Genomic DNA, 57,671 nt, shown 5'->3' with positions numbered 1-57,671 from the left:
AAAGCTCGCGCCGCTTGGTGCCTGCCTGATACCGTTTAAGGTTCTGACCAGTTCAATATTGTATTCTTGATCGTCTATCGAGCCCACGCTCTCAATGAATTCAAGCTGCTTGGATAGGATCGAAAGTTGTTCTGAATGTGTTAATTGAATTTTGCTTTGAATGCCGATTCGCAGATTTGCATCAAGTTCATCTGAATGCACGCGTAAAACTACTGCGTCATTAAGTTCTTTGAATTGAATCAGTGCTTTCGGTTTAACTCGTTCTGTGCTTATTGTAGTCATAATATCTTCATTGTTAGTTTTGACTGTTGGTTGTGTTGGTTGTGTCATTGAATCTTGTTCCTCTGTGTATGTTTCCAAATCACCGTAAGTGAGTTCATGCGCTAACGCGTTTAGTTGTGCTTGGTTCAAGTCTTTGGTTAGCTCGACAATTGCTGGGTCTGGTTGGAAATCGTCTTGATAAAAGTTCGGCGCTGAATCGAAGTCTTTATCTGTAAACTCACCATCAATCGAGATAAGGTGACCTAGTGATTGTGAGTACAGGATCGTATCGTTGAATTGTGTTCTGCCGCGTTTCGGCTTTTGTGTAAGTTCCATATCGAATTACTTAACAACAACGCGGGCGCTTATGATTTGCGTGTCATCTGACGGTTTGCCTTTGAATCGCTTGATATTGTTTGATTCATCGATATAAAGCTTGTACGTAATTCCTTGGTCAGTGTTCCCGACTGTTAGACAGTGCGCCTCGAACGTAGTAACTAATTCGATGATTGTTTGCAGTAATTGCAAATGAAGAAAATGAACGTTATCGCGTGAGTTGAAATACAGCGCTACGCCTAGCGTTTCTTGTAGAACTGAACTGAACAATGTTGTGTACATTGCGCGGTTTCGCGTTTCGTCTTTTGCTGATTCTGTGATGTGAAGTGTTTTTGAAAAGTCTGGTTTTATCGTCATGAAAAGGTTTCCTGTTTTAAACTGTGTGGTAATGGTTCTTTGTCTGTATAGCCCCAGAACGAGGGTTTTCAGTTACGCTTGGACGGGATTGTTCTTGTTTTCGCTTTTCCTCAAGCATGTAATACAGACGGGCTCTGTTGTGTTGCTTTCTCCTCATACAGCCTCCTAGAACATTCGTCGTGCGGCTGCTGCGAAGAAATATGATGTTTCACCGTTCTCGACAGTCTTGCGTGCTATCGCATCAAAGCCGTTAACCGAAACCTCAATAATCTTCTTGCCTTGAACTGTGTCTGACTGGACGTGTGTACGTGGTAAATTCTTTAAGTGCTCGAAACGTTCTTCTTGAGTCATAAATGCTCCTAATCTGGGTTGTAGTCTGAATGGAATTTGTAAGATGTTTTGCCGGATTGAATTCGGCGCTCCGCTATGACATGCATCGATGAATCAAGAATCTGATCAAGCCTGAACGGGTTAACCGTCTCGAACTCAGTTGAATCGAGTCTAAATGTCTCGACTTTCAACAGACGTTCAAAACGATGTGCATCTGGGTTAATTGGCTGAATGTTTAATACATTCGCAACCTTGCGCATTAAGCGCTGAGTAAGCGTGTAACGTGGTTTAAGTACAATCATTGTGTTTTCCTTGGGTTTTGCTTGGGTTTGCTGGATGTGGTGGTTTTTAGATACTGAATACAGGCGGGAAGAGTCCCGCCCGTGAAGCTCAAAAACTTATGGACAATAGAACGCTCGCACCGCGTTAGCGTCTTTGATATTTGAGTACTGACGAGCACGATATGTGAATTCAACGGCTCCATCTGTTTTGTAAGGATTCGCTAGGAATCGAACGTTGTACATACGAAGATCAACCGCTTGTTCTAAATCGCCAACAAGCACAGAGTACTTCCCTGCTGTACCGACAGTTTCTAGTGAGTCATCAAACAGCACTGGGAAATCATTGATAGCAGGGTTAACGCCTTGCGTTACACGAAGGAGTTTCTGACCTGATGGGTCTTTCAACTTAGATAGAACTTTGAAGCTCTCGCGAGACATAATCAGGCTTGATGAACGAATGTATTCAGTCGGTAAGCTCAACAGAAAATCGTTGAATGCTTCTGCTCGCTCTACATCATCAGCCGCTGTATTGAAGTCGAACGTTGAACGTTGAATGAATTCAGGGTTTCGAGTTTCATCGTCTTTAACTGATTCAGTATCTGACACACGACCAGTAATTAAGCCGTTTAAACCTGTTCGCGGATCGGTGTTGTCACCATGCAATACCTGTGTGAACGTCTGGACTCGAACTTGGCGTTTAATTGATTTAGGCAGATCACGAACAACACGCTCCCCATCGAACATTGTCTCGTTAGTTACTACCTCATGAGCCGTTACTGTGAAGAACGAATTCTTCGCTTTATAGAACGAAGCTGAATCAGTGTGAACATAGTCTTCAAGGTTATTGAAATCTTGTTCATCAACGATCTGAACTTGTTTATCTGTCAAGCGGATCAGCTGTTGTTCCTCTGGTTTGTCAGTCATATTGAAAGCGTCAAGAGCTTGCGCAATATCCGACTCATCAACTGACTTTTCAACAATCGCATCGAGTAGTACTGTAGCAATCGCTTTGTCTGCTCCTGACGAGTTAGTGATAGCCAATCCGTTTGCTTTGATGTCATCAAGCATAAACTCAGAGACATCGTGCGTTTTCTCAAAGTTTGGCGCTGTTAACGTACCGAGCTGATTTAAAATCGCTTTCGTATCGTTTTGTTCTTGTTGTTGTGATGTTGGATCCATCATCTTGTTTTCATATTTCATACTGTTTCCTTATTAATCGATTAATGAATGTTTAAAAATTTGCTGCGTTGCACAGCTAGACGAGCACACAAGGCGTGCGCTGTGATTGGAGGGGTTTGGAGTACTAGCGAGTAACCAGATTTGAGTACGTTTTAGGGGCTAGGACTTTGAACCATAAACGGCGATTGACGCACATCTCTGTTTTCACTCAGAGGAGTGAAATCGATGGAGTTTGTGTGTTCGCTTTGTTTCTAAAACGTTTAGAGCTATAGCCCAGAAATGATCACCCTATTTTTTATGGGCGTTTTTTCTGGGGAAAAATTGGGGGTGCCCCCCTAACATCCCCTAGGGCGAATTAGGGAGGCTAGCGAACGTAGGCAGAATCAATTCTTGTCTGATGAGTTGAATTAAAGGTTAGCTATTGTGTTGGTTCTTTAGCTGTTCAGGACGCTTTGATCTACGAGTTCAGCGATACGTGTAGGCTTTAGATTGAATACGCCTAAGCCGTTATTATCAATGTACTGCTGAACTGCGTCTGCTGCGGTTGCTCTGTCGTATCCTAGGCTTACTAGTTTATTTACAGCCATGTATCGTTTGTTTCGAACGCCTTGTTCACTTGCGATCACTTCTGCTTTCATTTGACGTTTCTCTTTGTCAGCTTGTGTTTGATTAGAGGTAATTCGCTTGTGTAGCAGTTCTATTTCCTGAACATTCTTTTTGAAGTACGGAGAATCGTGTTTCTCTGTCATTAAAGAATTAACTACATCAGGGTGAAAGCTGAAAGGTATTTCGGGCAATCGATTGAACTGATTACACAAAACTAGTTGGAATGTTTCGGGCAAGTACGAAAAGTCGTAATCACTTAGTTCTTTACCTGATATTGTGTTGTTAAAAACTACGTAATCCAGCTTGTTCAAATCGATTTTGATTTTCATATAACCGAGATCTTTTTCGATCATGTTCGGTTCAAGAACGGAGTCGGTTTGTTTTGATTCTTTCATTAGGTTCCTTAGTATGGTTGGTGTTTTGTGTGGGTTCTGAGGTAACTGCATTTATTTCGACAATTACTGAAATACAGTTCTCAATTGATGCACGCAGATATGCACGTATGTACTTGGTGTAATCACTGTTGGGTGTGTATTTTCGTCAGAACAAACAATTTTCTACAGCCCAATAAAAACAAGAACTTCGATACATTTTTCACTAGGCAAATATAAGCTTTTTATCCAGTTCGATTTATTAGGGTTCGAATGAGTTCAAGTTGTATTCGTTTGATATGCTTAAGTACCGCTGATAAGCGGAGTAATTGGTTCATTTTTTTGCGTTTTTTAGGACTGCCGCGGTTAGCAGTGATATTGTTCGAATATTTTCAATATCCCCCCGCTGAACCCATTCACCCGAACGCCTTATTAATAAGCGGCTGTAGCGAATCAATTTGTATTCATGTAGTCATTTGACAGTACACAAATATAAAATCATTCCGGTTTAAATTCGGGATCGGGTTGTATTTAGTACTACAGCGTTATGAGTTCATGTTTGTTAACTGAACGAGCAATACCTGCTTTAGCACTTGTTAAATGAGTTCTGACTGCTGCAATACTTTCGAGCGTATCGATCTTAATTAGATTATCTAAACCGCTTATATCTGGATTGAATGAGTTCAGTTTATCTAGGGTAGCTTTTATTTCTTTAACCGATTGTTTGAGTTTATTGTGTGCCTGTACTAGATCGATTGAAGTGCTTCCTAAGCTGTATCCTTTGTATTGAATTCTTTTATGTTGAATGACTTCATGCATGTATTGATACGTTAAATCATTTACTGAACAGAATTCTGCTAGATTGTTTATACGCTTTATCGTGTTGCTAGGTGTTCTTATTTCTGTGTTAATCATGCGTTCTCCCTAGTTGTTATGGGTTGTGTTGTTGTATGGGTTGATATGGGTGCCTCAAACCTTAGCTCAGCGAAAATGAGGAGGAACTGAGCTAAGGCGAGACTAGAGGAAATAGGTTAAATTCAGGTTGGCAGGATGTTTTTACCAATTGATATCGGTGCAATAGTCCTCCTCCTCATCAGTTAAATCGATTACAGCTTCGCCGATACTGGCTTTGATGTTAGAAATCGGATCATCGAGGTATCCCTGAAATTCAATAGAGTTGATTCTCAGCATGTAGAATAGACCGCTAGAACTCTCTCGTTTGCCTAAACAAAGTGTGATGTTAGGTAAGTACAAATCGACTTTATCTGTTTCTGCATAAGGTGCGACCATATACAGACCAGTGAAGTATTCATCTGCGTCAGATTTAATCTGTTTATGAACTGTCTGAATGTCGTCAATATCGTATCTAGATTTCAGATTTGATTTAGTACGTTCATTAGCTCTCAACCATGGGTACTTGTTATCGCCTTTGATCTTTGGAGGAATGAAGTTCAACCAGATGTGTTTTTCAAAACCTCTCGTTGATTCATCTGTTCCGCTGAACTGAACTCTTGCACTGTATTTATGACCGTTAGAGCGTTTAGATTCACGTTTAAGAACGACAATTTTAATCTTCCTGATTTGTTCCTTTTTGAACTTAGCGAAGTCATAAACTTGCGTCGATACTGTTTCGCCTTTGATTGAAGTTCTTTCCCCTACTAATGGAAACGCAGACTTAAACAGTACAGGCTTTTTAGCACCAGAGCTTTTCTCAGATAATTCGACACGGTTCTGATGCTCTGTATAGATCTCATTTTTGATAAGTTCAGAGTTAGCATAGAAATTTAGCTTACCTACGTTATCATTGATGTACTGTTTTAACAGTACCGGAATATCTTCAATCGTAGATGTTGGTTCCGATAGTATTCTGGTTTTGACGTTTTCATAATCTAGTCTTTTGATGTCGTAATCACTGATCACTAGATCGATATAACTAAACATTTCTGATGGTGTTATTTTCATAGTATTTCCTCTTGGAATTATGTTGACGTACTGACGTACTTAATTGATGTTGTATTGATGTATTGATGTATTCAGATTGATTACACCGTAGGTTTTGAATCAGGCACGAAGTGACTCACGCGATAGCGTGTTTGTTTACCTGAAAGGTTTACGCGCACCCGCAGGGTTTTAAACCGCACCGGAGGGAGCGAAGCGAGTGAGGAGCGGATATACATAACAGCGAGCGCCCGACCGACCCCTGTCGGGTGGGCTAGCGTGAGCGGTTTATTTTTACACTACTGGTAACGGTTCCCGTTACCTCTTAAGTCTTATGTCTTACGTCATAAGTCTTAAGGTTCTTAAGTTCTTAAGTTCTTATGGGAGAAAGTTCCCGTTACCTCTTAAGTCTTATTAGTTTTCAAAACATTGACTGAGCAATGTGTTTGCCCATTCTGAAACACTCATGTCTTCCGGTTTAGTTTCCATTAATAGATTCAGATTTGATTCCATTACTGAGAACTTAACTGCGTAAGGTTTTCCTGTATGTGGATTAATTTTGCGTTCAGTCTTAATCTTTTTCTTCGGCGTGAATTGTGTACGCATACGATTTCCCCTTTGTTAGTTGAATTCATTAGTCACCTAGTAATCGATTAATCTAAGGACTTGTTTTCTGAAATCTGATTCATTTACTCGGTTAACTCTCAAATAAGCTTTTGCTCGCTTGAATAGTTGTTTCAGTTCTTCGTGTAGGTACATTGAACTGAATTCGCGTGAGCCAGATTTGATTGCGTTACTGACAGTTACGACATGTACAAGTGCACATTGACTGTCAGTATCTAAATTGATTGTGTTCAGCACATTTGATTGATTGGTGGTTATCATTTTGTTCCTTGGTGTTTTGGATGGGTTTGGATGGGTTTCTGGATGACGCTAGCAGGGAGGTTTAAACGTAATTATTTTATGGTTACTTGTTGAACCCTGATGTTTAAATCTGTCTGGTAGGCATTCATGAGCAAATACAGAGGACTCAGTATTGACTCAGTAAAGTGGTTCTTAAGAATCAGGTCTGTATTTTCAGGCTTTGTTTATGCTGCTCGCTTGAATCCGTATTGCTTTGCACGTTCTGACATAACTTTGCGCTGCTCGGCTGACAATTGTCTGCGTTTACGTAAATTAAATACCTGATCAATCTTGTCGAGGTCTTCTAGCTTGAATACCAGAAATCCACCGTCATCAGTATTTTCAACTTCGAGCAACTGAACTCCCATTCTGATTAGTTTGTCTGTTTTGTACGTAAACGATCGTGATGATTGATGATTGATCATATCCAATCGACCTGTCTCAAAGTTGTACGGGTCGATACTGACTGTATTTTTTCGGTTTTTAATTCGAGCAATACCGTCACCGTCTGTATTGGTTACAAAGTACTTGTCATTGTATCGACGTAAGATGTTCTCGAATTTTTCTGTTTTACTCATATTTCCTCCGGTTTGTTGGTTTGGTTTTGTGTTCAGATTTGTATTCCGTCTTGTGTTCAGTTTTCTACAAAAACGGTCTAACCCTACCTAGGGCATTACTTTTTTGTTTTAACGCGTTTTAGAGCGTTTAAGTGGGGTTTTAATACAGGTCTGAATGATGTTTGAGGGTTTTCTCGGGTGTAAGTTTTTAGTTCAGACTTGAACTCTGATTTGAATCGATTGATTCAGTGAAGACGGGCTTCTGTAAAAACTCATTAAATAAGCGTTTACAGAAACCAATTCCACAGTGGGTTCTGATGGTTAACCGAAAAGAGCATCATGTAACTGTTGCTTTGGAACCATTGAAATGACCGTTTTAAGATCAAGTGAGCGTGTATAAACTGCTTTGAATATCTCGTAGCTAGTCACGCGGTCACCAGCGTAGTGCTTGTCGAGGTTATTACGCTTTAACCATTCGCTGTATCTCGTTCTGATGCATTTCTCTGTCATAAAGCCTCCTTGGGCGGTTGTGTTTTGTTTGTTGAGTTTTTTGGGTTTCTGGACGTAATTTTCTCGGATGATTGTGTATTTTTTAGGGACGTACTCTCTCCTATAAGGGACACATTAGGAATACACAATAAAATCAGCAACTTATAAAATCAGGTAATTTGAGGCTGAGCAGAGGTTTAGGGACGTACTCTCTCCTATAAGGGAGGTATTCAAAATAAGAAACAAAAACAGTTAGTTATAAAGCCAGATATTTTGACCCAGAAAGACGTTTTGGTTATGTACTCTTTCCTATAAGCGGCATATTAGGAATACACAATAAAATCAGTAATTTATAAAATCAGGTAATTTGAGGTTGAGCAGAGGTTTTCGGGACGTACTCTCTCCTAATAGGGAGGGGTTTTAAATTTCCTTTAAAAACAGAAAGTTATAAGTTCGATTATTTTGACCCAGAAAGATGTTTTACGGACGTACTCTCTCCTAATAGCGCACAAAGTTTATTTTCTATTAAAAACAGAAAGTTATAAGTTCGATTATTTTGACCCAGAAAGACGTTGTAGGGACGTACTCTTTCCTATAAGGGACGTATTAGGAATAACCAATAAAGTCAGTCACTTATAAAGTATGTTCTGCTAGCCCGAAACGAGAGTTTAGGGAAGTACTCTCTCCTAATAGGGACGTATTAGGAATAGCTAGTAAAATCAATGAATTAGTGCTTATGATTTTTGAGCTCAAAACACGTACTCTCTCCTAATAGGACGTCCTTACAAATAGTTGATGAGTATCAACCACTTATGTACAACGTTATTCTAAGTTTGAGCTTAGGTTTTGGCTCGTACTCTCTCCTAATAGCGGCATATTCAAAAACCAATTTAAAATCAATGATTTATTAAATACGATATTTAATACATGAGCAGGATTTCAAGACGTACTCTCTCCTATAAGGGACACATTCAAAATTAAAATGAATATCAATAACTTACAAAGTCAGTTCTGATTAACGAAAAAACAACCTTATATGGTAAATTTCTACTCAAAAGAGATTCTTAATCCCACTCTAAAATCAAAACTTGCACAGCAAAAGATATGATAGAGTGACTTATCAAAAGGACATAGGACGATTGAATATGAAATTTGGAGAGTTTCGAGAACTTGGACACTTATAAAGCCCTTATAGCTTTCCCAAAAAAAAGAGCTCCTGAGCGCTTTATCAAACCCTTTGCTAAGTTTCGTTTGCAGTTTCCACTTCTGAATCTTGCTCTTCATTTTTACTGGTAAACTTTTCAATCAAAAAACTCATTGGAGACTTCATTATTTTATGAATTTTTAATGCCTTTGAAGTGAAAGAATCCATTTTATCGAGCAAGTTACCCAACCTTTTAATAACATCATCATCATCGCTATCAGTAGCGTTTTTCAACTCTTCTTGATTCGCTACTAGTGCACCAATAGCCCCTTGAAGCGCTTCTTTTAAACCTTTGGCTCCTTTGATTTGATACAAGCTAATCGCATTTCTAATACGTTGCACCTCCTCTAGCAAAGCAAGCCTGAGAGCACTTGGTAATGAAGAGCTATACAATGCTGTAAAAAGTTCATCAGTTTTCTTTATGATATCTTCGAGATCTTCTTCTGATAGTGATTCTTCAGAATAAAAACCTGATAATTCTTGTGAACAAAATTGAAGCCTAGTAAGAGCTTCGTCAGTTAAGTGCTGTTTTACACTTTGCCAATTTGTAGCAAGGTGCAATGGAAAGAATGCTCTATCAATGCTTTGAAAAGATGATAAATAAAGATCGTGATTCAAATTCTCTTTCATTTTAATCAGAGATTGAATTTCCTGAGAGAGTGAATAGAGCTCAACGACTGATTTTGTAACTTCAACATCATCACCATCAATACCAAGTGCCTTATTCCAAACATCTTTAACTCTTCGGTTGTCTGGTTGTCCTTTAGCTTTAGACAATATCTTGTATAACCGTCCGGCAGGGTTCGACTCATCAATCACTTGAAATTTACTCCATGTTTTTCCAATACAAAACAACTCAGCCAAAAGCCATTGAGCCGTTATTCAACTAAGCAAAAGCTCTTATTATCGTTTTTATCAAACTAACTAAACTATTGCCAGATATATAGTTTCTCCGCAGCCCTTTCAGTTTCCGAAATAATTATATAAAAGAGATCACCTGATTGATTGTCTACTTTTTAAGAATCTCATGAAGCGAATCAATAACATTATTGTTTTGCAGTCGCTGATTTTCATTCAAAACTCTTTGAAGCTCTATGCTTTTGAGGGAATTTCTAACTAAAATCTCATTCTGTAGGATAAGAGACATTTGCATTTCTAAATTGGATTTGTACATCCCACGGAAATAAAAAAACAAGTACAGAGGTATGTAAGAACCTAATGTCACCAGAGTCAAAATGATGTGTATCTTGTGATTCAAGCGATAGTAACGATAAGACTCTGCATATCCGTGCGACGCTCCCAATAGTTGAGTTGTATCCATAAGATGTATGTCGTTAATGTTCATATTTATTCCGTCTAATTCTATATGCTAAATAGCTTAACAAGTTTCAAAATTTATACTCGTTTATTTTGAGTCTATAATCAGACGTTAGAAATCTCTGTCGATGCTAAGGACTGGCGATGAGCGTTTTAAAAGGTTTATTCAAAGCAATTTCAGCAATTATTGGTACCATAGCGGCAGCAATCGCTATTTATGTATTTGTGACTACTGGTGACACTACCGCCCACAAAGAACGAGACGAAATTGTCGCTCAAGCTCCTTACGCTTTGAGCTCAGGTAACCGAGATCAATTAGCTGGGTGGCTGATGAGTGCGAAGCTCTGGATCAGACAGAATGCCAATCATGGAGAACTGAGGAAAATAGCTGATGAACTAGAAGATCCAACTAGGTATTGTCAGCGAGGGAAATATGATGAGACAGCGTGTTTTAGTGAGTTGATTAATAGATACCTAAGTACTTTTAAAAACGCTGAGCCTATCGATTAAATCTAAAATTCATTATCGGCTAACAATTAGCTAGAACGGCAAATCTTCCATATCTATTGTGATATTAGGTCTTTCAACCATAAATACCACAGACTCAAGGTATTCGATAATTTTACTAATGAATGTCTTGATAAGCTCAATAAACTCGGAAACCAAGCTGTCATCTAAAATATAGAATCTATTGTAAGTATCTGAAATTTTGATTGAATTAAAGTTATTTCGAATCTGATCTTTCTGGTTATTAACTTTTGCCTCAGAGCCTGAAAAACAAGAATTCTGATGAACAATCATGTTTCTCAATTTTTGAAACTGTCCAATCTTCGCCCACTCGCCTTGAATAAGCTCAAATGGCAAGTCTGTAGTTAATTCAAGGTAAGTTTTTGACTTCCCAATTAAGCTGCCACTTACTAAACAATTATGAGTAAACCCGGCTCTAGCGAACCGTTGAACCTCTGAGCATACATCAGCCAAAATACTTTCAAAGATCGTGTAGATTAGAACAATTGCGGAATGATGGTAATAACTTAATAAAGCATCTTTTTCTTTCTCAAATATGCTTTGTAGAATAGCCTCTGCATCTTCGTTCTCAGCAGCGTCTTCCGACATCAATTGAGTTAATTGTTCGTTCTTCTTGTGCTCTAAATCATTCGTAAACGAAAGGTATTCTGTTAAGTACTTAAGCTCATAATCAAACTTAGTACGAAGATCATTCAGCTCTAACTGCTTCTCCTCGTAGTTTGCCTTTTTAGTGTACACCCGTAGTCCTTTTTAATTTATTCCGTGGATATCTATAGAGAACGAAACATTCACACTTTATAGGTATTCGTTAAACTTCTATTCTGGATTTGGTCTATATCTCTCGATAACTCTATCAGAAGTAAATTGATGTCCATTCCTAGAGATATTCATAAGACCTGTAACGATGTCTTGATGGTTGATTGGAGAATCATCGAAATCGGATTGGGATCTAGCAAACGAAAATAGCTGATTAACAGCTGCTTGCAACCTAGACAGCCGCCAAATGTTACTATGCACCCACTCAATGCTACTTGCATTACTTTCAGATTCATCTATCAGAGATTTTGTTCTGGCGTTAATGATCTGCAATTGCTGTAGAATGACAGCAAGCTCCGCTCCAACAGCCTTTGGCGCATGTGATATACAATTCTTGAATACCAGATGAATTTCTTCGGGCAGAGGGGGCGCTATTAGAGACTCTGGATCAACTCTAGTTATGCCATGTCCACTAGCGACTAGAGACCGTTCTTTATGAGCCCAAATCTCGAAAGCTTCTGTATTGTATTGAGTTAGTTCACTCAAGGCATTGGGCAAAACTGATTTCGCAGCAATAAAGTTTCTTTCTGTTTGTTTATTCGTGGCGTATTTAGTTGATTTGTAAAATATGACACTCGATACGAACGCAAGTACACCCACATTTAACGACTGCCAACGATACCAAACGTCCAAGACTTCTTGAAAATCTAGATCCATAAGTGGATCGATAAACATAAAAAATGAGTAAGCTGATAACGCACTCACTAAAAGTCCATACTCTATACACTTCAATAGATTTTTGCGCAAAAACGAAACAGTTTTCTTTATATTATCAGAAACATTCATTATAAATTTAAAAACTTTCCCACTTTTAGACATTTAAAAACACAAGACAATGATTTTACATAACAATAACCTATTATAACATAAAGGATTACCTACAAATGACCACATAAAAACCTTTTATAAAATATAATTTAAAGGGCTTTATAAAGCTTTGTCTATTAATTAGGTAAAAACTAAAGTTATAGGTGTAACTACTCTTCGAACTTCATGTATTTATTAAGCTCGATAATTACTAAAGTTTGTTCATATCAATTGAACAGCCTGCATCTTTCATTTCCTTTGCAAGTTTTAACTTCCATGCTCCTCCGGCATCTATTTTTTCGTATACGACCCCACTAATATCATTGGGAATTTCTACATCCCCTTTTATCAAGGCGGTGACGTTTTTACGGTTCAATTTAGCCATTAAATACCCGTGTTCGAATACAACGTTTTGGCGAGCCCTATTTTTCAAGTGAGACTCTCCTTGCAAGCCTCCAGTATCACAGGGTGTATATATAACGATGCCGTAGCTAGCTTGCTCAGAATACCTCTCTATTTTCTCGATAATTGTATCGCTACCGCTTGATTGCTCATGCAGGATAATCGCTTCTAGGTCTAACTGTTCAACAAACCGAGCTACTTGCTCTTTTACATGTTCGTCACGTCCATGAACTATAAACACTTTATCTTTTTGAGATGCTTGAGGATTCACATGCTGAGGTTGTTGATTCTGTTTGGGAGGCGTGAATGCTGGCTGAGTCCATGATTGCGGTGGAGTTTTTTGATCAGGATTAAATACAGGTTGAGGTGTCGAACGAGGTCGCTGAGTTTGGGCGTTACCAAAAATATTCGACTTTAATTGGTTAAAATCAGGTTTCTCTTGAACCGGAGGAAACACTCCGACCGCTGATGACTGAGGTACTCTAGAATCAGGCGTAAACATTAAACGTTTAGCTATGTCTAAGCAACGTTCCCTTAATTTGATATCTCTCTCTGGATGATTCAAGCTAAACAAGCCTTTGTCATCATCATCTTCAATAATGTCTTTAACTAGCTTTCCTACAATATAATTTGATTCTAGATCCCAAAGCGCACGCATTCTATTGGCTTTTGAGCCAGAGTCTCTATTGTATTTTTCGGAATATAAATCGACGTTGATAGATTGAGAAACGAAATCAGCTAAGCTGTTATTACTAAATTCTAAAAAGTACCCTCCCCCCATCACAAAATAAGTTTCTAACAATCGTCTCTCGTTAGTTGTTAAGTCTGACATTAATTAATGTGTCCCTATCAATTAGTTTTGGCTCTCCAATTCAGTATTTATACCAGACAAATGAGATTTTCATAGTGCTTAATCATCTCATTTGATTGTTAAACATAAGTAATTTCAAACAAAATAACCTCAAAGGTATTATCGAGATTTCTTCTGTCGTTCAGCTTCTTTCCGAAGCGCTGATGTGAGTATTTTATTAATGCGACTAACTAAGGTTTTATCGTCGTTCGGGTATAGTGAATTAACCAGTTCAATATTCTCAGGATTAATTTTTACGCGTGGCTGAGTCATAGATTTACCTCATTGACTGTGAAAGGTGGGATTTTAAGGGTTTGTAGCGAGAAGCTACGTGAAATCTGTAAAAGTATCAGAGTAGTTACTTTACAGATTTCACAGAGAAGCGTTGATTTATTGCTTTTCGGCAAGAATGCCAGCGAATTTGCTAAGTGTTTTGTACAACTCGATACGTGAACGTAAAACTTCTTCACGCTCGGAAGCATCGAATGAGTCAAGTCTTTGATTAAATACCATTGCCCCCATTCCGGATAAGTCCGAATGATGCATATTTTGCACTCGTTCAGGTTCAACACCGTATTCAACCAAGAAACCACTAGACTGATTCTTGAACTTAATCAGAACGTGATCCTTTGTAGGTACAATTGAATCAATGAATTGTTGTAATAGAGCGTTAATTTGCTGTCTATTTTCCGCTGTATCAGGCGTTAACTGTTTGAACCTTTCATGTGCTGTATCAGTGTCCTGAATGCGTTCTGATCTGATTTGATTCAGTTCAGCTTGCACCAAATCAAGCTCTGACTGAACTTTTTGTATTTCATCAAATAACATCGTTCTAGCTACACCAGACAATAACATTACATCAGCAGCGTTCTGTTTAATGATCTGAGTCAGTTCGAACTCCTTAGATTGAAGCTCATGTTCTTTTGAATCGTCCCGCTCAGTGGGCTTGAACTGAATATGTTTAACTGCATCCAAGATGTGAGATTGAACCTTATTGAATGGGATACGTTTTTGATCACACGTCCCCCTGTTAGAACGTTCATTGCAGCGTAAGTAATACAAGCGTTCCTGTTTAGTTGTTGTATTACCGATTGATAGCGATAAACGACCGCCGCAAGACGGACACAAAGCAAGCCCCCTGAACACGTTTCTGAAATCAGATTTAACGCCAGCAGTAAGCTTACCGAACGTGTTTTGAACCGCATTGAATTTATCTTCATCGATTACAACCGGAAAGTAATCGCGAATTACATCACCAACGTTTGTATCAACACGTTTTCCGTTCTCGTCTTTAGTCGTTGTCTTGGGCTGGTATTCTCCAATCAATCTCCGGTTCTTTAATAAACTAACCATCGACGCTTTGGTGAAAGGCTTTCCCTTTGCAGCTTTGACGCCTATTTCATTCATCTTTTTGAAAAGCTCAGTTACACCTACGCCAGCAAGACGTAAATCAAATATCTTGTTTATTTCTCGTTGTCGCTCAGGCGTTAAAATGAATTCTTTGTCATTACGTTCAAGCCAGAATGGAGGCTGACGCAATGCTGTTTTGTTCTGGCGGGCTTCAAGTATTTGACGAGCTTTAGTCGCTTTTATTCGCTCTGATTTTTGTTCAGATTCAAGTCGACCTAGATATAAACCGACAACGATAATCAACGATGATGTAAGCTCATTACCTTGTTTATGGTCGATCACAACACCAAAGCGCACAAGCGCGACATTGATCTTTAAATCGGCTAACTCATTAAATATCGCCTGACCTTTAGTTATTCCGAGACGCGACAGGCGATCAGGCGCTTCAATAATCAAGAGCGAATCTTGAGGGATTTTGCCAGCGCGAGCTGCTGCTAGAAAACGCCCTAAACCCGCATCGTCTTTGATGTTCGCGCCACTGAATGCAGAAACACCCTCATCGACAATTGAGTCTTGAATTTCGTACTGTGTATCGTGTCGCTCGTTGTATGACTTCAAAAACGTTTCAGCTTGTTCTATTTGTCGCTCAAGACCTTGACCGAATGAAGCTTGTTGCTGAGAACTAACCCGACTGTATAAGTACGCTGGCTTGATTGTTTTATCCATCTGAACGCCCCGTTTTACTTGCATAAAAGCATCATAACAGACAAAACGTATAAAAGTAAATTCCACGCAAGAAGAATGTACCCCTCTCCTGTTTACAAACGGGCAATTAACCGCCATTGGAAACGTGGCCTATAAGCAATTTAGCGACATGGTACAAATCGTTAATTAACAACATTTCACAACAAATCCCGACAATTAAAAGCACTTTTGAAAGTTTTAATACTGGCTTACATGTGTAAGCCATGGTATAAATCGCGCAATTTTTCGAAGTGGTTGGACAAGCGAGTATTTTTTTACTGTTCAACTATGCTTTGAATACCCCCTATTCACATCTTTTAAAGGTATTTTAAATGGCTAAGCAAACTATCACAGTTATTCCTGGTGACGGTATCGGTCCAGATATCATTGACGCTACAATCAAAGTTTTAGACAAAGCAGGTTGTGATTTCGAATACGAATACGCTGATGCAGGTTTAGTCGCTTTAGAAAAGCATGGCGAGCTAGTTCCAGAAGAAACATTGGAACTTATCAAGAAAAACAAAATTACACTAAAAGGCCCATTAACAACACCTGTTGGTGAAGGCTTCACGTCAATTAACGTAACATTGCGTAAGCAATTTCAACTATACGCGAATGTTCGCCCTGTACTGTCATTCAAAGGTACAAAAGCACGTTACGAGAATATTGATATCATCACTATTCGTGAAAACACGCAAGGTATGTACTCTGGTCTTGGCCAAACAGTGACAGAAGACGGCGCACAAGCGGAAGCAATGAGCTTAATCACTCGTGAAGGTGCAGAGCGTATTGTTGAGTTCGCCTATGAAACTGCGCGTAAAGAAGGCCGCAAGAAGGTAACAGCGGTTCACAAAGCTAACATCCTTAAATCAACGTCTGGCCTTTTCTTAAAAGTAGCGCGTGAAGTTGGTGAGCGTTACCCGGATATCGAATCAGCAGAGATGATTGTAGATAACTGTTGTATGCAGCTAGTGATGAACCCTGAGCAGTTCGACGTTATCGTTACAACGAACTTGTTTGGTGACATTCTATCTGACCTATGTGCAGGTTTAGTTGGTGGCTTAGGTATGGCACCTGGCGCAAACATCGGTAAAGACTGCGCAATTTTTGAAGCGGTACACGGTAGTGCTCCTGATATCGCGGGTAAAAACTTAGCAAACCCAACATCTGTTATTCTTGCAGCGATTCAAATGCTAGAGTACCTAGAAATGGGTGACAAGGCTGACGCAATCCGTAAAGCGATCACGGAAGTGATTGAGACGGGTGACCGCACGACTCGCGATCTAGGTGGCGAGCACGGTACAACTGACTTCACAGAAGCAGTATTAGAACGTTTATAATCTATTAACGATTAACGCTTAAAACAAAAAACCGACGCTAGCGTCGGTTTTTTTATCTCTGTTCATTAGTCATATTGGATAATCGCTATTCTGTTTCTCTAGACAAGACATTAGCCAAGTTTGCGTTGAACTGACTCACAAAACTTTTTTCAAACTGCTCTTTTGAGAACATAAATCGCACTTCTGTCTGAATAACGTAAAAAGGTGAACGCTTCATAGCGTTTACGCCTGCTTCCGTAAAAACGATAGTGAAGTTATCAACATCATCAATGACAAAGTCTACACGCCCTGCAAGTAGCTGCTTTAATCGTCTTGGCGGCGTTTCATTGTGAAAGAGGCTATGGTAGTACTTTACTCGAAGGTGCTCGAATTCATCACCATAGTATGCGCCAAGATTGAGAGAGCCAACATACCCTTGTGACAACAGCTCTTCGAGAGACTGAGCCTGCTCTAACTCTTCATTAAGAAAAAAAACTGCAACCTTTTCTGTACGATAAGGCTCTGAAAAATGATACTTCTCTGCGCGTTCTGCGGTATACGTTGCCCCCAACAGTGCATTAAAGCCAAGCTTTCCCGTTGTATCAATAAAGCGCCGTTGAGGAATGTCAGGAATATAGGTAAGCCGATAACCCATGTGGTTTAGTGTGCTACGCAAAATATCAACGTCTTGCCCTTTAAGCTGCCCTTGCTCGTCAATATAAGAAAACGGTTTCCAATCGCTGCCAGCAGGGACTGTGACGACAGGTTGGGCAGCTTTATTGAGGATGTACAAAGAAGGTTGTTCGTCATGTGCGTTAGCAGAAAACCCAGCAAAACAAAAAGCAATAAGCAGACACAGTAACCGTGAAAAAGGTGGTCTCGTTTTGTTAACAACTACTGATTTGCTTATTCTCATACAGCCACGTTCCAACTTGCACTAAGGCTTTGCAATGTCTTTTCTAATTTATAATACAAGTTACGCAGATAATACCCTTTTCGACTAGAAATAAAAAAACCAGCGTAAATGCTGGTTTTTCAAAGCTACCAAAGTGAGTTACTTTGCGAGTGGCGGAGGAGATAACAATCGCGCATGAACGGTGATCTCCTCACGATCATAGTATAGATGTTTGGCATACATCTCATACTTAACTTCATGCTCTGCAAATCTGTCTTTGATCATCTGTAAGTCTTTTTGTACCTGTTGATAGCGCCCTTTCATCGGTAGCTTCAAATTAAACATCGCCTCTTTACACAAGCCGTGTAACAGCCATTCAGTCATCAGGTAAGCGACACGGTGAGGCTTTTCAACCATATCACAGACCAACCAATAGACATTTTGTTTAGCAGGCTTAAACTTGAAACCGTCATATTGGTAGTGCTTAACTTGCCCCGTTTCCATTAATGACTCTGCCATTGGGCCATTATCGACCGACTGTACCATCATGCCGCGTCTAACTAACTGATATGTCCAGCCACCCGGTGCAGCACCTAAATCAACAGCGTTTAGGCCTGACGTTAATCTGCTATCCCAATCTTTTTTGGGCACAAAATGAAGAAACGCCTCATCTAACTTCAGCGTTGAGCGACTTGGCGCCTGCGACGGGAACTTAAGGCGTGGAATCCCCATCACATGTGGTGATGTGTTGGTGCCTAATGAAAAACCCAAAATAACTTCACTGCCAGAGAAAAAAAGTGCGTGTAGTACTGCTCCTTCTGAGTCTCCCTTTTCAGTGAGCACCTTCTTTTTACGTAATGCTTGTCTAAGTGGAACCGCTAGCTTTCGACAAAATTTAGACAGTGCTTTGCCGTCATTGGTATCAGCGGTCTCCATACGTAAATCAGCATATTGCCAATCAGTTCCGAGAGCGTCGACAATTGCCTCAACACGATTGTATTCCGGCAACTCAATTTTTTCCGTTAACGTGACAAACCATTGGCGCGCGAAAATAAGGCGTCGTAATGGTAACTTTTCCATTAACGTTTCACCGTCTTCAGCATTATGAAGATGGAACATGACGAGCCCTTGCTTCTTGAGCACTTCTATGTAGCCATAGATTTCATTCCATGCGGCTTTCTCTTGAATTTCTGCGCCACATTCTTTCTCGAATCCAGGTCGACAATACAAGACTATTGAAGTTTTCATTTCTTATTTCCAACAAAAATTAAAGACAGCCAAGCGAGTGCTAAGCTGATGCCACCTAATGGAGCGAGCTTGCCAATAACAGGCATAGCAAACAGTGTTTTTAAGTATAGGCTCACACTAAAAAACGCTATACCAATGAGCATTAGCGACTGAGCAAAGACCAACACCTTTGACGGCTGGGTACGACACCAAACTGTAATCGCTAATAACGCTAACGTATGAATAACTTGATACAAATGCGCCGTTTCTAGGCGGACGAGAATATCAGCTTGTAGGTGCTCGCCAGCATGTGCCAGCCAAGCGCCGAATAATACGCAAAAGGCGCCGCTAATACCAACAAAACAAGCGAATATTCGCTGAACAAGTTGGTCAGGCATGACTTAACTCTTGTTCAACGAAATGATTAATGAATTTAGCAGCGGCTGAAATATGCTGTGAGTGCGTAAACCCAGATTTTACACGAGGCTTCAAATCATGATTTCCATCTTCCAACCAATCAATACTGACTAAGCTAGGCAGCGTGTATTGTTTAACTTCGTCAGAATTTCCCATTGCATCTCGCGTCCCTTGAATAATTCTCACCGGTAACGCTCTATCGGTAAGCGGATTTAAACGTAATGTCTCCGGCTTACCGATAGGGTGGAATGGATAGCCTAGACAAACGACTCCGCAGACTTTTTTGTTTAACGAAAACTCAGAGACGTCTTCAAGCTGACTTGTTAAAGTAGCAGCAACTCGCCCCCCCATTGATTTACCCCCAAGAAAAATAGGCAAACCAGTTTCTACAGAGTTTATATGCTCAGCAAAGCACGGGAATAATTTAGGCATTCTTTCTGGAGGCCTTTTCTTCCCGTCTTCCAAACGTTTATCCATATAGGGAAAGTTAAAGCGAAGTACACTGATATTTTCTTTGAGTAACTCGCTAGCGATAGCCTCCATAAACTCTGACGACTTGTCTGCACCAGCGCCATGCGCCAATACTAGCAATGCTTTTGCTGACTCTGCATGTTGGTATATGGTTGTGGTTGTCACTGTAACTGACCTCCTGCAATATGCTCTTGTTCACCACTTACAGTATCGAGCACCCAATCTTTAAACGCCGCTATTTTACCAATGTCGGCCTGTGCTTCTCTACAAACAATGTAGTATGCATTTTTACTCACCAGTACATGGTTGAAAGGACATACCAAGCGACCTGAATCAATATCAGGTTTAGCTAAAACACTGTGCGCAAGGGCAATGCCTTGTCCATGTATTGCAGCTTGTAGCACCATTGATGAATGACTAAATATAGGGCCATGATTTACATTCACTCCCTTTACACCTACTTCTTTAAACCAGCGCTTCCAATCACGACGTGATGTATCATGTAATAACGTGTGATGCTCTAAATCATTCAAAGTAAACAATGGCTTTTTACCATTCATCAGTAGCGGAGAGCAGACAGGGATTAGATATTCGGTATGGAGCTGCTCAGCTTGAACATTAGTCCACTTTCCACGACCGTAATAAATAGCTACATCAACATCTTCTGTCAGGGAATTATCGGGTTGATCAACTGCTTTGATACGAACATCAATATCAGGGTGAAGCTGGTTAAACGCGTTAAGACGGGGAACTAGCCACTGAATAGCAAAACTTGGCTGCAAACTTACCGTAATAGCCCCTTTAGCACCACGAGCAAGCAACTTTTCAGTAGCGTCATGTAAAGCCGTAAAAATATCTTTAATATCCAAGAAATAGGCTTGCCCCTCTTCCGTCAAGAGAAGCGCACGATTCTTGCGCATAAAAAGCTTAATACCAAGGTGCTCTTCGAGCGATTTTATTTGGTGACTTATCGCTGCTTGAGTCACAAACAGTTCTTCCGCAGCACGAGTAAAGCTCAGATGCCTAGCTGACGCTTCAAAAGCGCGAAGTGCATTTAACGGAGGTAAACGAGATGCCACTGTATAACCTCAAGGCTGGTCGGTTAGTATAGGCTAGCTAGTATGACAAAGTTATGAAAATAGCGCAAAAATTTTCATTAGATTTTCTAATGAATAACGTGAATTTATGTCAGTGTAAACTCGTAAGATGTTTACGTAAAATTAACATTGTAGATGAAGGACAACATCTCTAGGTATTGATATACCAACCAAAATACGGAGTACGTCCCCAACCCGTACTTCATTGCTATGGAGATAGGTCTTTTTACATCTATAAGGATTATTGACGTATATAGGTACTATCATGAAAAAACTAGCGCAATTAACATTCGTAACATCACTCGTTCTCAGCCAGACAGCATTTGCTAAAGTTTCAACACCTGTTGAAGCCGCTTTTACTATTAGTAATGAGCAAATCGTCGCTAGTGCTGCAACCTACTTAACAGAAAACAAAGTAGAAATTTTCTCTACTCAGCCAACAATTACATTGGCAATGACTAGCTTAAATGCCCAACCATCACAAGCGGTGTCATTAGAAGAGGAAACAGATACTTTGACAAGTGCGGACGCTGAGTAAGACAGGTTAATATACGAATTCTAATAAAAAAGGAGCCTCAGGCTCCTTTTTTATTATCTTAACAATGCAAAACGTTAAAGCTAATCTGATGTATTTAGTGGCTCAAAGCCTTTCACTAAGTCGTCAATTGCTTTCATTTGCGATAAGTACGGCTCAAGTTTATCTAAAGGTAGTGCACATGGACCGTCACATTTCGCTTCGTTTGGATTAGGATGTGCCTCAATAAACAACCCTGCAATTCCTAATGCCATACCACTGCGCGCCAGCTGCGCAGCTTGTGCACGTCTGCCATCAGCAGAATCGGAACGACCACCAGGTTTTTGTAAAGCATGAGTCGCGTCAAAAATAACGGGTGCGTAAGTGGTCATTTCATCCATAGCGAGCATGTCAACAACAAGGTTGTTATAACCATAGCAACTACCACGCTCACACAGCATCACATGCTCATTGCCAGCCTCAGCAAACTTTTTGATGATATGACGCATTTCATGCGCCGCCAAAAACTGTGGTTTTTTCACGTTGATTGCTGCGCCAGTTTCTGCCATCGCAACAACAAGATCTGTTTGGCGCGCAAGAAAGGCTGGAAGCTGGATAACGTCTACCACATCAGCGACTGGTTTTGCTTGAAAAGGTTCATGCACATCAGTAATGATAGGGACGTTAAACGTTGCTTTTAACTCTTCAAATATTTTTAAACCCTCTTCCATTCCTGGCCCGCGATAAGAGTGTACAGAAGAGCGATTTGCCTTATCAAAAGAAGCTTTAAACACATAAGGAATGTTAAGTTTGTTTGTTACTTCAACATAGTGTTCACAAATGCGCATCGCTAAATCGCGTGACTCAAGCACATTCATACCACCAAACAACACGAACGGCTTATCGTTCGCGACATCAATATTTCCAACAGTAACCTGTCTAATCGTCATTTTTAATCCTTAACCAGATGCAGCTTGCATCAACAAGCCACAGAAATAAGCCATATAAGTTCCAACACCATAGCCAAGCACCGCCAGTAAAACCCCCACAGGAGCTAGCGATGGGTGGAACGCTGAGGCAACCACCGGCGCCGATGCCGCGCCTCCAACATTCGCTTGGCTACCAACTGCCATATAAAACAACGGCGCTTTAATAAATCTAGCAACAATTAACATGAGTGACGCATGAACCACCATCCATATTAATCCGATAACAAAATAAATAGGCGTTTCAGCAATAGCAAGAATGTTCATATGCAAGCCAATAGATGCCACTAAAATATAAATGAAGCTCTGTGCTACTTTGCTCGCGCCTGCCGACTCAATTTCACGCATGCGTGTAAATGACAAGCTAATACCGATTGTTGTCGCAATAACAATCAGCCAAAAGAACTTACTGTTTAAACTGAACTCCTGCGCCCATTCGTAGTTTGCACCAAAATACGGTCCTAAGAAGTCGGCACAAAAGTGTGCAAAGCCAGTAATAGTGAAACCGATAGCAATAATCTTGATATAGTCGGCTAGCTCTGGAATACGGCTATTTGCTGCTTGATACTCCTCCACTCGGACTTTTAGCTCTTCAATTGCTCTAGTATCAGCGCCAGTTTTTGCATCTATTTCTTTGTGTTTTGCTGTCATAAATAGCAGAACAGCCATCCACAAATTCGCCACGATAACGTCTACCGTGACCATCGCCGAAAATATATCGCCACCAACCTCAAACATCTCCTTCATAGAAGCTTGGTTAGCGCCACCGCCAATCCAACTACCTGCAATGGTTGTCATCCCTCGCCATACAGCATCAGGTCCATGACCACCAATAGCATCAGGCACAATAGCACTCATCACTAAAATAGCTATCGGGCCCCCGATAACGATACCAAAAGTACCCGTTAAGAACATGATAAGTGCTTTAGGGCCCAGATTTAGTATCGCTTTTAAGTCGATACTTATTGTTAGCAATACAAGGCAAGCTGGCAGAAGATAGCGCGATGCTGCGTAATACACATTTGAAGTGTGCCCATCGACTATGCCGAACGTATTGAGTAGAGAAGGTATAAAATAACAGAGTAGTAGTGCTGGCACATATTTATAGAATTTTCGCCAGAAAGGATGAAGGCTGTGAGCGGTTTTAAAAACTGCGCCCAAAATAAGTGCCAACAACCCCAAGACTACCGCATCATTGGTAATTAAAGGATCGTGAGTCATTAAGGCCCCTGAGCTAGTGTAATATGGTGTTTGAAACTTTTATGTTTTCTAATTGTAATTTTAATATTTGCGCCGCTGGATCTTGCGGGCATTGATCAACAAAGTATTGATAATCATCGTATGCCACTTTAAAGCAATCCAACTGATGAAGCAAAAATCCGCGATCGCGTCGCTCGAAGGGGTCCTCAGGTTTTAGCTCAATCAATATGTCGACGCACTTCAACGCGTTAATAAACTGATCTTCTTTAATTAGTGCATTTTTTAACGCAGTCAGGTATTCCACCAAAACAGCTTTACTATCCAGAGGCTCAAGATATTGGTTAGCTTCTGTAGGTACCTCATCTATTCGACTATCTAATTCTTCCCAATTTAGCGACTCACCACTTAAAGGATCAAAAATAATAGCAAATTGTTGGTCACAGATAAGACGCAACATTACTTTTTCAGGTACATAGACCAAATCAATTTCAAAGCCACATTGCTCTGCAACATATTTAAAAATAACCGCTTTAACCACCGGGTGTATTACGCGAGAGCCAATGGCTTCTTCCAGTTTGAATCCCATCACTGGCCATGCATCTCTTTTAGATTCTATAAACAACAAATCTAGAAATAGGATATTAATCAGGTGCTCAGCTTGTGCGAGAGGGTCGTCTACGTCCTCTAGTTCTTGCTCACAGTAATCAACGATGTCTTCTATCATCGGCAACACATTGACTTTCTTCTCAAAAATGAATTCTTCGAGTAGTGTTAATGCGCGCACTAAGTCTTCTTGATGTGTATTTATTTCAGACAACAACAAATCGTTCATGAATACTGCAAATACCGGTTGAAAAGCTAAACAGACAATATGGCGACAAAGCGGAAAAAATAAAGGGTAAGGCGCCAAAAAAATTGGCGCCTATTATTACATAGTTGCAGGGTTATATTTAGATAAAAAAGATTCTATTTCTTTAAACGTCTGTAATCGATGACGATTGTTACTCAAATAGTGGTCCCCGCCCTCAAGTTCGACATAGTTGACGTTTTTGCCTTCACCTTTTAATTCATCAAACATTTTTTCACTGTGAGCAACACGGACAACTCGGTCTTTTTCACCATGTATTAACAAGACCGGCTGCTTAATCTTTTCAGCATGCTTGAGTGGAGAATTTTCCCACAACTCATCATGATCAGAGCCAATTTGCTTTTTCACAATATCGTAATTGGTGTAATAACGCGCCTTTTTCACCATATACTCAATATCCGTTACGCCGGCAAACGACACAATGCATCGATATAAGTCTGGTGATTTAACACCTCCCATTAGCGCTGCATACCCACCGTAACTAGCCCCTAAAATGCATATACGATCTTTATCTGCAATACCCTGTTCAATTAGCCATCGCGCGCCATCTTCAACATCGTCCTGCATTGCTTTGCCCCAGCTTTTGAGACCCTGTTGCATAAAGTCATGACCGTAGCCCGACGATCCTCGGAAGTTCATCTGTAAAACAGCATAACCTCGACTTGCTAAAAACTGTGTCCAGTAGTCAAAACCGTCGTCGTCGTAACTGATAGGCCCGCCGTGTGGGAATATTATTGTAGGTAAGTTTTTCTGCTCTTTCCCAGCAGGTACGGTTAAATAACCTTCAATTTCCAATCCGTCACGTGCACTATATTTAATCTCTTTCTTAGCACTAAGTACTTCTGGCGTCAGGTTATTATAGCGATATGCCAGCACGTCCATACCACCCGCTTTTCTATCACCGAGCAGATAAATACCCGGCTCTGTATCATTAGTTGCCAAAACAATATATTTTGTTTCGTCTTTGCTTAGGCTAATAATGTGGTTCGTTGTGTCAGGAAGTGCTTTGTCGATCCCTTTTTGAAATTTTTCCCATGTAGGATGCCAAAAGTGATTCCCTACACCGATAACCTCACCTGTAACACCAGACTTTCGTAAGCGACCTGTCACATCATAGTGCTCATTAAAATAAACCAATTCTTTAGTTAACGACTCATCTTTGAGATTAACTTTGAAAATTGCATCTTTTCCGTTGTGAAGCGCTGAGACATAAAGTACATCTTTATCCGCACCAAATGCGATAGGCCAAACACTGTCAGCGGCAAATGCATCAAACTCCCACAAATCGCGCCACTTTCCTGTATCTGAGCGCTTTTCAAGAATTCGGAAGCGCGCGTCTTCTTTAGCAATACCAACACGAACATTGCCGTCGTTGTCAGTAATCCAATCTCCTACAAAGTTTTTGGTACGCTGGACAAATGCCGATTTCTTTTTACCACTCAAACTAATGCGAATAACAGACTCCTCACCGCCTGTTGTAAATCCACCCATAGACATCAATATGTGTTCGTTGTCTTCAGGAAGAACGTCAATGATGTTATCAAGGTCATTTGACATCCAGACCATCTTTTTAAGTATATTGCGAGGTATAATTGGCTTGAGCTCGCCCGAAGAAACATCAAGCTTCATTACTCGACTTTCTGTTACTGGCGTACCAAAGCGAGAAGCAGGAAAGTCAGCATATACGGCGACATATTGATTATTTATCCATTGCAGATGTCGTATCTTATATTTTTCGTTGTCTGAAAACGCGAGGTTTGTTTTTGCGTTCGATACTGTGTCAACAAGCTGGACTAACTTGCCCTGATGTTTTTCCGTATTCACCCTCACGAGGCTGATAATGTGTTTACCGTCTGGCGAGAGCGAAACACTACTCACATCAGGCAGTGACGCAAAATATTCTACGGGTAAAGGTTGTGACTGGAGTGAAAAAGTCGAAAAAGCAGTACTACAACAGAGTACCGCTACAAGTAGCAGTTTCTTGTACATAAACGTCCTTGTTAGATTGTTTTATATTAGAAAAAAAAGGTTTGCTTGGTTTGCGCAATTCTAAAGATTAAGGCAAACCAGCCAAGCGCACCGAAGTACCCCATAATTTGCATCATGCGATTACGTGCTAACTTAAGCGTGTAAAGCCCTGTAAAAATATAGGCAAATATTGCAATGATTTTCTCGGCCAACCACAACTGTTCGGCAGGGTTAATCGCCAGTTTAATAGCCATTGTGATACCGATAGTTAACAACAATGTATCAATGACATGTGGGGTGATTTTTACCCATTTACGCGACAACATATCTGACTCTTTAAGCAACCAGACAAAACGTAAAGTGAATAGGCTTATGCTGATTATTGCCAGCAACATATGGAAATGCTTCATGGGTACTCTCTAATTATTATTGGTTTTCTTTTTATCGTTAAATATTGCCCAAGTGACACGATCATTACTAGCTAAATCTTTCTCCGTTCGCGCTTCATCGTAACCTAGCTCGTGAAAGATTGCCCTTACCGCGTCCCCTTGGTCATATCCGTGTTCTATAAAGACTTTACCGCCGTCGACTAAGTAATTTCTTGCGGTATCAGCAATATGCTCTATGTCTGCAAGTCCTTGATTTGGTGCCACCAAAGCCGATTTAGGTTCAAACCGAACATCCCCCTGCGATAGGTGTACATCGTCCTCATCAATATACGGTGGATTAGAAACAATCAGGTCAAACTTAACGTCGTTTTCTATGCTTGAAAACCAATCAGAATGTATAACGGTGACATTGCCCAGCGCAAGTGCTTGTTGATTGCTTTTGGCTAATTCAACAGCTTCGTGATTAAAGTCTACAGCGGTTATTTTCCAGTTTGGCTTTTCAGAAGCTAATGCCAACGCTATTGCACCAGTGCCAGTACCTAAGTCCAACACGTTGGCGTCTTGAACATGTTCACCTGCCAATACACGCTCAACCAATGTTTCAGTGTCAGGTCTTGGAATAAGGGTTGAAGGCGCTACTTTTAGCGGCAATGACCAAAATTCCCTTTCGCCGACAATGTAAGCAATGGGCTCACCTTGCATGCGACGTTTGTAAAGCGAATAAAATTGATGCGTTTGCTGTGACGTTAACACCAAATCTGGCCATGTCATCAAGTAAGTTTGAGGCTTATCTAACACATGGCATAACAAGATTTGGCAATCTAGTAATGGGCTATCTGATATTTCTTGAAGTGCTTGCTGACAATCAGTCAGCAAGCCTTGAATGGTGGGCATATTTTTGCTTACTAGTTTTGATCGGCCAGCGCCGCTAGCAAGTCAGCTTGGTTTTCTTGAAGAATAGGCTCCATCACTAACTGCAAATTACCTTCAATCACTTCGTTCAGACGATATAGCGTTAAGTTAATGCGGTGATCTGTCATACGGCCTTGAGGGTAGTTGTATGTGCGAATACGCTCGCTTCGGTCACCACTGGCTACTAGACTGCGTCGTGAAGACTCTTCTTCCGCGCGGCGCTTGTCATCTTCTGCTTGTTGCAAGCGTGCTTGAAGCACCGACATTGCTTGTGCACGGTTTTTGTGTTGAGAGCGTTGGTCCTGACACTCAACAACAACGCCCGTTGGAATGTGCGTTATACGAATAGCAGAATCGGTTTTGTTAACGTGCTGACCACCCGCACCAGAAGCGCGGAAAGTATCAACTTTTAAATCTGCTTTATTAATTTCGATTGCCTCAGATTCTGGGATTTCAGGCATAACCACAACAGTACATGCTGATGTGTGGACACGACCTTGTGACTCTGTCTCAGGTACACGTTGAACACGGTGACCACCAGATTCAAATTTCATCTCACCATATACGCCTTCGCCATTGATTTTAGCAATGATTTCTTTGTAACCGCCCTGCTCAGATTCGTTCATGTTCATGACTTCAATCTTCCAGCCTTTCTTCTCGGCGTAACGAGAATACATGCGGAACAAATCACCTGCGAAAATTGCCGCTTCATCACCACCCGCACCGGCACGAATCTCAACAAAGCAGTTATTGTCATCGTTAGGGTCACGAGGAAGAAGCAAAATTTGTAGCTCTTGCTCTAACTCTTCAATCGCTTTCTTGGCCGCTTTATGCTCTTCTTGCGCCATTTCGCGCATATCAGGATCGCTATCTTTAAGCATCTCATTGGCCATCTCCAAATCTTCTTCGGCAGTTTGGAAATCTTTGAAGACTTTTGTTGTGCCCTCTAACTGCGAAAATTCTTTAGACAACGCTTTGAACTTGTCTTGATCAGCGATAGTTTCAGGATCAGACAATAACGCTTGAACCTCTTCAAAACGCTCTACCAGCGCTTCTAATTTACGGTATACAGATTCTTTCATGGATAGCTATCTTTTTAAATTTTGCGCAATATTAGTTGTTTGATTTATCTAAATCAAAAATATCACGCAGATAAATGAGTTTATCGAGTTCGCCGCCTTGAGCAGCTGACTGCAATGCACTTGTTGGTGCATGCATTAATTTGTTGGTTAGCTTAGTAGCTAATTCGCCAATAACAGCTTCTGGGTCTTTGTTATTACGTAGTTGACCTATTGCTTTTTCTAGCAATAGATCTCGTTCAGACATGCACTGTTTGCGATAACTTAATACAGCATCTTGCGTGTTTAGTCCTCGCAACCAAGACATAAATACATCTGACTGCTGACCTACAATGCCTTCAGCTTGAACCGCCGCTTTACGACGATTTTCAATGTTTTTCGCAATAATGGTTTGCAGGTCGTCTACTGTGTATAAGAACACATCTTCAAGTTCTGAGACTTGTTCTTCAATATCACGAGGTACGGCTAAATCAACCATAAAAATTGGCTGATGCTTTCGCTGTTCTAAAGCACTTTCAACCATACCCTTACCAATAATAGGTAGCGTACTTCCCGTAGAACTAATCACAATGTCTGATTTCGCCATATGCTCAGGTATTTGAGCAAGCGTTATAACATCAGCGCCGATCTGTTTTGCCATGTCTTCCGCACGCGAAATGGTGCGGTTAGCAACGGTAATGTGCCCAACGTTGTTGTCGTATAAGTGTTTAGCGACTAGCTCAATCGTTTCGCCTGCACCGACAAGCAATACGCGCGCTTTTTCAAGACTTGCAAAAATATGCTTTGCTAAATTGACGGCTGCAAACGCTACAGATACCGCACTCTCACCAATTTCGGTTTCTGTGCGCACCTGTTTAGCGACACCAAAGGTACGCTGAAATAGGCGGTCCATAATCAGCGCCATAGAGCCAGCAGCTTTAGCTTGGCCGTACGCCTGTTTCATTTGTCCAAGGATTTGCGGCTCACCCAGAACGAGCGAGTCCAAGCCGCAAGCAACACGCATCATATGGTTTACCGCTTGCTTGTCGACATGCCAATACAAACTTGGCGTGATTGCTGAAGAAGGAACACTATGGTGTCGTTCTAACCACTCAACGACTTTCGCCTGCGTTTCTTCCATGCTGCCGTCCTGAACCAAATAAAGTTCAGTTCGGTTGCACGTCGACAAAATAGCGGCCTCTTTACAGTCCACTTCCGATAGCATTTCTTGTAAAGCGCTGCTCAACTGGTCAGGGTTAAAGGAAATCTTTTCCCTCACCGCTACGGGTGCAGTTTTATGATTAATACCAACAGCAACAATGGACATATAACGAAAATACTAGCCTTAAGCAAAAGAAAACGTCACTGTTTGCGGTATTGTGACGTACAACCAGACAGTCTCTACAACTAAAGCAGCTTGTTTAAAAACAATTCGCTCAAATTGTCAGACATAAATTGTGGGTAATTTTACAAAATCCACGATACGATTGAAAGTCACTTCAACACTGTGTTCAAATATATTTACTTTCACTTTGATGACTTCATTGATGCGCACTTTGTTTCCCAGACTTCCAAAGCACACGGTTTTTGATATAAAGAGAAGCATTGCAGGCTTCTTTCTGTTGCTCCTAAGTGCTTGTTCTCAAACGCCAAAGTCGTCAGAAAATCAAACGCCTACTGTAAAATCGCCAGAAATTAGAGAATCTCAACTATTGCAGGTAACAACCTGGCAAATCAAAGGGCAGATAGCTTTTTTGCAAGAAAAGAAACGCGAAAAAGCGAACATAAACTGGCAAGCAAATGAAACTAACCAAAAACTGTCCTTAACCACGTATTTAGGCATCAATGTCTTATCAATGGAAAAAGCCGGTGACATTTTCACGGTTGAAGTTGATGGAGAAACCTACAAAACAACTGACTTAGATCGGCTTGTATGGCAACTCACGGGGCTTACTTTGCCTAGTGAGGCTATGTCATTTTGGATAAAAGCTATCCCCTACTCCTCGCAAGATACTGTGGCTTATCACTCGGAAACAGGGCTGCCTGAATCGATTACGAGTATTTATGATAACAGAGAGTGGAAGGTAACTTATAAAGGCTATCAAGTATTCTCCGGTCATTATTTGCCCGGACAATTACTCATTAAACAGAACAACTTTACGATTAAACTTGCCATTAAAAATTGGCAGGTTGAGACATAGACGTGCACATACCAAACAAAATTACGCTTCCATCACCAGCAAAGCTGAATCTATTTTTACATGTTAATGGCCAACGTGATGACGGTTACCATGAACTTCAAACGTTATTCCAATTTCTAGCATATGGTGATGAGATATCCTTTACTCTCAACTCATCAGGTAAAATCAGGCTTTTGACTGAAATACCAGGTGTAGCAAATGACGACAACCTAATCGTTAAAGCGGCGAACTTGCTACTGCCCTATCGAGACAATGCTGTTGGCGTTGATATCGAGATTACTAAAATACTGCCAATGGGAGGCGGCTTAGGCGGCGGTTCATCAAATGCCGCTACTGTGTTACTGGCGCTTAACACTTTATGGCAACTTAACTTGCCGACAGAGCAACTTGCAGATCTTGGCTTATCGTTAGGAGCCGATGTGCCAATTTTTGTTCGCGGGTTTGCTGCCTTTGCTGAAGGTGTAGGCGAAAAACTCGTTCCCGCCTCCCCCAATGAGTGCTGGTATTTAATCAGCAAACCAGATTGTCACATTTCAACGCAAGTTGTCTTTCAAAGTGAAGAGCTGCCGCGCAATACGCCGAAAATAGCGCTAAAAGATATTGAAAATGCAGACACCACTAATGATTGCGAAGTGGTCGTAACAAAACACTACCCTGAGGTTGCCAATCTTATGGCTAGATTGGTAGAATACGCGCCGTCTCGAATGACGGGTACAGGGGCTTGTGTTTTCACATACTGTGCATCTGAACAAGAGGCCCGCCACATCCAAGCTCAATTGCCTAACAACATTGAGTCGTTTGTAGCTAAAGGCGTAAATGTTTCACCGACACATACGGCGTTAGGGAAATTAGCGTCTTAGCTGGCGAAAACCAAATAATTTGCTGATAGTTAGGTAACCCTAACCTATTAGTGTGAACTTTTAATGTCACAAGTTTCTGAGGAACTGACAGTGCCTGACATGAAGATTTTTGCGGGTAACGCCACCCCTGAACTGGCTAAGAAAATTGCAGATCGCTTATACATTGGTTTAGGTGAAGCAAAAGTAGGTAGTTTCAGCGATGGTGAAATCAGTGTTGAAATCACTGAAAACGTACGTGGTGCAGACGTATTTATTATCCAATCAACCTGTGCGCCAACTAACAATAATTTGATGGAATTGATTGTTATGGTTGACGCATTACGCCGTGCATCTGCAGGCCGTATTACTGCAGTTATGCCATACTTCGGCTACGCTCGCCAAGATCGTCGTGTACGAAGTGCGCGTGTACCAATTACCGCAAAAGTTGTTGCTGACTTCCTATCAAGCGTTGGTGTTGATCGCGTCCTTACTGTTGACCTTCACGCAGAACAAATTCAAGGCTTCTTCGATGTACCTGTAGACAATGTGTTCGGTACACCAATTCTTCTGGAAGACATGGAAGAAAAGAACCTGGAAAATCCAGTAGTTGTATCACCTGACATTGGTGGTGTTGTTCGTGCGCGTGCTGTAGCTAAACTACTTGATGACGCTGACTTAGCGATTATCGACAAACGTCGTCCGAAAGCAAATGTGGCTCAAGTAATGCACATCATTGGTGATGTTGAAGGCCGCGACTGTATCATTGTTGACGATATGATTGATACTGGTGGTACGTTAGCAAAAGCTGCACAAGCACTTAAAGATCATGGTGCTAATAAAGTGTACGCATACGCGACACACCCTGTTCTTTCTGGCAATGCTGCAGAAAACTTGAAGAACTCAGTAATCGACGAAGTGATTGTAACAGACTCAATTCCACTTTCAGATGACATTAAAGCGTTAGGCTCACGTGTGAGACAACTCACGTTAAGCGGTATGCTTTCTGAAGCTATTCGTCGTGTCAGTAATGAAGAATCAATTTCAGCGATGTTTGAAGCATAAATCGCCAATGAAATAATTCGCAATGAATGAAAAAAAGCGCCGACCGGCGCTTTTTTTGTGCCCAACTGTCAAGCACATATCGTCACAGTTTTAGATTTAAATTCGCTGAATTCCATATGCTGGCATAGACTTAAGTAACATGACTCTGTTGAAGGTATGTTATGGTCAAGATTCTTTCTCTGCTCGCTGTGACTGGCTTTTCCGCCGCCTCTTTTGCCACTGCCCTCAACTTGAACGATATAAAGTGGCCCCCTTATTTTTTCCCAAGGTTAGAACAAGCTACGCCTGGGCTTGCAAAAGAAATCTTAGATATCTGTATTACAAAACAAGGCTATGACATTAATTACAAATCCCTTCCAATAAAAAGAACACATGTTTATATGCTGTCGGGTGAGCTAGACATTAGTGTCTATTCACATAAACCAGAGCGAGAAAAGTTTGTTGCTTATGGTAAAGAGCCCCTATTCACCAGCGAATATGGTTTTGCTTCAAGAGCTGATGACAAGGTAGAGATAAATTCTCTACGCGATCTCTATAAATATCGCTTTGGTAATCTAGCAGGCCTTTCCCACACCCCAGAACTTGCAAGTATTATTGAAGATAAAAGAGCCAATGGACAAGTAAATGATGGGTACGACATTGATGCGATGTTTGGTCAGCTACTTGCAACCCCTCAACGGTTTGAGGTGATGGCGAATTCCACTGCCACATTTTATTGGCGTGCGGAACAGCTTGGTATCTCAGACAAGGTAAAAATTCATGATTTTGTCGTTGCAGTAAAGCCTTATTATTTAACTATTTCACGCTCTAGTCCGAATATTGACAACATCCAACAATTCTTGGATAAATTCGATCAATGCCTTCTTGATCTGAAGTCCTCAGGACAATATCAACAAATTCTGGGTAAGTACGGCTTTACTTCACCAAAGAATCCCGAATGAATCTTGGTTTTACTCTAGTCTCGTGGTATCATGCCGCGCCTTTTTTATCTGGCAACGTTGTTTGCTTGAAATAAAAAGTGCGCTTAGGTTGTTTTTGGTCGCAAAAAACAACAAATTTATCATTTATTTATAGAGTATTTATCATGACTGATTTATTTACTTTGGATGCTGAAGTACGTACGGAGTTAGGGAAAGGTGCGAGCCGCCGCCTACGCCACGCGAACAAAGTTCCAGCTATCCTTTACGGTGAAGGCAAAGAGCCTGTTTCTTTAACGCTTGCAGCTAACAAAGTTTGGCGTGCACAACAAGAAGAAGCATTCTACTCACACGTTTTAACATTAAACATCGACGGTGAAAAAGTTGAGTGTTTAATTAAAGACATGCAACGTCACCCGTACAAAAACGTAGTAATGCACATGGACTTCATGCGCGTTGATGCAACTCACGCTGTACACACTAACGTTCCTGTTCACTTCATCAACGAAGAAGCAGCAGCGAAGAAAGGCGGTACTATCGCTCACCACATCAATGAAATCGCAGTTACTTGTTTACCAGGTGACTTACCAGAGTTCATCGAAGTTGATGTTGCAGACATCGAAGTTGGTCAAACACTTCACTTATCAGACGTTAAACTTCCAAAAGGTGTAACTTCTGACGAGTTAGCTAAAGGTGAAGACCACGACCAAGCAGTTGTTACATTAAACGCTCCTAAAGGCGGTAACGACGAAGCTGCTGAAGAAGAAGCAACTGAAGAGTAATCATTAACGTTTAGTTTATGACTATTCAATTAGTTGTGGGGCTGGGTAATCCCGGCCCCGAATATACAAGAACTCGCCACAATGCCGGAGTTTGGTTCGTCGAAGAACTAGCTCGCCTCCATAACATTTCTCTTAAGCCTGAAAAAAAATACGCCGGACTTTATGGCAAAGGTCAAATTGCCGGTCAGTTAGTACATTTATTAGTACCAACTACATTTATGAACCGAAGCGGTCAGGCAGTAGCTCCACTAGCAAACTTTTATAAAATGTCTGTAGACAATATTCTTGTTGCACATGATGAGCTGGATATGGAACCTGGCGTTTGTAAAATCAAACAAGGTGGCGGACACGGTGGCCACAACGGCCTGCGTGATATCATTGCCAGAATGGCAAATAATAAAGATTTTTATCGTCTTCGTATTGGTATTGGTCACCCTGGACACAGAGATCGTGTAACAGGTCATGTACTTGGCAAAGCGCCAAGTGTTGAGCAAGATAAAATGGACCAAGCCATAGACGAAGCGACGCGTTGTTTTGACATATGGTTAAAAGACGACTTAAAAAAAGCACAAAATCGTCTACATTCATTCAAAGCAAGCTAATTCATTTTTCGCTGCACGCAGCAAAGCTAATAGGAAAATAACATGGGTTTTAAATGTGGTATTGTTGGTTTACCTAACGTTGGTAAATCTACGCTTTTCAATGCATTAACAAAAGCAGGCATTGAAGCAGCTAACTTCCCGTTCTGTACTATTGAGCCGAATACCGGTGTAGTACCTGTTCCTGACCCTCGTTTGGATCAATTAGCGGGTATCGTTAACCCTGAGCGCGTGATTGCGACAACTATGGAATTCGTAGATATTGCAGGCCTTGTTGCTGGTGCTTCAAAGGGTGAAGGCTTAGGTAACAAATTCCTAGCTAACATCCGTGAAACTGATGCTATTGGCCACGTTGTACGCTGTTTTGAAAATGAAAACATTGTGCACGTAGCAGGTAAAGTCAACCCTGCTGAAGATATTGAAGTGATCAACACCGAATTAGCGCTGGCGGATATGGACACAGCTGAACGTGCTATTCAAAAACAAACTAAAAAAGCTAAAGGTGGCGACAAAGACGCGAAGTTTGAGCTTCCTGTACTAGAAAAAATTCTTGCTCACGTCGAAGAAGGTCACATGATTCGCTCTTTAGGATTAGAGAAAGAAGAGTTAGCTGCAGTAAAATACTTAAATTTCCTAACAGTAAAGCCAACCATGTACATTGCCAACGTAAATGACGATGGTTTTGAAAACAACCCTTACCTTGATCAAGTAAGAGAGATTGCTGCCAAAGAAGACGCTGTAGTTGTTCCAGTGTGTGCAGAAATCGAAGGTGAACTTTCAGAGATGGACGAAGAAGACCGAGAAATTTTCATGGAAGAGATGGGGTTAACTGAGCCAGGTTTAAACCGAGTCATTAACTCTGGTTATGGACTACTAAGCTTACAAACTTACTTCACAGCTGGCGTTAAAGAAGTTCGCGCTTGGACAGTAAAACAAAATGCAACGGCACCGCAAGCGGCTGGCGTTATTCACACTGACTTTGAAAAAGGCTTTATTCGAGCTGAAGTAGTAAGCTTTGACGACTTCATTGAACATAACGGTGAGTCTGGTGCGAAGGAAGCCGGTAAATGGCGACTGGAAGGAAAAGACTACATTGTGAAAGACGGAGATGTCGTTCACTTTAGATTTAATGTTTAACTTTTTCTAAAACTTACCGATAATAAACAAGGAGCTATATAGCTCCTTGTTTTATTTTGGAAATCTACCAAACTTAGTTAGGGAGATGTCGTGGTGATTTGCCACCGCGTTTTTAACTAATAATAAATAGGGTTGTTTTATGAAAAAAACACTAGTACTCGCAAGCCTCATTGCTGCAACAGCAGCGTTCGCACCAGTTTCAGTATCTTACGCAGACGACACTGCACTTCGTATTTGTGAATACGTTGCTGCAAATGACAAGAACCGTCTTCGTTCTTTCTTGAAACAACGTAAACTTAAACTTCGCAAAATTTTTAACGACATTAATTGTAATGGTCAAAACTTGCTAGTTTTCTCAGCAACAAACAATGCTTTGGAAGTTGGTGAGTTTGTTATTGGCAAAACTCCTGCAAAAGTAGTAGCTGCTAATATGGAAGAAATTGCTAAGCACTCTGCTCACTTGGCAGAAGAAGCAAAAGCACGTATCGAGTAATTTCTCGATTAACGGAATAAAGCGAGCAATAGCTCGCTTTATTTTTATACAACACCTGGCGGGTTAGCATAGTATTCCGACAGTTTGTTGACAATTTAGACAAACAAACAAAAAGCTGTCATTTTTTCAAAAAAAACGGTTGACGAAGACAATCCAGATTTGCATAATACGCGCCACTTGCTGAGAGGCAAGGTTGTAAATGGCTACATAGCTCAGCTGGTTAGAGCACATCACTCATAATGATGGGGTCCCAAGTTCAAATCTCGGTGTAGCCACCATTTACAATGCGGGAGTGGCGGAATTGGTAGACGCGCTGGATTTAGGTTCCAGTACCGCGAGGTGTGAGAGTTCAAGTCTCTCCTCCCGTACCATTCAAGCAACGTAGTTGCGAGAATATGAAACATTGTAGGGGTATAGCCAAGCGGTAAGGCAGCGGGTTTTGATCCCGTCATTCAGAGGTTCAAATCCTCTTACCCCTGCCAATTTCATATCCGATTGTTTGTCGAATGAAATGGTGAGTATAAATCAACAATGTTTCCCTATTAAGAACACAGTAGGGGTATAGCCAAGCGGTAAGGCAGCGGGTTTTGATCCCGTCATTCAGAGGTTCAAATCCTCTTACCCCTGCCACTTCTTATATTCTCAAACGTTCTTGGTTACAAAGAGTGCCAGCTCTTAAAATATGCGGCTTTCAAAATGCGGGAGTGGCGGAATTGGTAGACGCGCTGGATTTAGGTTCCAGTGCCGCGAGGCGTGAGAGTTCAAGTCTCTCCTCCCGTACCATTTTGAAAGATTCAAACGATTACTAACTAATCTTATCAACGTTTACAAATCACGCTAAAATAACCGCTCTTATCCTGTACGTATAAATACGCCGTTAGAATAGATTTCTAGGCCAGCATTACGCTAGCCCACATGCATATTCCAACACTTTCTTCTTACCAAACGGTAGTTTGTTTGCTGCTATTAAGGCCGCGTTGCGCAAACCTTTGACAACAGGGTTATCATTAGAGAACGCCGAATATATCGCGTCCATACCCGACATCATCATTAAATTATCGGTTCTTCTTTGGCGCTCATAGTTTTTAAGTACCGATTCACTATGCCAGCTTGCGCCACCAGAGATTGCTTCTGCAATAGCAAACTGCAATGCTCTAACATCCTTAAAGCCTAAGTTAACTCCCTGCCCCGCTAGCGGATTAATGCTGTGAGCAGAATCACCAAGCAACACAACACTTCCTTTATAATATTGATTAGCGTGCTGGCGAGTTAACGGGAAGAACGCTTTATCAATAACCGTTTCAATTTTACCTAACTTGTCAGGAAACTCTCTATTCACCGCCTCACACAATTGCTGATTGCTTAATTGGCTTAAACGTTTGATCTCATCTTTGTGGTGATACCAAACGAGTGAGGCGTTGTTGCCAGGTAAAGGCAACATGGCAAGAGGGCCAGATGACGTAAACTTTTGCCAAGTAATATCTTGTTGCGGAAGTGCCGTGCTGACATTGATCAACATAGCTGCTTGTCGATAGTTCCACCCCGTACAACCAATGCCAACCTGCTTACGTACCCATGAATTAGCGCCGTCCGCCGCGACGACTAACTTTGCACAATAGCTGTTTTTTTCTCCCACTAAACTAACGCCAGCTTCGCTCGTCTGAAGCGACTCAAGCGCTTCACCTATAACGACTTCAACACGATGGTGCTCTGAAATCTTTTTCCACAAGGCTAGCTGGACTACCCTATTCTCAATAATGTGGCCGAGATGTGTACGGTCAATAAGTTCAGCATTGAATTCTGTATAGGATGATTCAATCTCTGATACGCCCAATCGCTTATAAGGACAAGCCCGCATTTCATGGATAGGGTGCCAAGCATCGAGAGACGCTAGGAGCTGCTCAGAACCGAGTGAAATAGCAGAAACTCTCAGGTCAAATGGTTGTTCTTGATCAAAGTCAAGCGGTGCTTGGCGCTCGAATAATGTGACTTTTAAACCAAGGTCGGCAAGTGCCAGTGCAGTTGCACCTCCCACCATTCCACCGCCAACAATAATGACATCCGTTTGATGCATAACATTCTCTTTATAGTCGCTTTGTACTAATTATAAAATTTATATTATTGATATAGGCGTATTATCAACCGTTTAACTAAGCTATATCAAAGGTTTTATGCACTATAATTAAGCTGATAATAACGCCATAAGACAGTTAAGGAATAGACGATGTCAGTATTACAAAAAGACCAACAATATCTAGCAGACGACATAAAACTCGTTTTCGATTCAACAGACAAGCCAAATCACACTCAGTTACAAGCAAAACCAGACAGGGCTGTTGTTGCAAAGCTTAGAGCAGACCTAGTACTGCCAAGTAATAAAATTTTAACGGTAGATATAGATTTTGATACGCACAGTGGCTACCATGGAAATACCATGTTAATCATGGATGATTTTGGCGTAGAGATGTTAGCGATAGCGATGTCGGAGAAATACGACCAACAGTTCGCAGACAGTATTACCCAAGCGTGGAACAATAAAAAAGACCCGAATGACCCGCGAAAACCTACCTATATGTTGGTGCAAAAGCCAACGAACGCAGAGCAGTTACCGAAAATTTTTGTCGCATGTGGTCAACGTGATCACGATAAAGATCAAGCGCAGCCTAATACCATCTTGTAAGCGCTTTGCCGAAAGACTATGCCTGTTTCCGCTACTAATCGCGTTTCATTCATATGGTCTAGAAATTCGCTCTACGGACTCATTGGTTAACGTTAATGATATCCATCAGGATCGTGAAGGGTACATATGGTTGGGCGGTCAGCATGGATTGACCCGCTATGACGGCACCGAGTTCATCAACTTTTCGACCCAGCATGAGCACTGGCGGACTAGCTTTAACTGGGTTTACGACATTGATAGCTATCAAGACTCACTGTTAGTTGCATCGCAACCCACTAATTTTTGGCGTTTAAACCTCCGTACAGGAGAGTCGTCTTCCATTGAAGTGCCCGGTATAAAAAATTCCTACATAGGTATCACGCAATTTAAACAGCACTTTTATTTTGATGCTGAAAAAAAACTGTATCAAAAAGATATTGAAACGGGTGCAGTAAATATCATCAATAGTGAAATAGTCATCAGAACAATCACCTCGAGTAAGAGGTTTCTTTATGTATTGACTGATGAGGGAATATATAAATTAGAAAACAACCAGCTCGTTCAGGTGCTTAGTGGAAACTTCCCCGCTTTTGTCTCGTTTGACAATGGGGTCATTGCATATGAACAAGGCAAGCTGCACCGAATTTATGATGATGGCCGCTCTTCGTCAATCAACGCGGCCAGCACCATTCAACGTTTGGCGACTTTCCCAAATCAAGAAAAAGTTGCTGCTATTGATTTAGCGGGTAATATTGCCATTTTTAGCGTAGCTGCTTTGGATAAACTTCCTCATAGCTACCCTTCCTATCAGTCGGCAACAATTAGAAAGCTATTTGTTGATAATTCTGGTGTTATCTGGCTCGCATCTAATCATGGCGTGACACGCCTTAAAGAAACGTACATACAAAACACACCTAAGGTTTACGACGTTCAGTACAATGCTCATGAAATTATAGGTATTGACGATGAGATTATCGTGGCAACGTATGGTGATGGTTTCCACTCTCTAAATAATTCCACCAAATTTATAGACAAGCAAAGTAATGACAACCTGACAAAAAATGCCAAGCGTATTATGTCGATATTGCGAAAAGGCGATCAGCTCATTACAGGGACATTTGACGGGATATGGCAATACGATTTAAACCTAAAGCAAGCAACTAAGCTCAACTTTCAAGGCAACGACAATCTTGTTCTTAAGCTCGTCGAAGACAATGGGCTGTTATTTATTGGCACTAACGCCAACGGACTGAAAATTCTCGACTGGCGCACCAACAGAGTTGTCGCCACGGTTGACGAAAAGAACGGTCTTAAACACAAAGAGGTCATCGATATATTGCCAAAAGATAATGGCGATATTTGGCTAGCAACCTCTAATAATGTAGAAATTTATAACCTCAATACAAAGCGAGTAAAACAAACCAATATTGATATTGTTAACAAAGTCATATCGCTCGTTCCCTACGAAGACAAGATATATGCATTCACCAAAGGCAGTGGCATTTTAGTCTTTGATTTAAACGGTGAGCTGCTGACGCATCTAAATTACACAATGAACTTCAGTACCGGCGAACTTATCAATGGTGAAATATGGGTTTCTGCTACGCCAGGTCTATACAAGCTTAATCCAGAGAATAATCAAGTCTCGCTGGTGCCAGGCTCTGAAGAATATTCGTTATATGGTAGCCCATTACAAATCAACAATAACATTCATGTGTGGCACTTTGGTGGGCTCCTAACAGTAAGTATTGATGCAGAAAAAGACTTCCAGCCGAATATTGTTATCAGCACAGTGAATATATCAGGCACACCGCAATTGAATGCTGACAATTTAAAACTAACAAACAGCAACGAAGTTGTTAGTTTTAACTTGGCAAGTCTTGATTACCGTAGCGGCATAGAAAAACAATTTAGATATAAGATCAATAGTGGAAATTGGTTACCTATCAACGGCAACCAATTGATATTAACTGGACTTTCATCAGGGACATATGATTTATCATTTCGCGGCACCAATAGCTTAGGTCAATGGAGTGAAAAACAAGCGTTTGCACGCATTGAAGTCGAATATCCGTGGTATTGGACACTGCGTATGCGGGTTTTATATGCAGTGACTCTGGTGTGCTTGATATCACTGATTGGTTGGCTATTTTACTTACGCACGCAGTCGATTCGAAAAATTCATTTATTTCTAGAAAATGAGCTTCAACGGAAAGGTAAACGGGCGTTGAGTACTAAGCGCAACCTTCAGTCTATCTTATCGATGATGGATGTTGGCGATATCGATGGAGCCAAAGCAGCAACACAACAATGTATTGACGAATATGAAGACTCATCATCCTCTGATACACCTGATGATCTATACGGTAAATCATTGAGCGTGGCCATACCTTACCTCACAGAGTACTTACACAGTAAGTATCACGTAAACTTAGAATTTGACGTATCAGAAGAAGTAGAGAGACTACCTTACGAACTTCAGGCAAACATCTACAAAGTTATTTTTGAGGCAATTTCTTGCGCTATTCATCATGGTGACGGCAGAAACTTTCAGCTGACTATTCAAGAGTTCAAAGAAAAGCTTTGGCTGACGATTACTGATGATGAGTCGAGCTTCTCAGATTTCAACAACAAAGTGACATTCAATATGTCGATGTATTACATCAGGCAAATTGCCAGTAAATACAACGCCTCTATTAACACCTTTGAGCCAAGTGGTAATAAGGGTAGTCAAATAGTGATCAGCTTTCCGTTGGTATAAACCAACGTCGCTACACTTAATTACTTAATATTAGATATTTGATTTATCGATATGCTAGCGTCGATAGCCAAGAAAGAGTAAAATACGCGACCCTTATTACTGTGTAGAGTAATAGGTAGAGAATTCTCCAGCATAAACTGGAATCAATTTTTAAATATTGGGCACGTATTAATGAGCAAAAAGTTATATATCAAAACTTGGGGCTGCCAAATGAACGAGTACGACTCGCAAAAGATGGCTGAACTCCTTGATTCAACACATGGTTTCACTTTGGCAGAAGAAGCTGAACAAGCAGATGTCATTCTACTTAATACGTGTTCAATTCGTGAAAAAGCCCAGGAAAAGGTATTCCATCAACTAGGTCGTTGGAAAAATCTGAAAAAGGACAACCCTGAACTGGTCATTGGTGTTGGTGGTTGTGTAGCGTCGCAAGAAGGCGATGCTATTCGCGAGCGCGCGCCATACGTTGATATGGTATTCGGTCCACAAACACTGCATCGCCTACCTGAAATGATTCAGCAAGTTACCGGTGAAAAAGCACCAGTGGTTGATGTCAGCTTCCCTGAAATCGAAAAGTTCGATCGCTTACCTGAGCCGAAAGCGGAAGGTGCGACTGCATTTGTATCTATCATGGAAGGGTGCAGCAAATACTGTACATTCTGTGTTGTACCCTACACGCGTGGTGAAGAAGTTAGCCGTCCTCTTGATGACGTATTATACGAAATTGCTCAACTTGCAGAGCAAGGTGTGCGTGAAGTTAACCTTCTCGGCCAAAATGTAAATGCCTACCGCGGTGAAACGCATGACGGCAGCATTTGTCGTTTCTCAGAGTTATTACGAATGATCGCGACAATAGATGGCATTGACCGTATTCGCTACACAACCTCGCATCCTGTTGAGTTTACTGACGATATCATTGAAGTCTATAAAGATGTACCAGAGCTAGTAAGCCACCTACACTTACCAGTACAAAGTGGTTGTGACCGCATTCTAACGCAAATGAAGCGTGGACATACCGCACTAGAGTATAAATCTCAAATTCGACGTTTACGTAAAGCACGTCCTGATATCTGTATGTCTTCAGATTTCATTATTGGCTTCCCTGGTGAAACCGATTTTGATTTTGAACAAACGATGAACTTAATCAAAGAGATCGATTTCGATTTAAGCTTCAGCTTTATCTACAGTGCTCGTCCAGGGACGCCTGCGGCTGATTTACCTGACGACATTAGTGAAGAAACAAAGAAACAGCGCCTGCAGATCCTCCAAGATCGTATTAACCAACAGGCATTGCGCATTGCACGCCAAATGCTAGGTACAGAGCAACGCATCCTTGTTGAAGGCCCATCAAAGAAGAACCCGATGGAACTTCGTGGTCGTACAGAGAACAACCGCATAGTGAACTTTGAAGCGCCGCATCACGTAATCGGTCAATTCGTTGACGTTGAAATTACTGACGTTTACGCCAACTCGCTGCGCGGTAAACTTGTGCGCGAAGAAAAAGATATGGGCTTACGTATTGCGCACTCGCCATCAGATATTCTTGCCAATAGTCACCACGGTGTTAATGCAACAGCAAGCACCAATGGCACAGATGAACTTGGCGTAGCAACGTTTACACCTTAACTGCTAACACGGAAAAATCCTTGAGCACAGACAACAGTACCCTATTAACGCTTGAGCCTGTCGACAATGCACGACAGGCTAATTTATGTGGTCCGTTAGATGACAATCTAAAGACCATTGAACGTCGCTTGGGCGTAGAAATTAGTTACCGAGGTAACGAATTCAAAGTCGTCGGTCAACCGAACCATCGTGATGCCGTCGTTAAGCTTTTAAAAGATTTGTACGTTGAAACTGAAACGGTAAAAGGCAGAATGCAGCCAATCACTGCTGAGATGGTACATCTCGGCATTTTGAATGCCGATGCACTTGAGCAAGCGCCTAGTAAAGTTGATGTTGACTACGAAAAGATGGTCACCATTAAAACTAAGCGTGGTGTAGTTAAGCCGCGTAACTTGAACCAATCAGCGTACGTTCAAAATGTCATTACCAACGACATTAGTTTTGGTGTAGGCCCTGCGGGTACGGGTAAAACCTACCTAGCTGTTGCGTGTGCTGTTGACGCCTTAGAGCGTCAGGAAATTCGTCGAATTTTGCTTACACGTCCTGCGGTAGAAGCCGGTGAAAAGCTGGGTTTCTTGCCGGGTGATCTATCACAAAAAGTTGACCCTTACCTGCGACCGCTTTATGACGCTTTGTTCGAAATGCTAGGTTTTGAAAAAGTTGAAAAGCTTATTGAACGTAATGTTATCGAAATTGCGCCGCTAGCCTACATGCGTGGTCGCACACTAAATGATGCGTTTATTATTCTTGATGAAAGCCAAAATACAACAGTAGAGCAAATGAAAATGTTCTTAACGCGCATTGGTTTTAACTCAAGAGCAGTAATCACAGGCGATATTACCCAAGTCGATTTACCGCGCGGTCAAAAGTCTGGGCTGCGTCATGCAATCGAAGTACTGCAAGATATTCCTGGTATTAGCTTTAACTTTTTCCAGTCAAAAGATGTTGTTCGACACCCTGTGGTAGCCCGTATCGTTGAAGCTTACGATGCGTTTGACGAGAAAGCGACAAAACTGCGCGCAGAGAGAAAAGCGAAAGAGCTAGCGGAAAAGCAAGCGGCAGAGAACAACCAGAATGATAACGCTTGATATTCAACGTGCCGTTGAAGAGCCAAACCTGCCCACGGATGACGATTTTCAACAGTGGGCGGAGGCAGCATTAAGCCAATACAATAAACCTTTTGAGCTGACCATTCGTTTGGTTGACTCAACAGAAAGCCAAACACTAAACCACACCTACCGTGGTAAAGACAAACCAACCAATGTTTTATCGTTCCCGTTCGAGGTACCCGACGGTATTGAAATGGACTTGCTAGGTGATCTTGTCATCTGCACATCCGTCGTTGCTCAAGAAGCTCATGAGCAAGAAAAATCGTTATCTGCACATTGGGCACACATGGTTATTCACGGCTGTTTACATTTGCTCGGATTTGATCACATTGAAGATGATGAAGCAGAGGAAATGGAAAGCTTAGAAATAGACATTTTAAAAAAACTTGGGTTTAATAACCCTTACGAAATTTAAAGGAACAATAAAAGCTCTATGAGCGACGACAATCCCCACTCTAGCAACGGCTCTTCGAATAAATCATTCTTGGAAAAAATAGTACAAGCATTTACCGGGGAGCCGCAAAATAAAGATGAACTTGTTGATGTTATTAACGATGCGGAAGATCGCGAGTTAATCAAACCTGAAACCAAGCAGATGATTGAAGGTGTGCTTGAAGTTTCAGAAATGCGCGTTCGTGATATTATGATCCCACGTTCGCAAATTGTTTCTTTAGATATCAATCAACCGCTAGAAGAGTTTCTACCGGTCATTTTAGAATCAGCCCATTCTCGCTTCCCTGTTGTCAATGATGACATTGATAATGTTGAAGGGATGCTTCTCGCCAAAGATTTACTTGCTTACGCATTTAATCAATCTGAAGAGAACTGCACCTTGGGTGAACTTATTCGCCCTGCAATGATTATCCCTGAAAGCAAGAAAGTAGAGCCTTTATTAAAAGAGTTTCGTTCGCAGCGTTACCACATGGCAGTTGTTGTCGACGAATATGGCGGCGTATCTGGTTTAGTCACCATTGAAGATATCCTAGAGCTGATCGTGGGTGAAATCGAAGATGAAACTGACGACGAAATTGAAGAAGAAATCAAACACCTTGCTAGTAATGTTTATCAAGTCAAAGCATTAACTGATTTAGAAGACTTCGACGAGTATTTTAACTGCAATTTTGACGAAGCTGATTCTGATACGATCGGTGGAATTGTTGTGCAAGAATTTGGTCACATGCCACAAAAGGGCGAAGAAATCGCTATCGGCAACTTTGAATTTAAAGTATTAGCAGCCGACAGCCGTCGCTTGCAAATGCTTCAAGTTACCGTACCCAAAGACCACGAAGTTAACGGTAAAATAACTGACTAACCTAGATGTCTGCACTTATTAGCCGATTAAAAGCGTTGTTAACAACACCAGCGAATATCGTCAGTTTTTTGGCTGGCGCTTTACTTGTTTTTGCTTATGCCCCCTACTCTCTTTGGTGGTTAACACCACTGTTACTAGCAACTTGGGTCAAATCAATTGATGGTAAATCGATAAAACAAGCAACCGTAGCAAGTTACTGTTTTGGACTGGGTTGGTTTGGTACAGGCATCAGTTGGGTTCATGTCAGCATAGATCAATTTGGCGGTATGCCACTGCCAGCTTCACTTTTTTTGATGGCATTACTTTGTGCATATCTGGCACTATTCCCTGCATTGGCTGGCTATATCGCCTCGCGATTTAGCACTGGAAAAAAACTAAACATTTGGTTGTTGCCCTCAATATGGATTTTTACCGAGTGGCTGCGAGGCTGGTTTTTAACAGGATTTCCATGGCTTTCCGTTGGATACAGTCAGATTGACTCCCCACTGTCAGGCTTTGCCCCTGTTGTCGGTGAAGTTGGCCTAACACTAATCCTGCTAGTCATAGCGGTGTGTGTTGTAAAGCTAGTGTCGAAACAAAGTATTGTTCTGCATAGTATGGCTTTATTGAGCATTGCCGCAGTCACATTTTGGCTTAACAGCACGGCTTTTACATCACCAACAGGCGAGATAAAGAAAGTCGCGCTAGCGCAAGGAAATATCGCCCAAGAATTAAAATGGAAGCCTGAACAAGAATGGCCAACCATGGTGAAATACATGGACTTAACGCGCCAACACTATAACGCTGATCTCATTGTATGGCCTGAATCTGCGATTCCGACAGTAGAGCCAATGGCGAAAGAATACTTGGATATGGCCAATTCAGCCGCAGCTATGAATTCAACCGCAATTGTCACGGGTATCATCAATTACAACTTTGAGTCGCGAGAATACTTTAATAGTCTTGTTGTTTTGGGTAAACAAAATAAGGAAGATACTGACGGCAGTTACTATTACCCCAATGAAAATAGGTTCTACAAACATCACCTGTTACCCATTGGTGAATTTGTCCCCTTTCAAGAACTGTTAAGGCCAATAGCCCCTTTCTTCAATTTGCCCATGTCGTCATTTACTAGGGGTGATTACGTACAACCCAATCTGATGGCAAATGGTATACAGCTCGCACCTCTTATCTGCTTTGAAATCGCCTTTCCAGAGCAATTGCACGCCAACTTTAGTGAAAGTACGGATATATTATTAACGGTAAGTAATGATGCTTGGTTTGGTACTTCACATGGGCCACACCAACATATGGAAATCGCCCGAATGCGTGCTAGAGAGTTTGGCAGACCGTTAATTCGTTCAACCAATACTGGCGTCACTGCCGCTGTAGATGAACAAGGAAAATTTACTGGCCGTATTCCTCAATTTGAAGAGGCAGTATTAAGTGTTGATGTTGCACTTGTTAGTGGTCAAACACCGTTTAGTCGCTACCAAAAGTACCCTACTTTTATTTTTTCAGCATTTCTATTCATCATTTTATTGCTGGTAAGTCGCCGACAAATAAACAGGTTATACCAATAGGAATAACGAATTGCTCAATTCAGAGCATCTTCATAAAAGCTAAAACAACGCAAGTTGATGCGGGTGGAGATATCGCCATCAAAGCAATTTGTTAAGTTATTGCTTTTCTGAAAAGCGCCCTAGGGCGAGTCTTATATGCTTCGTTATCTATTTTGACAAGGGTTAACCATTCTCCTCAACGGCTAACTTGCCTCTAAACCTTTTATATCTCGCTGAATGATCAATTATTTAATCCTATTGATATCATTGTTAGTTTTCGTATTTCATCCTAAGATGAGATCACGCCACAAAGATAAGAATAACGTAGAACTAACATGTACAAATATACTCCCCTTGTGCTCGGCGCACTATTTTCTTCATTCGCCCTAGCAAACACAACACTCATTACTAATGTCAAAGGCTACACCGTCAATAAAGGCGAACTAACAACCTTTAACGCCATACAGTTCTCCAATGACACGGTAGATGCAATTTACCAAGAGCAGCCAGAAAATATTGGCGAAAATGTAACCGTCATAGATGGCAATGGGCAAAGCATATTGCCTGGTCTGATAGATGCTCACGGCCACGTATTAGGTTATGGTCTTGGCTTGCAGCGTGTAGATCTAGTCGGCACGCAAACTGAACAAGACGCCGTTTCACGTATTGTCGCCTATGCCAAAACAAACAAAGAATCTCGATGGATAAGTGGACGAGGTTGGAACCAAGTTTTATGGCCAAGTAAAACATTTCCGACTGCAATTAGCCTTGATAAATATTTCCCAGAACGCCCAGTTATCATGGGTCGCGTTGATGGCCATGCAATTTGGGTAAATAGCAAAGCTATGGAAATAGCTGGTATCACCAAAGATACCGTATCTCCCAGTGGCGGCGAAATTATTCGCGATAAAGCAGGAAACCCCACCGGTGTGTTTATTGATAACGCGATGGAACTGATTCGTAACGCTATTGCACCTTTGACAACTGCCGAGAAGAAACAAGCACTTATCGATGCAATGAACAGTCTAGCTAGCTACGGTTTGACATCGGTTCATGATGCAGGCATCACCGTAGAGAACGATTCACTTTATCGTACCCTAGCTGACGAGCAGCAAATGGCTATTCGCATTAACGGTATGTTGTCAGTCGAGGACAAAACATGGCAAGAAGTGTTGAATAAGGGACCATATGCAACGCCTGACGGGTTCTACAAAATTGATAGTGTGAAGATATCATCGGACGGTGCGCTTGGCTCTCGTGGCGCAGCGATGATCGACGACTATTCGGACCATAAAGGTCATAAGGGGTTGCTACTGTACAAACCTGATGAACTTGCAAAACTCATCAAAACTTCGATGAAAGCGGGTTTTCAAGTCAATACTCACGCCATTGGTGACAAGGCTAATAACCTAGTACTAGACCAATACGAAGTATTCATTAATGAAACAGGCTCTAAAAACAAGCGTCACCGCATTGAACATGCGCAAATTCTGACGCTTAGCGATATAAAGCGTTTTAAACCACTTGGTGTTATTCCTTCAATGCAAGCAACACACGCAACCAGCGATAAAAATATGGCTGAAGATCGCATAGGTAAAGAGCGCTTAGCTGGCGCATATGCGTGGCGTAAACTGCTTTCAGAGGGCAATATTATTGCTAATGGTTCAGACTTCCCGGTAGAGTCACCTAACCCTTTTTATGGCCTTCATGCCGCTATTACTCGTCAGGACCATAATAACCAGCCTCTAGATGGTTGGCTAAGCACTGAAAAAATGACGCCCGTTGAAGCGTTAGCTAGCTTCACTATTGACGCAGCGTATGCTGGCCACCAAGACGTTATCATTGGAAGTTTAGAAGCAGGTAAAAAAGCGGACTTTATACTTCTCGATAATGATATGTTTACCCAAGTCCCACAAAGCATATGGAAAAATACAGTCAATGAGACGTGGGTCAACGGCAAACAAGTCTATAAAAAATAGGATTACATGACACAAAAAAGCGCCTGTTGGCGCTTTTTTGTGTCTTCATAGCGGTTAAATAAAATAACAGAGTGTGTTTACTGTTTTGGGTAAAGTGTGACTTTGTTTCTACCACCTTCTTTCGATTGATAGAGCGCTGCATCTGCACACTCAATCCAAGCTTCATACGTCTGGATAGCGGGTGAAACCTCGGCAATACCAACGCTAATGGTATACTTCAATTCAATGTCGTTGTACTTAACCGTCGCTTCTTCGACTGTTTTTCTCAATCGTTCAGCAAAAACATTTGCATTATCTAGTGGAGTATCCGCCAATAAAATAGCGAACTCTTCACCACCATAGCGGCCTGATGTATCTGTCTCTCGGACATGTTCACGTATCAAACCGGATATGTGTCGAATCACTTCATCACCAACCATATGCCCATAGTTGTCATTAACGTTTTTAAAATGATCAATATCAAGCATGACTAAGCAACTAGGGTTCTGGCTACGCTTCCATCGTTTGTATTCGCTTTGCAGACAAGTTTCCCAATGAGTCCTGTTAAATAGCTTTGTTAAACCATCTGTTTGACTCAGCAATGCCAACTCTTCATTCGCGTTCTGAAGGTCTTTCTTGTGAGTAGCATTGTCAGTGACATCATAAATTATCAAACATAAATGACTAACTTCGCCAGTTGCCGCCAGCAGTGGAATAAAAGTGGTGTTTTGGTACATAAAATCTGCTGTACCTGTGATCGGGCGATAATTTTGAAATTTAAACAAATAAGGGCGTTGTTCCCATATAGTGAACGCCTTATTTTTAAGCAGAAAGACTGACTCTGCTTTGCGCTTAAACCATGTTTCCGGAATCTCGTCGAAAAGACCAAATAAATTCTTATCCTTAACTTCTCTCGGTAAAAGGCCACTATGGTTTTCCATAAAGCCATTCCATATCTGGATATTATAATCACGGTCTAATACCACTAAGCCAACGTCAATGTTATGTAACATTTCCATTAACCAGTGAAGTTCATTCAATTGTGATGTTTCTAACGACATAACTAATCCAGCAAGTACGCAAGTTTATTGTTTAACGTTTGCATTGATTCTTCTGTAAACAGCAACAATAGGTCGCATTTTATTGGGTAATCTTCAATGTTATAGCTTATCTCAATGGCTAACGTCTGACGCCATTTGGACGAATTGGTCGCAATAAGCTCTTTAATTTTTCTGTGTTGTCCAAGCACAACGGGGTGACCTTGGCTAAACGTCATATCGAGTTGTTCTGATACACCGCTTAAACACGCACCTATGAGGGTATTCGCCATATCCATTAACAGCTCTAGCTCAGCGCTTTCATCCACCTCTTGCTGATAATCCATCAGTCGCGCAATATCTTTAAAGCTAGAGTCATTAAGAATCAATAGCGCTTCACCGCTTATTCCTGCACCGATAAAGCCTTGGCAAACACCAGACGTACTCTCGTTCGCCGCAACAGAAGATAGCGCCATGCTTAGCTCGCTAACTTCAATCAAATTCACATTTGGAATTGGTAGTAAAACGAAAACATCCAGCAATCGAGCCAACAAATCACCTGCGCGTCCCATGGCAACATTGGCAATCTCTTGGTAACAATCTCGCATGTCTGGCGCAAGTGTTATCAGCTCAGTCTTTTCTGGTTTTTCAGTTTCAGCGACAGGAATTGGCTCGGTAATTTTTGGCAAGGCAACCTTTTCCGGCGCTTTGTCATCCACCGACGATTTCTCAGCTGCTACCGAATCTTCGGTAAAAATACCGTAGGCTTTTAAAATTTCGGTAAGCTTGGTTTTGTTGACGGGCTTTTTGATAAAGTCCAACGCCCCCATTCCAGTAACTCTTTGATGCGCTTCGGGCTGAATGTCACCTGAAATGACAATAGTCATTGTCGGTAAATCCTGCTTCAAAATTGCTTCAAGCACTTCATAGCCATCCATGACCGGCATATTTAAATCTAATAAGAGAACATCACCCTTGCCCTCTTTAATGGCAGTAATCGCTTCTTGGCCATTGGTTGCAAAACTTATATCTACATCCCAATTATCAGGCAAAGAACGTGCGACCTGCTTACGGGCCATATTGGAGTCATCACAGATAAGTAATCGAGTCGACATTTGGTCAGGGCACCCTCACTACGAAGAAGTTAACGTCATAATACGAAATTTAGGGTATTTAATCTGAAAAATCATCAATTAATAGTCGATCGCCTCAACTTAGATGGTATTTTCCAAACGACAAGAGTAAGCTTGTCAATAATCGCATTACATTACTCTACACTATATATGAAATTCTCAACTTTTCTATTAACTTGCGCGCTAAATTTACCCTTTGTTTGTAACTCATTTGCTACCAGCATAGATCATTCAAACTTGACTGAGACCAATAACTTAGTCAAAGCAGGTAACAAAGCAGTAACTTTACTGGGCAATCAAGTCAGTGAAGGTGACAAAGCACCAGATTTTAAAGTAGTGAATGAATCCTTTGCACCGGTTCAATTATCAGATTTTGCTAACAAGCCTGTTTTAATCTCCGTAGTGCCGAGTCTCGATACCGGAGTTTGCTCGTTACAAACTAAACGGTTCAATGAAGAAGTTGCAGAATTACCGCAAAATGTTGTTATGTTAACAATCAGCAACGACTTACCTTTTGCGCAAAAACGATTCTGCAAAAAAGAAAACATCGACAAAGTTAAAGTATTGTCAGATGCTGTTTGGCGTGATTTTGGGGCTAAATATGGCCTATTAATAAAAGACATGGGGTTGTTGACGCGTGCTATTTTTATTATTGATGAGCACGGAAACATTGCCTACAAAGAGTTAGTTGCCAATATCTCTCAACACCCAAATTACGACAATGCTCTAAGCACATTAAAAGCACTCAACAGTGAAGAAGCGCCATTAACATCGCAAGGAACGTCTTCAGAGTAACAACCATTCTTCCACAAAAAGGGCGCTTCAAGCGCCTTTTTTATTTACTAAAATTCAATAACTTAATAAAAAAATCAAAATTATTTTCCAATATTCTCTTGAAAAGTATTTTCCTCGCCACATATATAGTTTTGTAGTCGCCTTAAAGGGTCTACATAACATTAACCGCCTGTTCATTGTGAAAGGCACGCTTAATGGCTCAAGCACAATACCAGTGTGATTCGCGCTCGTCGGTTTCACCATAAGTGTAAAAAGCATTAAGCATTACATATTGCTAAATTACTATAGGATATGAATATTATGCGTACATCTACAGATTTCAGCCCACTATACCGTTCATTCATTGGTTTCGATCACTTAGCATCGTTAATGGATAAAGCGGCCCGTAACGAAAAACAATCTTCTTACCCTCCATACAACATAGAGTCGTTAGCAGAAGATAAGTACCGTATCACTATGGCTGTAGCTGGCTTTGCTGAAGAAGAGCTAGACATTGAGTCAAAACAAAACAACTTAATTGTAACTGGCACCAAAGCTACAGTTGAAAACAAATCAGAGCGTAAGTTCTTACATCAAGGTATTGCAGAACGAAACTTCGAGCGTAAGTTTCAGTTAGGTGACCACGTTAAAGTGGTTGGTGCATACATGGAAAATGGCTTGTTGCACATTGATTTAGAAAGAGAAATTCCAGAAGCATTGAAGCCAAGAAAAATTTCGATTAACGGCAAAAGCTTATTGGAAGGAGAGAAAGCTTAACCTCCACTAAATCATGTTCTCCCTTTGTTTTTTGCCCAGCTAATTAGCTGGGCTTTTTTATGTGCCAATATCCATATATTGTCGGCATATCAACGTCATAAAAGAAACTAGCAGACTCTTATTTTGCTTGGTTTAATTTCACTTCAAATTCATCAAACAAATCACGATAGCTTAACAACGGCACGTCCCTGTTAACTTTCGAAAAGTATGACTTCGCGCCTTCGATTTCACCCATGTCAAAAGACATCTCTGCACGACGATACATGATCATATTCTGATCGTGTTTCCCCATGGACTGGTAATCTTCTGCTGATTGGAAATAATGAAACGCACGATCATAGTTTTTCAACATCTGATGAGCTCGCGCTACATTGTAGGTAGATATAGCAACTTGATTTAAATTTTCCGTTTGTTTTGCCCATTCTAGCGCCTGGAGACGATAGCTAAGATGCTCCTCGAAATCACCTAACCGAAAAGCGAAATGTCCAAGGTTCTCCATAAGCTCATGCTTGAACTTAGGCATATGCCGGTTGCGATATTTTTCTTTAAGAGGAAGCAGTAATTCATAACCTTGTTGAAACTGTTGCAAGCTATTCAATCCATTCGCGATTTGAACCACTAACATTGGATCATACGAGGCACTGTTTACCTCCTCAATCGCTGTAATCGCTCTATTCATGTATTCAACAGCAAGGGGGGCATTTCCTTGGCCACCCAGTATTTTCGCGTGATAGATTAATACATTGATTTTAAAGCGCAGCGGAATGTCATTACGTTCAATCCACGGCGCTACTTCAATAGCTAAACGCTCAAAGTCGACCGTTTGAAAAAGTGCTTCTAGTTGAAACATCTTGTACTGAAACCAGATTCTACTCTCTGGCACCACCGATGATAGTTGTTGCTCAACGTTTTCCAGGCAAGCTTGTGGAGACGTAGAACATACCTTTTCGATATTAATCGGGGTTACTTGCGCTTTAAGTGCAGTAGCAAAAAACACACTCAATACACTAGTCACAACCAGGACTCTTTTGCTCATCAATATTACTTTCTGTTGGCCACCAAAAAGTCAGCAATAACAGGCAGCACTTTATCAGCGTGACTAATGGGTGCCATATGTCCCGCAGCCACTTGATACTCGGTAGCATTAGGCAAAGCTTCAACTAGGTTTTTCGCTAAATACTGGCTTAGATGAGGACTATATTGACCGCTCATCATTAAACTTGGTGCACTTAATTTGCTGACATCTATCAAGCTGTAAGATTCCGACATTAGCCCTATAAAATCAAGGGTTACTTTGGGCATATCAGCGGCCATTAACGCCTGCATTTTTTCCGGTAATGCTGTAAAGAAGCCGTCTGCATTCCAAAAATTGGTAAAGATTTCAGCCGCTTTATAATAGTCGTCTGTGTCAACGTACTGCGCAAATTCATTAGCTTCTGCTTGTTCTTTACTACCATCTGGTAATAGGTGAAATGCGACTGGTTCGTAGAGCGTCATTGATAAGACACGATTCGGCGCTTCAACCGCTAACTTTAAGGCGATAGCACCACCACAAGAGTGGCCCACTAAATGGTATTCGCCTTGTTCACCAACTACCTCATTGATAGCTTCGTTTATCCGCTTAGCTTCGATATCGAAATTATATCCTTCACGTTCAGTGATTTTTTCTGCACTGCCGTAACCCAAAATATCAACATTGATGCAGGTAAATGACGAAGACAACTGTTGTACTAGTGGAAACCACTGTTTAGAAGAACTTAAAGAGCCATGAATAAAAACAATTGCTGGCCCTTGGCCAGAGACAAAGATACCTTTTTGCACGTCTATACCTCTTGTTAACAACCATCAATCTGACACAGTGTCAGATCGTGTAGTCCGCTCATTATCGACTCTCGCGTATAAATGTCAAAATTAATTTACTCTCTTGAAGAGGCCTTGCTTCACAAATCGCTGACAAAAATTTTGTTTCTGTGATAAACCTAAAAGATAACGAACAGAATAATAAAAAAGGTCATACATGAATCTCAATTTAAGCGGTAAAAGCGCACTCGTTTGTGGAAGCAGCCAAGGCATAGGAAAAGCATGCGCTATAGAACTCGCGCAACTAGGCGCTAACGTCACCTTGTTTTCCCGTAATCTGGCAACACTTGAAGCTGTAAGAGCAGAGCTTGATACATCAGCAGGACAAACGCACCGCGTTTTAGTGGCAGACTTTCAGCGGCCAGAACAAGTAAAACAAGCCATTACGCAAGACGTAGCTGACCATGGCGGATTTGACATTCTAATCAACAATACGGGTGGTCCAGCACCTGGACCAGCTAATACTGCGGATACTGAGCAGTTTTTAAATGCCTTTAATTTACATTTGGTCAGTAACCATCATTTAGTGCAAGCATTGTTGCCCGTGATGAAAGAACGCCAATCGGGGCGCATCATTAATGTTATTTCAACATCTGTTAAACAACCTATTCCTGGTTTGGGTGTGTCGAATACGATAAGAGGCGCTGTAGCGAGTTGGGCTAAAACACTGGCAAACGAACTTGGGCCTTTTGGCATTACCGTAAATAACGTCTTACCTGGTGCAACGGCAACTGCCCGATTGGACGCGATTATTGAAGGTAAAGCGAAAAAGCAAGCAATCTCTGTGGAGCAAGCAACGGAAAATGAAAAAGCACAAATTCCTTTGCGACGCTTTGCTGAGCCGTCTGAATTTGCTGCTGCGGTTGCGTTTTTAGCGTCGCCTTCTGCGGCGTATATTACAGGTATTAACCTGCCAGTAGATGGCGGAAGAACGAGCTGTTTATAAGGTAAATTATGGAGACCTTAGCAAACTTTATTAACGGTGAATTTATTGCGCCACAAGAAAATAGCTATTTAGACAATATCGAACCTGCAACGGGCGCTGTATATGGCCAAGTGCCAAATAGCGGCGAAGCTGATCTAGATTTAGCCATTTCTGCGGCAGAAAGCGCACTCCCCTTATGGCGAAATATGCCTGCCGAGCAACGCGCAGATATTTTATATAAACTCGCGCTGTTAATTGAAGAAAACCTTGAGCCGTTGGCACAAGCCGAATCACAAGATAACGGTAAGCCATTATCACTAGCGCGCATGGTAGATATCCCTAGAGCTGCTAGCAACTTCAAATTTTTTGCCCAAGCCTCTAGCCAATTTGCGAGTCAATCTCATGCAATGCCAGGCGATGCGATTAATTACACGCTTAGGCAGCCTATTGGCATCGTAGGTTGTATCTCACCCTGGAATTTGCCGTTATATCTGTTTACTTGGAAAATTGCCCCCGCCTTGGCTGCAGGTAACTGTGTGATTGCAAAGCCGTCTGAAGTCACACCGAAGACAGCGGCAATGCTGGGCGAATTGTGTATTCAAGCGGGTTTACCTAAAGGAGTGCTAGCCATTTTGCACGGCGAAGGAGGCAATATAGGCAGCCTTATTTGCAACCACCCAAAAGTTAAAGCCATTTCTTTTACTGGTGGCTCCGTTACAGGTGCGGCAATAGCTACACAGCTTGCTCCAACCTTCAAAAAACTGTCGTTAGAACTGGGCGGTAAGAACCCTGCCCTCGTTTTCGCAGATTGCGACTTTGATAAAACCGTCGATGAATTGGTGCGTGCAAGTTTTGCTAACCAAGGGCAAATTTGTTTATGTGCTTCTCGCATATATATTGAGCGAAGCATTTATGAGAAGTTCAAAGCCGCTTTTATCGCTAAGGTGTCAATGGTATCTCCATCAGACCCTCTAGACGAGACTTCACGCATGGGCGCTATTGTATCGCAAGCCCAATACAACAAAGTGCTCAGTTATATAGAACTTGCCAAAGAAGAAGGTGCAACCGTACTTACGGGTGGTCACTCGGTCGACGTTGAAGGTCGCTGCCAGCAAGGTTACTTTATTGCACCCACTGTCGTTGAAGGTTTGCCTATCGAGGCTCGCTGTAACCAAGAAGAAATCTTTGGCCCGCTAGTGACGCTCGAAGCTTTTGACGATGA

59 protein-coding genes and 5 tRNA genes (2 of these 64 running past the window's edge) are annotated in these 57,671 nt (G+C 41.3%); 29 read left to right on the top strand and 35 right to left on the bottom strand.

The window, feature by feature from the left end; translation table 11 throughout:
• The 12 genes from ACFSJY_RS19255 to ACFSJY_RS19200 all read right to left on the bottom strand — a co-directional run.
• Window positions 1–597 carry the 5' portion of a hypothetical protein gene (locus ACFSJY_RS19255; protein WP_386038351.1) on the bottom strand. It extends 45 nt beyond the left edge of the window, so 597 of the gene's 642 nt are visible here — the first part of the coding sequence; its start codon is at window positions 595–597; its stop codon lies beyond the left edge, outside the window.
• Between the two features lie 6 nt (window positions 598–603).
• A complete protein-coding gene (locus tag ACFSJY_RS19250) occupies window positions 604–954 on the bottom strand; it encodes a hypothetical protein (RefSeq protein WP_386038348.1) in 351 nt (116 codons plus the stop codon).
• Between the two features lie 165 nt (window positions 955–1,119).
• The gene (locus tag ACFSJY_RS19245; RefSeq protein ID WP_386038345.1) at window positions 1,120–1,305 is read right to left on the bottom strand and encodes a hypothetical protein; all 186 of its coding nucleotides are present in this window, start codon (window positions 1,303–1,305) and stop codon (window positions 1,120–1,122) included.
• 8 nt (window positions 1,306–1,313) lie between these two features.
• Entirely contained in the window at window positions 1,314–1,586 is a 273-nt protein-coding gene (locus ACFSJY_RS19240) for a hypothetical protein (RefSeq protein ID WP_386038342.1), read from the bottom strand.
• Between the two features lie 96 nt (window positions 1,587–1,682).
• Entirely contained in the window at window positions 1,683–2,765 is a 1,083-nt protein-coding gene (locus ACFSJY_RS19235) for a phage major capsid protein (protein ID WP_386038339.1), read from the bottom strand.
• Between the two features lie 413 nt (window positions 2,766–3,178).
• Entirely contained in the window at window positions 3,179–3,745 is a 567-nt protein-coding gene (locus ACFSJY_RS19230; RefSeq protein WP_386038336.1) for a hypothetical protein, read from the bottom strand.
• Between the two features lie 513 nt (window positions 3,746–4,258).
• Window positions 4,259–4,636: a hypothetical protein gene (locus ACFSJY_RS19225; RefSeq protein ID WP_386038333.1), complete on the bottom strand. Its 378-nt coding sequence runs from the start codon at window positions 4,634–4,636 to the stop codon at window positions 4,259–4,261.
• Window positions 4,637–4,777: 141 nt separating this feature from the next.
• Complete coding sequence (locus ACFSJY_RS19220; protein WP_386038330.1) at window positions 4,778–5,683, bottom strand: hypothetical protein; 906 nt, start codon at window positions 5,681–5,683, stop codon at window positions 4,778–4,780.
• 390 nt (window positions 5,684–6,073) lie between these two features.
• Window positions 6,074–6,265: a hypothetical protein gene (locus ACFSJY_RS19215; RefSeq protein ID WP_386038327.1), complete on the bottom strand. Its 192-nt coding sequence runs from the start codon at window positions 6,263–6,265 to the stop codon at window positions 6,074–6,076.
• Window positions 6,266–6,747: 482 nt separating this feature from the next.
• Window positions 6,748–7,140: a hypothetical protein gene (locus tag ACFSJY_RS19210; protein WP_386038324.1), complete on the bottom strand. Its 393-nt coding sequence runs from the start codon at window positions 7,138–7,140 to the stop codon at window positions 6,748–6,750.
• A 300-nt stretch (window positions 7,141–7,440) separates the two neighbouring features.
• Complete coding sequence (locus ACFSJY_RS19205) at window positions 7,441–7,629, bottom strand: hypothetical protein (protein ID WP_386038321.1); 189 nt, start codon at window positions 7,627–7,629, stop codon at window positions 7,441–7,443.
• Window positions 7,630–8,848: 1,219 nt separating this feature from the next.
• Complete coding sequence (locus ACFSJY_RS19200) at window positions 8,849–9,631, bottom strand: hypothetical protein (RefSeq protein WP_386038318.1); 783 nt, start codon at window positions 9,629–9,631, stop codon at window positions 8,849–8,851.
• Between the two features lie 642 nt (window positions 9,632–10,273).
• Between ACFSJY_RS19200 and ACFSJY_RS19195 the strand changes: the two genes are divergently transcribed.
• Complete coding sequence (locus tag ACFSJY_RS19195; RefSeq protein WP_386038315.1) at window positions 10,274–10,639, top strand: hypothetical protein; 366 nt, start codon at window positions 10,274–10,276, stop codon at window positions 10,637–10,639.
• Between the two features lie 30 nt (window positions 10,640–10,669).
• On the opposite strand, the gene ACFSJY_RS19190 is transcribed toward ACFSJY_RS19195, so the two are convergent.
• The 5 genes from ACFSJY_RS19190 to ACFSJY_RS19170 all read right to left on the bottom strand — a co-directional run bounded on the left by ACFSJY_RS19190 (window position 10,670) and on the right by ACFSJY_RS19170 (window position 15,608).
• Window positions 10,670–11,395 carry a hypothetical protein gene (locus tag ACFSJY_RS19190; protein WP_386038312.1) on the bottom strand — a complete coding sequence of 242 codons (726 nt, stop codon included), beginning with the start codon at window positions 11,393–11,395 and terminating at the stop codon, window positions 10,670–10,672.
• Window positions 11,396–11,473: 78 nt separating this feature from the next.
• Window positions 11,474–12,292, bottom strand: a complete 819-nt coding sequence (locus ACFSJY_RS19185) for a hypothetical protein (protein ID WP_386038309.1) — start codon at window positions 12,290–12,292, stop codon at window positions 11,474–11,476.
• Between the two features lie 199 nt (window positions 12,293–12,491).
• Window positions 12,492–13,514 carry a TIR domain-containing protein gene (locus ACFSJY_RS19180; protein WP_386038306.1) on the bottom strand — a complete coding sequence of 341 codons (1,023 nt, stop codon included), beginning with the start codon at window positions 13,512–13,514 and terminating at the stop codon, window positions 12,492–12,494.
• Window positions 13,515–13,652: 138 nt separating this feature from the next.
• On the bottom strand, window positions 13,653–13,805 hold the full coding sequence (locus ACFSJY_RS19175; RefSeq protein ID WP_386038303.1) for a hypothetical protein: 153 nt from the start codon (window positions 13,803–13,805) through the stop codon (window positions 13,653–13,655).
• Window positions 13,806–13,922: 117 nt separating this feature from the next.
• On the bottom strand, window positions 13,923–15,608 hold the full coding sequence (locus ACFSJY_RS19170) for a recombinase family protein (RefSeq protein ID WP_386038300.1): 1,686 nt from the start codon (window positions 15,606–15,608) through the stop codon (window positions 13,923–13,925).
• Between the two features lie 49 nt (window positions 15,609–15,657).
• On the opposite strand from ACFSJY_RS19170, the gene ACFSJY_RS19165 reads away from it, so the two are divergent.
• Entirely contained in the window at window positions 15,658–15,777 is a 120-nt protein-coding gene (locus ACFSJY_RS19165; protein WP_386038462.1) for a DUF3192 domain-containing protein, read from the top strand.
• 181 nt (window positions 15,778–15,958) lie between these two features.
• Window positions 15,959–16,966 carry an isocitrate dehydrogenase gene (locus ACFSJY_RS19160; protein WP_386038297.1) on the top strand — a complete coding sequence of 336 codons (1,008 nt, stop codon included), beginning with the start codon at window positions 15,959–15,961 and terminating at the stop codon, window positions 16,964–16,966.
• An 85-nt stretch (window positions 16,967–17,051) separates the two neighbouring features.
• Here the strand turns inward: ACFSJY_RS19160 and ACFSJY_RS19155 are convergent, their stop codons facing one another.
• The 5 genes from ACFSJY_RS19155 to ACFSJY_RS19135 form a co-directional block, all read right to left on the bottom strand.
• On the bottom strand, window positions 17,052–17,861 hold the full coding sequence (locus tag ACFSJY_RS19155) for a substrate-binding periplasmic protein (protein ID WP_386038294.1): 810 nt from the start codon (window positions 17,859–17,861) through the stop codon (window positions 17,052–17,054).
• A gap of 138 nt (window positions 17,862–17,999) precedes the next feature.
• Window positions 18,000–19,088, bottom strand: a complete 1,089-nt coding sequence (gene rlmM, locus ACFSJY_RS19150) for a 23S rRNA (cytidine(2498)-2'-O)-methyltransferase RlmM (RefSeq protein WP_386038291.1) — start codon at window positions 19,086–19,088, stop codon at window positions 18,000–18,002.
• Window positions 19,085–19,465, bottom strand: coding sequence for a DUF423 domain-containing protein (locus tag ACFSJY_RS19145; protein ID WP_386038288.1), 381 nt, complete (start codon window positions 19,463–19,465; stop codon window positions 19,085–19,087). The genes rlmM and ACFSJY_RS19145 overlap by 4 nt, the downstream gene beginning before the upstream one ends.
• A complete protein-coding gene (locus ACFSJY_RS19140) occupies window positions 19,458–20,120 on the bottom strand; it encodes an alpha/beta family hydrolase (protein WP_386038285.1) in 663 nt (220 codons plus the stop codon). Before ACFSJY_RS19140 ends, ACFSJY_RS19145 begins: the two co-directional genes overlap by 8 nt.
• On the bottom strand, window positions 20,117–21,034 hold the full coding sequence (locus ACFSJY_RS19135; protein ID WP_386038282.1) for a transcriptional regulator GcvA: 918 nt from the start codon (window positions 21,032–21,034) through the stop codon (window positions 20,117–20,119). The genes ACFSJY_RS19140 and ACFSJY_RS19135 overlap by 4 nt, the downstream gene beginning before the upstream one ends.
• Window positions 21,035–21,317: 283 nt before the next feature.
• Between ACFSJY_RS19135 and ACFSJY_RS19130 the strand changes: the two genes are divergently transcribed.
• Window positions 21,318–21,590: a hypothetical protein gene (locus tag ACFSJY_RS19130; protein WP_386038279.1), complete on the top strand. Its 273-nt coding sequence runs from the start codon at window positions 21,318–21,320 to the stop codon at window positions 21,588–21,590.
• Window positions 21,591–21,670: 80 nt separating this feature from the next.
• Here the strand turns inward: ACFSJY_RS19130 and kdsA are convergent, their stop codons facing one another.
• From kdsA to hemA, 8 genes are all read right to left on the bottom strand, one after another.
• Window positions 21,671–22,516, bottom strand: a complete 846-nt coding sequence (kdsA, locus tag ACFSJY_RS19125) for a 3-deoxy-8-phosphooctulonate synthase (RefSeq protein WP_386038276.1) — start codon at window positions 22,514–22,516, stop codon at window positions 21,671–21,673.
• A gap of 9 nt (window positions 22,517–22,525) precedes the next feature.
• Window positions 22,526–23,773 carry a DUF819 family protein gene (locus ACFSJY_RS19120; protein WP_386038273.1) on the bottom strand — a complete coding sequence of 416 codons (1,248 nt, stop codon included), beginning with the start codon at window positions 23,771–23,773 and terminating at the stop codon, window positions 22,526–22,528.
• Between the two features lie 13 nt (window positions 23,774–23,786).
• Entirely contained in the window at window positions 23,787–24,584 is a 798-nt protein-coding gene (locus ACFSJY_RS19115) for a SirB1 family protein (RefSeq protein WP_386038270.1), read from the bottom strand.
• A gap of 96 nt (window positions 24,585–24,680) precedes the next feature.
• Entirely contained in the window at window positions 24,681–26,609 is a 1,929-nt protein-coding gene (locus tag ACFSJY_RS19110) for an alpha/beta hydrolase family protein (RefSeq protein ID WP_386038267.1), read from the bottom strand.
• A 26-nt stretch (window positions 26,610–26,635) separates the two neighbouring features.
• Entirely contained in the window at window positions 26,636–26,998 is a 363-nt protein-coding gene (locus tag ACFSJY_RS19105; RefSeq protein ID WP_386038264.1) for a SirB2 family protein, read from the bottom strand.
• Between the two features lie 9 nt (window positions 26,999–27,007).
• Window positions 27,008–27,871 carry a peptide chain release factor N(5)-glutamine methyltransferase gene (gene prmC / locus ACFSJY_RS19100; protein ID WP_386038261.1) on the bottom strand — a complete coding sequence of 288 codons (864 nt, stop codon included), beginning with the start codon at window positions 27,869–27,871 and terminating at the stop codon, window positions 27,008–27,010.
• A gap of 11 nt (window positions 27,872–27,882) precedes the next feature.
• On the bottom strand, window positions 27,883–28,971 hold the full coding sequence (prfA, locus tag ACFSJY_RS19095; protein WP_386038258.1) for a peptide chain release factor 1: 1,089 nt from the start codon (window positions 28,969–28,971) through the stop codon (window positions 27,883–27,885).
• Window positions 28,972–29,002: 31 nt separating this feature from the next.
• Window positions 29,003–30,274 carry a glutamyl-tRNA reductase gene (hemA, locus tag ACFSJY_RS19090; RefSeq protein ID WP_386038255.1) on the bottom strand — a complete coding sequence of 424 codons (1,272 nt, stop codon included), beginning with the start codon at window positions 30,272–30,274 and terminating at the stop codon, window positions 29,003–29,005.
• 220 nt (window positions 30,275–30,494) lie between these two features.
• On the opposite strand from hemA, the gene lolB reads away from it, so the two are divergent.
• From lolB to ACFSJY_RS19025, 13 genes are all read left to right on the top strand, one after another.
• Window positions 30,495–31,148, top strand: a complete 654-nt coding sequence (gene lolB, locus ACFSJY_RS19085; protein ID WP_386038253.1) for a lipoprotein insertase outer membrane protein LolB — start codon at window positions 30,495–30,497, stop codon at window positions 31,146–31,148.
• An 8-nt stretch (window positions 31,149–31,156) separates the two neighbouring features.
• Complete coding sequence (ispE, locus tag ACFSJY_RS19080) at window positions 31,157–32,008, top strand: 4-(cytidine 5'-diphospho)-2-C-methyl-D-erythritol kinase (protein ID WP_386038459.1); 852 nt, start codon at window positions 31,157–31,159, stop codon at window positions 32,006–32,008.
• Between the two features lie 90 nt (window positions 32,009–32,098).
• Window positions 32,099–33,049 (top strand): ribose-phosphate pyrophosphokinase, encoded by a 951-nt coding sequence (locus tag ACFSJY_RS19075; protein ID WP_386038456.1) that lies wholly within the window; start codon window positions 32,099–32,101, stop codon window positions 33,047–33,049.
• A 161-nt stretch (window positions 33,050–33,210) separates the two neighbouring features.
• Window positions 33,211–33,990, top strand: coding sequence for a substrate-binding periplasmic protein (locus tag ACFSJY_RS19070; RefSeq protein ID WP_386038250.1), 780 nt, complete (start codon window positions 33,211–33,213; stop codon window positions 33,988–33,990).
• 143 nt (window positions 33,991–34,133) lie between these two features.
• Window positions 34,134–34,748, top strand: coding sequence for a 50S ribosomal protein L25/general stress protein Ctc (locus tag ACFSJY_RS19065; protein WP_386038247.1), 615 nt, complete (start codon window positions 34,134–34,136; stop codon window positions 34,746–34,748).
• 17 nt (window positions 34,749–34,765) lie between these two features.
• Window positions 34,766–35,350 (top strand): aminoacyl-tRNA hydrolase, encoded by a 585-nt coding sequence (gene pth, locus ACFSJY_RS19060; protein WP_386038244.1) that lies wholly within the window; start codon window positions 34,766–34,768, stop codon window positions 35,348–35,350.
• Between the two features lie 42 nt (window positions 35,351–35,392).
• Entirely contained in the window at window positions 35,393–36,484 is a 1,092-nt protein-coding gene (gene ychF, locus ACFSJY_RS19055; protein WP_386038241.1) for a redox-regulated ATPase YchF, read from the top strand.
• 139 nt (window positions 36,485–36,623) lie between these two features.
• The gene (locus ACFSJY_RS19050) at window positions 36,624–36,977 is read left to right on the top strand and encodes a DUF3718 domain-containing protein (RefSeq protein ID WP_386038238.1); all 354 of its coding nucleotides are present in this window, start codon (window positions 36,624–36,626) and stop codon (window positions 36,975–36,977) included.
• Between the two features lie 201 nt (window positions 36,978–37,178).
• Window positions 37,179–37,255 (top strand) — tRNA-Met (locus ACFSJY_RS19045).
• Between the two features lie 8 nt (window positions 37,256–37,263).
• Window positions 37,264–37,348: transfer RNA gene (locus tag ACFSJY_RS19040), tRNA-Leu, on the top strand.
• A gap of 36 nt (window positions 37,349–37,384) precedes the next feature.
• A tRNA-Gln gene (locus tag ACFSJY_RS19035) sits at window positions 37,385–37,459 on the top strand.
• A 73-nt stretch (window positions 37,460–37,532) separates the two neighbouring features.
• A tRNA-Gln gene (locus tag ACFSJY_RS19030) sits at window positions 37,533–37,607 on the top strand.
• A 68-nt stretch (window positions 37,608–37,675) separates the two neighbouring features.
• Window positions 37,676–37,760: transfer RNA gene (locus tag ACFSJY_RS19025), tRNA-Leu, on the top strand.
• A gap of 118 nt (window positions 37,761–37,878) precedes the next feature.
• Here the strand turns inward: ACFSJY_RS19025 and ACFSJY_RS19020 are convergent.
• Window positions 37,879–39,051, bottom strand: coding sequence for an FAD-dependent oxidoreductase (locus tag ACFSJY_RS19020; protein ID WP_386038235.1), 1,173 nt, complete (start codon window positions 39,049–39,051; stop codon window positions 37,879–37,881).
• Window positions 39,052–39,201: 150 nt separating this feature from the next.
• Between ACFSJY_RS19020 and ACFSJY_RS19015 the strand changes: the two genes are divergently transcribed.
• From ACFSJY_RS19015 to ACFSJY_RS18980, 8 genes are all read left to right on the top strand, one after another.
• Window positions 39,202–39,657 (top strand): hypothetical protein, encoded by a 456-nt coding sequence (locus ACFSJY_RS19015; RefSeq protein ID WP_386038232.1) that lies wholly within the window; start codon window positions 39,202–39,204, stop codon window positions 39,655–39,657.
• Window positions 39,614–42,397 carry a ligand-binding sensor domain-containing protein gene (locus ACFSJY_RS19010; RefSeq protein ID WP_386038229.1) on the top strand — a complete coding sequence of 928 codons (2,784 nt, stop codon included), beginning with the start codon at window positions 39,614–39,616 and terminating at the stop codon, window positions 42,395–42,397. The genes ACFSJY_RS19015 and ACFSJY_RS19010 overlap by 44 nt, the downstream gene beginning before the upstream one ends.
• A 171-nt stretch (window positions 42,398–42,568) precedes the next feature.
• Complete coding sequence (gene miaB, locus ACFSJY_RS19005; RefSeq protein ID WP_386038226.1) at window positions 42,569–44,023, top strand: tRNA (N6-isopentenyl adenosine(37)-C2)-methylthiotransferase MiaB; 1,455 nt, start codon at window positions 42,569–42,571, stop codon at window positions 44,021–44,023.
• A 20-nt stretch (window positions 44,024–44,043) separates the two neighbouring features.
• The gene (locus ACFSJY_RS19000; RefSeq protein WP_386038223.1) at window positions 44,044–45,111 is read left to right on the top strand and encodes a PhoH family protein; all 1,068 of its coding nucleotides are present in this window, start codon (window positions 44,044–44,046) and stop codon (window positions 45,109–45,111) included.
• Window positions 45,098–45,547, top strand: coding sequence for an rRNA maturation RNase YbeY (gene ybeY / locus ACFSJY_RS18995; protein ID WP_386038220.1), 450 nt, complete (start codon window positions 45,098–45,100; stop codon window positions 45,545–45,547). Before ACFSJY_RS19000 ends, ybeY begins: the two co-directional genes overlap by 14 nt.
• An 18-nt stretch (window positions 45,548–45,565) precedes the next feature.
• Window positions 45,566–46,444, top strand: a complete 879-nt coding sequence (locus ACFSJY_RS18990; RefSeq protein ID WP_386038217.1) for an HlyC/CorC family transporter — start codon at window positions 45,566–45,568, stop codon at window positions 46,442–46,444.
• Window positions 46,445–46,449: 5 nt separating this feature from the next.
• Window positions 46,450–48,006: an apolipoprotein N-acyltransferase gene (gene lnt / locus ACFSJY_RS18985; protein ID WP_386038214.1), complete on the top strand. Its 1,557-nt coding sequence runs from the start codon at window positions 46,450–46,452 to the stop codon at window positions 48,004–48,006.
• Window positions 48,007–48,320: 314 nt separating this feature from the next.
• Window positions 48,321–49,964 carry an amidohydrolase gene (locus tag ACFSJY_RS18980; protein WP_386038211.1) on the top strand — a complete coding sequence of 548 codons (1,644 nt, stop codon included), beginning with the start codon at window positions 48,321–48,323 and terminating at the stop codon, window positions 49,962–49,964.
• A gap of 77 nt (window positions 49,965–50,041) precedes the next feature.
• Here ACFSJY_RS18980 and ACFSJY_RS18975 read toward each other — a convergent pair whose 3' ends face one another.
• Window positions 50,042–51,004: a sensor domain-containing diguanylate cyclase gene (locus ACFSJY_RS18975; protein WP_386038208.1), complete on the bottom strand. Its 963-nt coding sequence runs from the start codon at window positions 51,002–51,004 to the stop codon at window positions 50,042–50,044.
• A gap of 2 nt (window positions 51,005–51,006) precedes the next feature.
• Window positions 51,007–52,095: a response regulator gene (locus ACFSJY_RS18970; protein WP_386038206.1), complete on the bottom strand. Its 1,089-nt coding sequence runs from the start codon at window positions 52,093–52,095 to the stop codon at window positions 51,007–51,009.
• 168 nt (window positions 52,096–52,263) lie between these two features.
• Here ACFSJY_RS18970 and tpx point away from each other — a divergent pair, with 168 nt between their 5' ends.
• Window positions 52,264–52,908, top strand: a complete 645-nt coding sequence (gene tpx, locus ACFSJY_RS18965) for a thiol peroxidase (protein WP_386038203.1) — start codon at window positions 52,264–52,266, stop codon at window positions 52,906–52,908.
• A 300-nt stretch (window positions 52,909–53,208) separates the two neighbouring features.
• Window positions 53,209–53,664 (top strand): Hsp20 family protein, encoded by a 456-nt coding sequence (locus tag ACFSJY_RS18960; RefSeq protein ID WP_386038200.1) that lies wholly within the window; start codon window positions 53,209–53,211, stop codon window positions 53,662–53,664.
• 118 nt (window positions 53,665–53,782) lie between these two features.
• On the opposite strand, the gene ACFSJY_RS18955 is transcribed toward ACFSJY_RS18960, so the two are convergent.
• Complete coding sequence (locus tag ACFSJY_RS18955) at window positions 53,783–54,700, bottom strand: tetratricopeptide repeat protein (protein WP_386038197.1); 918 nt, start codon at window positions 54,698–54,700, stop codon at window positions 53,783–53,785.
• 5 nt (window positions 54,701–54,705) lie between these two features.
• Window positions 54,706–55,485 (bottom strand): alpha/beta fold hydrolase, encoded by a 780-nt coding sequence (locus ACFSJY_RS18950; RefSeq protein ID WP_386038194.1) that lies wholly within the window; start codon window positions 55,483–55,485, stop codon window positions 54,706–54,708.
• Window positions 55,486–55,681: 196 nt separating this feature from the next.
• Here ACFSJY_RS18950 and ACFSJY_RS18945 point away from each other — a divergent pair, with 196 nt between their 5' ends.
• Window positions 55,682–56,470, top strand: coding sequence for an SDR family oxidoreductase (locus tag ACFSJY_RS18945; RefSeq protein ID WP_386038191.1), 789 nt, complete (start codon window positions 55,682–55,684; stop codon window positions 56,468–56,470).
• Between the two features lie 8 nt (window positions 56,471–56,478).
• Window positions 56,479–57,671, top strand: partial view of an aldehyde dehydrogenase gene (locus ACFSJY_RS18940; protein WP_386038188.1) — the 5' portion only. 256 nt of this gene lie beyond the right edge of the window; 1,193 of the gene's 1,449 nt are visible here — the first part of the coding sequence; the start codon lies at window positions 56,479–56,481; its stop codon lies off the right edge, out of view.

Origin of the sequence: Thalassotalea euphylliae (assembly GCF_042682785.1) — a bacterium.
Lineage (GTDB): Bacteria > Pseudomonadota > Gammaproteobacteria > Enterobacterales > Alteromonadaceae > Thalassotalea_F > Thalassotalea_F euphylliae.
The sequence above is the reverse complement of the archived record's forward strand: the minus strand, read 5'-3'. Positions and strand labels throughout refer to the sequence as shown.

Coding starts and splice junctions, on each gene's coding strand:
- ACFSJY_RS19015 (WP_386038232.1), top strand. CDS start 39,202: ATGTCAGTATTACAAAAAGACCAACAATATCTAGCAGACGACATAAAA.
- ACFSJY_RS19160 (WP_386038297.1), top strand. CDS start 15,959: ATGGCTAAGCAAACTATCACAGTTATTCCTGGTGACGGTATCGGTCCA.
- ACFSJY_RS19245 (WP_386038345.1), bottom strand. CDS start 1,305: ATGACTCAAGAAGAACGTTTCGAGCACTTAAAGAATTTACCACGTACA.
- ACFSJY_RS19155 (WP_386038294.1), bottom strand. CDS start 17,861: ATGAGAATAAGCAAATCAGTAGTTGTTAACAAAACGAGACCACCTTTT.
- ACFSJY_RS19180 (WP_386038306.1), bottom strand. CDS start 13,514: ATGTCAGACTTAACAACTAACGAGAGACGATTGTTAGAAACTTATTTT.
- lolB (WP_386038253.1), top strand. CDS start 30,495: ATGCGCACTTTGTTTCCCAGACTTCCAAAGCACACGGTTTTTGATATA.
- ACFSJY_RS19250 (WP_386038348.1), bottom strand. CDS start 954: ATGACGATAAAACCAGACTTTTCAAAAACACTTCACATCACAGAATCA.
- ACFSJY_RS18960 (WP_386038200.1), top strand. CDS start 53,209: ATGCGTACATCTACAGATTTCAGCCCACTATACCGTTCATTCATTGGT.
- ACFSJY_RS19145 (WP_386038288.1), bottom strand. CDS start 19,465: ATGCCTGACCAACTTGTTCAGCGAATATTCGCTTGTTTTGTTGGTATT.
- ACFSJY_RS19170 (WP_386038300.1), bottom strand. CDS start 15,608: ATGGATAAAACAATCAAGCCAGCGTACTTATACAGTCGGGTTAGTTCT.
- ACFSJY_RS19230 (WP_386038336.1), bottom strand. CDS start 3,745: ATGAAAGAATCAAAACAAACCGACTCCGTTCTTGAACCGAACATGATC.
- ACFSJY_RS18945 (WP_386038191.1), top strand. CDS start 55,682: ATGAATCTCAATTTAAGCGGTAAAAGCGCACTCGTTTGTGGAAGCAGC.
- ACFSJY_RS18980 (WP_386038211.1), top strand. CDS start 48,321: ATGTACAAATATACTCCCCTTGTGCTCGGCGCACTATTTTCTTCATTC.
- prmC (WP_386038261.1), bottom strand. CDS start 27,871: ATGCCCACCATTCAAGGCTTGCTGACTGATTGTCAGCAAGCACTTCAA.
- ACFSJY_RS19130 (WP_386038279.1), top strand. CDS start 21,318: ATGAAAAAACTAGCGCAATTAACATTCGTAACATCACTCGTTCTCAGC.
- ACFSJY_RS19210 (WP_386038324.1), bottom strand. CDS start 7,140: ATGAGTAAAACAGAAAAATTCGAGAACATCTTACGTCGATACAATGAC.
- ybeY (WP_386038220.1), top strand. CDS start 45,098: ATGATAACGCTTGATATTCAACGTGCCGTTGAAGAGCCAAACCTGCCC.
- ACFSJY_RS19065 (WP_386038247.1), top strand. CDS start 34,134: ATGACTGATTTATTTACTTTGGATGCTGAAGTACGTACGGAGTTAGGG.
- ACFSJY_RS19110 (WP_386038267.1), bottom strand. CDS start 26,609: ATGTACAAGAAACTGCTACTTGTAGCGGTACTCTGTTGTAGTACTGCT.
- ACFSJY_RS19120 (WP_386038273.1), bottom strand. CDS start 23,773: ATGACTCACGATCCTTTAATTACCAATGATGCGGTAGTCTTGGGGTTG.
- ACFSJY_RS19115 (WP_386038270.1), bottom strand. CDS start 24,584: ATGAACGATTTGTTGTTGTCTGAAATAAATACACATCAAGAAGACTTA.
- ACFSJY_RS18955 (WP_386038197.1), bottom strand. CDS start 54,700: ATGAGCAAAAGAGTCCTGGTTGTGACTAGTGTATTGAGTGTGTTTTTT.
- ACFSJY_RS19105 (WP_386038264.1), bottom strand. CDS start 26,998: ATGAAGCATTTCCATATGTTGCTGGCAATAATCAGCATAAGCCTATTC.
- tpx (WP_386038203.1), top strand. CDS start 52,264: ATGAAATTCTCAACTTTTCTATTAACTTGCGCGCTAAATTTACCCTTT.
- ACFSJY_RS19215 (WP_386038327.1), bottom strand. CDS start 6,265: ATGCGTACACAATTCACGCCGAAGAAAAAGATTAAGACTGAACGCAAA.
- kdsA (WP_386038276.1), bottom strand. CDS start 22,516: ATGACGATTAGACAGGTTACTGTTGGAAATATTGATGTCGCGAACGAT.
- ACFSJY_RS19185 (WP_386038309.1), bottom strand. CDS start 12,292: ATGTCTAAAAGTGGGAAAGTTTTTAAATTTATAATGAATGTTTCTGAT.
- ACFSJY_RS19175 (WP_386038303.1), bottom strand. CDS start 13,805: ATGACTCAGCCACGCGTAAAAATTAATCCTGAGAATATTGAACTGGTT.
- pth (WP_386038244.1), top strand. CDS start 34,766: ATGACTATTCAATTAGTTGTGGGGCTGGGTAATCCCGGCCCCGAATAT.
- ACFSJY_RS19050 (WP_386038238.1), top strand. CDS start 36,624: ATGAAAAAAACACTAGTACTCGCAAGCCTCATTGCTGCAACAGCAGCG.
- miaB (WP_386038226.1), top strand. CDS start 42,569: ATGAGCAAAAAGTTATATATCAAAACTTGGGGCTGCCAAATGAACGAG.
- hemA (WP_386038255.1), bottom strand. CDS start 30,274: ATGTCCATTGTTGCTGTTGGTATTAATCATAAAACTGCACCCGTAGCG.
- rlmM (WP_386038291.1), bottom strand. CDS start 19,088: ATGAAAACTTCAATAGTCTTGTATTGTCGACCTGGATTCGAGAAAGAA.
- ACFSJY_RS19225 (WP_386038333.1), bottom strand. CDS start 4,636: ATGATTAACACAGAAATAAGAACACCTAGCAACACGATAAAGCGTATA.
- ACFSJY_RS19240 (WP_386038342.1), bottom strand. CDS start 1,586: ATGATTGTACTTAAACCACGTTACACGCTTACTCAGCGCTTAATGCGC.
- ACFSJY_RS19195 (WP_386038315.1), top strand. CDS start 10,274: ATGAGCGTTTTAAAAGGTTTATTCAAAGCAATTTCAGCAATTATTGGT.
- ACFSJY_RS18975 (WP_386038208.1), bottom strand. CDS start 51,004: ATGTCGTTAGAAACATCACAATTGAATGAACTTCACTGGTTAATGGAA.
- ACFSJY_RS19220 (WP_386038330.1), bottom strand. CDS start 5,683: ATGAAAATAACACCATCAGAAATGTTTAGTTATATCGATCTAGTGATC.
- lnt (WP_386038214.1), top strand. CDS start 46,450: ATGTCTGCACTTATTAGCCGATTAAAAGCGTTGTTAACAACACCAGCG.
- ACFSJY_RS19020 (WP_386038235.1), bottom strand. CDS start 39,051: ATGCATCAAACGGATGTCATTATTGTTGGCGGTGGAATGGTGGGAGGT.
- ACFSJY_RS18970 (WP_386038206.1), bottom strand. CDS start 52,095: ATGTCGACTCGATTACTTATCTGTGATGACTCCAATATGGCCCGTAAG.
- ACFSJY_RS19235 (WP_386038339.1), bottom strand. CDS start 2,765: ATGAAATATGAAAACAAGATGATGGATCCAACATCACAACAACAAGAA.
- ychF (WP_386038241.1), top strand. CDS start 35,393: ATGGGTTTTAAATGTGGTATTGTTGGTTTACCTAACGTTGGTAAATCT.
- ACFSJY_RS18990 (WP_386038217.1), top strand. CDS start 45,566: ATGAGCGACGACAATCCCCACTCTAGCAACGGCTCTTCGAATAAATCA.
- prfA (WP_386038258.1), bottom strand. CDS start 28,971: ATGAAAGAATCTGTATACCGTAAATTAGAAGCGCTGGTAGAGCGTTTT.
- ACFSJY_RS19205 (WP_386038321.1), bottom strand. CDS start 7,629: ATGACAGAGAAATGCATCAGAACGAGATACAGCGAATGGTTAAAGCGT.
- ACFSJY_RS19070 (WP_386038250.1), top strand. CDS start 33,211: ATGGTCAAGATTCTTTCTCTGCTCGCTGTGACTGGCTTTTCCGCCGCC.